Annotated in this window: 58 protein-coding genes (2 of these 58 running past the window's edge); 11 read left to right on the top strand and 47 right to left on the bottom strand. The window is 69.2% G+C overall.

The features are described from left to right. Positions 1-1,319, top strand: the 3' portion of a protein-coding gene (locus tag ABZS29_RS18700) for an MFS transporter (RefSeq protein ID WP_355463475.1). Its footprint begins 4 nt before the window's first position; 1,319 of the gene's 1,323 nt are visible here — the last part of the coding sequence; its start codon lies off the left edge, out of view; its stop codon occupies positions 1,317-1,319. Here ABZS29_RS18700 and ABZS29_RS18695 read toward each other — a convergent pair. Beyond that, positions 1,252-2,466, bottom strand: coding sequence for an MFS transporter (locus tag ABZS29_RS18695; RefSeq protein WP_355463473.1), 1,215 nt, complete (start codon positions 2,464-2,466; stop codon positions 1,252-1,254). The two genes, ABZS29_RS18700 and ABZS29_RS18695, sit on opposite strands and share 68 nt — an antisense overlap. Positions 2,467-2,559: 93 nt before the next feature. Here ABZS29_RS18695 and ABZS29_RS18690 point away from each other — a divergent pair, with 93 nt between their 5' ends. Continuing rightward, positions 2,560-3,549, top strand: a complete 990-nt coding sequence (locus ABZS29_RS18690; RefSeq protein ID WP_355463471.1) for a metalloregulator ArsR/SmtB family transcription factor — start codon at positions 2,560-2,562, stop codon at positions 3,547-3,549. A gap of 63 nt (positions 3,550-3,612) precedes the next feature. After that, positions 3,613-4,107, top strand: a complete 495-nt coding sequence (locus tag ABZS29_RS18685) for a GyrI-like domain-containing protein (RefSeq protein WP_355463469.1) — start codon at positions 3,613-3,615, stop codon at positions 4,105-4,107. On the opposite strand, the gene ABZS29_RS18680 is transcribed toward ABZS29_RS18685, so the two are convergent. The 11 genes from ABZS29_RS18680 to ABZS29_RS18630 all read right to left on the bottom strand — a co-directional run bounded on the left by ABZS29_RS18680 (position 4,104) and on the right by ABZS29_RS18630 (position 14,100). Next, the gene (locus ABZS29_RS18680; protein ID WP_355463467.1) at positions 4,104-6,131 is read right to left on the bottom strand and encodes a primosomal protein N'; all 2,028 of its coding nucleotides are present in this window, start codon (positions 6,129-6,131) and stop codon (positions 4,104-4,106) included. The genes ABZS29_RS18685 and ABZS29_RS18680 overlap by 4 nt on opposite strands. 110 nt (positions 6,132-6,241) lie before the next feature. After that, positions 6,242-7,435, bottom strand: coding sequence for a methionine adenosyltransferase (metK, locus tag ABZS29_RS18675; RefSeq protein WP_355463465.1), 1,194 nt, complete (start codon positions 7,433-7,435; stop codon positions 6,242-6,244). 187 nt (positions 7,436-7,622) lie between these two features. Beyond that, positions 7,623-8,723, bottom strand: a complete 1,101-nt coding sequence (locus ABZS29_RS18670; RefSeq protein WP_355463463.1) for a winged helix DNA-binding domain-containing protein — start codon at positions 8,721-8,723, stop codon at positions 7,623-7,625. A gap of 25 nt (positions 8,724-8,748) precedes the next feature. Further along, positions 8,749-9,435 carry a DUF1707 domain-containing protein gene (locus ABZS29_RS18665; RefSeq protein ID WP_355463461.1) on the bottom strand — a complete coding sequence of 229 codons (687 nt, stop codon included), beginning with the start codon at positions 9,433-9,435 and terminating at the stop codon, positions 8,749-8,751. Between the two features lie 25 nt (positions 9,436-9,460). Then, on the bottom strand, positions 9,461-10,732 hold the full coding sequence (gene coaBC / locus ABZS29_RS18660) for a bifunctional phosphopantothenoylcysteine decarboxylase/phosphopantothenate--cysteine ligase CoaBC (protein WP_355463459.1): 1,272 nt from the start codon (positions 10,730-10,732) through the stop codon (positions 9,461-9,463). Positions 10,733-10,861: 129 nt separating this feature from the next. After that, complete coding sequence (gene rpoZ / locus ABZS29_RS18655) at positions 10,862-11,164, bottom strand: DNA-directed RNA polymerase subunit omega (RefSeq protein WP_132166639.1); 303 nt, start codon at positions 11,162-11,164, stop codon at positions 10,862-10,864. 2 nt (positions 11,165-11,166) lie between these two features. Then, entirely contained in the window at positions 11,167-11,811 is a 645-nt protein-coding gene (gmk, locus tag ABZS29_RS18650; protein WP_355463457.1) for a guanylate kinase, read from the bottom strand. 44 nt (positions 11,812-11,855) lie between these two features. Continuing rightward, positions 11,856-12,170 carry an integration host factor, actinobacterial type gene (mihF, locus tag ABZS29_RS18645; RefSeq protein ID WP_171678710.1) on the bottom strand — a complete coding sequence of 105 codons (315 nt, stop codon included), beginning with the start codon at positions 12,168-12,170 and terminating at the stop codon, positions 11,856-11,858. Between the two features lie 83 nt (positions 12,171-12,253). Then, complete coding sequence (locus ABZS29_RS18640; protein WP_355463455.1) at positions 12,254-12,625, bottom strand: hypothetical protein; 372 nt, start codon at positions 12,623-12,625, stop codon at positions 12,254-12,256. 71 nt (positions 12,626-12,696) lie between these two features. After that, positions 12,697-13,068 carry a hypothetical protein gene (locus tag ABZS29_RS18635; RefSeq protein WP_355463453.1) on the bottom strand — a complete coding sequence of 124 codons (372 nt, stop codon included), beginning with the start codon at positions 13,066-13,068 and terminating at the stop codon, positions 12,697-12,699. 69 nt (positions 13,069-13,137) lie between these two features. Beyond that, complete coding sequence (locus ABZS29_RS18630) at positions 13,138-14,100, bottom strand: EamA family transporter (protein WP_355463451.1); 963 nt, start codon at positions 14,098-14,100, stop codon at positions 13,138-13,140. Between the two features lie 67 nt (positions 14,101-14,167). Here ABZS29_RS18630 and ABZS29_RS18625 point away from each other — a divergent pair, with 67 nt between their 5' ends. Continuing rightward, positions 14,168-15,016, top strand: coding sequence for a LysR family transcriptional regulator (locus ABZS29_RS18625; protein ID WP_355463449.1), 849 nt, complete (start codon positions 14,168-14,170; stop codon positions 15,014-15,016). On the opposite strand, the gene ABZS29_RS18620 is transcribed toward ABZS29_RS18625, so the two are convergent. The 9 genes from ABZS29_RS18620 to pyrR form a co-directional block, all read right to left on the bottom strand. After that, positions 14,997-15,965 (bottom strand): DUF4037 domain-containing protein, encoded by a 969-nt coding sequence (locus tag ABZS29_RS18620; RefSeq protein ID WP_355463447.1) that lies wholly within the window; start codon positions 15,963-15,965, stop codon positions 14,997-14,999. The two genes, ABZS29_RS18625 and ABZS29_RS18620, sit on opposite strands and share 20 nt — an antisense overlap. A gap of 106 nt (positions 15,966-16,071) precedes the next feature. Next, the gene (pyrF, locus tag ABZS29_RS18615; protein WP_355463445.1) at positions 16,072-16,914 is read right to left on the bottom strand and encodes an orotidine-5'-phosphate decarboxylase; all 843 of its coding nucleotides are present in this window, start codon (positions 16,912-16,914) and stop codon (positions 16,072-16,074) included. Next, positions 16,911-17,939: a quinone-dependent dihydroorotate dehydrogenase gene (locus ABZS29_RS18610; protein WP_355463443.1), complete on the bottom strand. Its 1,029-nt coding sequence runs from the start codon at positions 17,937-17,939 to the stop codon at positions 16,911-16,913. The genes pyrF and ABZS29_RS18610 overlap by 4 nt, the downstream gene beginning before the upstream one ends. Continuing rightward, a complete protein-coding gene (carB, locus tag ABZS29_RS18605; protein WP_355463441.1) occupies positions 17,932-21,234 on the bottom strand; it encodes a carbamoyl-phosphate synthase large subunit in 3,303 nt (1,100 codons plus the stop codon). Before carB ends, ABZS29_RS18610 begins: the two co-directional genes overlap by 8 nt. Next, positions 21,234-22,367, bottom strand: coding sequence for a glutamine-hydrolyzing carbamoyl-phosphate synthase small subunit (gene carA / locus ABZS29_RS18600; protein ID WP_355463439.1), 1,134 nt, complete (start codon positions 22,365-22,367; stop codon positions 21,234-21,236). Before carA ends, carB begins: the two co-directional genes overlap by 1 nt. Next, positions 22,364-22,855 carry a hypothetical protein gene (locus tag ABZS29_RS18595; RefSeq protein WP_355463437.1) on the bottom strand — a complete coding sequence of 164 codons (492 nt, stop codon included), beginning with the start codon at positions 22,853-22,855 and terminating at the stop codon, positions 22,364-22,366. Before ABZS29_RS18595 ends, carA begins: the two co-directional genes overlap by 4 nt. Next, on the bottom strand, positions 22,852-24,141 hold the full coding sequence (locus ABZS29_RS18590) for a dihydroorotase (RefSeq protein ID WP_355463435.1): 1,290 nt from the start codon (positions 24,139-24,141) through the stop codon (positions 22,852-22,854). The genes ABZS29_RS18595 and ABZS29_RS18590 overlap by 4 nt, the downstream gene beginning before the upstream one ends. Further along, positions 24,138-25,082 (bottom strand): aspartate carbamoyltransferase catalytic subunit, encoded by a 945-nt coding sequence (locus ABZS29_RS18585; RefSeq protein WP_355463433.1) that lies wholly within the window; start codon positions 25,080-25,082, stop codon positions 24,138-24,140. Before ABZS29_RS18585 ends, ABZS29_RS18590 begins: the two co-directional genes overlap by 4 nt. Continuing rightward, a complete protein-coding gene (gene pyrR / locus ABZS29_RS18580) occupies positions 25,082-25,648 on the bottom strand; it encodes a bifunctional pyr operon transcriptional regulator/uracil phosphoribosyltransferase PyrR (RefSeq protein ID WP_355463431.1) in 567 nt (188 codons plus the stop codon). Before pyrR ends, ABZS29_RS18585 begins: the two co-directional genes overlap by 1 nt. A gap of 173 nt (positions 25,649-25,821) precedes the next feature. On the opposite strand from pyrR, the gene ABZS29_RS18575 reads away from it, so the two are divergent. Next, positions 25,822-26,337: a transcriptional regulator gene (locus tag ABZS29_RS18575; RefSeq protein ID WP_132166624.1), complete on the top strand. Its 516-nt coding sequence runs from the start codon at positions 25,822-25,824 to the stop codon at positions 26,335-26,337. Between the two features lie 245 nt (positions 26,338-26,582). Here the strand turns inward: ABZS29_RS18575 and nusB are convergent, their stop codons facing one another. Next, positions 26,583-26,993: a transcription antitermination factor NusB gene (gene nusB, locus ABZS29_RS18570; RefSeq protein WP_355463429.1), complete on the bottom strand. Its 411-nt coding sequence runs from the start codon at positions 26,991-26,993 to the stop codon at positions 26,583-26,585. Positions 26,994-27,002: 9 nt separating this feature from the next. Next, positions 27,003-27,566: an elongation factor P gene (gene efp / locus ABZS29_RS18565; RefSeq protein WP_355463427.1), complete on the bottom strand. Its 564-nt coding sequence runs from the start codon at positions 27,564-27,566 to the stop codon at positions 27,003-27,005. Between the two features lie 97 nt (positions 27,567-27,663). On the opposite strand from efp, the gene ABZS29_RS18560 reads away from it, so the two are divergent. Next, entirely contained in the window at positions 27,664-28,389 is a 726-nt protein-coding gene (locus ABZS29_RS18560) for a hypothetical protein (RefSeq protein WP_355463425.1), read from the top strand. Here the strand turns inward: ABZS29_RS18560 and fxlM are convergent. Beyond that, positions 28,355-29,188 carry a methyltransferase, FxLD system gene (gene fxlM / locus ABZS29_RS18555; protein WP_355463423.1) on the bottom strand — a complete coding sequence of 278 codons (834 nt, stop codon included), beginning with the start codon at positions 29,186-29,188 and terminating at the stop codon, positions 28,355-28,357. The genes ABZS29_RS18560 and fxlM overlap by 35 nt on opposite strands. 2 nt (positions 29,189-29,190) lie before the next feature. Continuing rightward, positions 29,191-29,688, bottom strand: coding sequence for a MarR family transcriptional regulator (locus ABZS29_RS18550; protein WP_355463421.1), 498 nt, complete (start codon positions 29,686-29,688; stop codon positions 29,191-29,193). Between the two features lie 73 nt (positions 29,689-29,761). Here ABZS29_RS18550 and ABZS29_RS18545 point away from each other — a divergent pair, with 73 nt between their 5' ends. Together ABZS29_RS18545 and ABZS29_RS18540 are read left to right on the top strand one after the other, a co-directional pair. Next, positions 29,762-30,670, top strand: a complete 909-nt coding sequence (locus ABZS29_RS18545) for an EamA family transporter (RefSeq protein ID WP_355463419.1) — start codon at positions 29,762-29,764, stop codon at positions 30,668-30,670. 2 nt (positions 30,671-30,672) lie between these two features. After that, complete coding sequence (locus ABZS29_RS18540; RefSeq protein WP_355463417.1) at positions 30,673-31,275, top strand: NAD(P)H-binding protein; 603 nt, start codon at positions 30,673-30,675, stop codon at positions 31,273-31,275. Here ABZS29_RS18540 and hrpB read toward each other — a convergent pair. From hrpB to ABZS29_RS18520, 4 genes are all read right to left on the bottom strand, one after another. Next, complete coding sequence (gene hrpB / locus ABZS29_RS18535; RefSeq protein ID WP_355463415.1) at positions 31,272-33,872, bottom strand: ATP-dependent helicase HrpB; 2,601 nt, start codon at positions 33,870-33,872, stop codon at positions 31,272-31,274. The genes ABZS29_RS18540 and hrpB overlap by 4 nt on opposite strands. 32 nt (positions 33,873-33,904) lie before the next feature. Then, positions 33,905-34,609, bottom strand: coding sequence for a response regulator transcription factor (locus tag ABZS29_RS18530; protein WP_355463413.1), 705 nt, complete (start codon positions 34,607-34,609; stop codon positions 33,905-33,907). Positions 34,610-34,729: 120 nt separating this feature from the next. Then, positions 34,730-35,167: a type II 3-dehydroquinate dehydratase gene (gene aroQ / locus ABZS29_RS18525; RefSeq protein WP_355463411.1), complete on the bottom strand. Its 438-nt coding sequence runs from the start codon at positions 35,165-35,167 to the stop codon at positions 34,730-34,732. 4 nt (positions 35,168-35,171) lie between these two features. Then, on the bottom strand, positions 35,172-35,762 hold the full coding sequence (locus ABZS29_RS18520) for a TetR/AcrR family transcriptional regulator (RefSeq protein ID WP_355463409.1): 591 nt from the start codon (positions 35,760-35,762) through the stop codon (positions 35,172-35,174). Positions 35,763-35,818: 56 nt separating this feature from the next. Between ABZS29_RS18520 and ABZS29_RS18515 the strand changes: the two genes are divergently transcribed. Continuing rightward, positions 35,819-37,819 carry an AAA family ATPase gene (locus ABZS29_RS18515; protein ID WP_355463407.1) on the top strand — a complete coding sequence of 667 codons (2,001 nt, stop codon included), beginning with the start codon at positions 35,819-35,821 and terminating at the stop codon, positions 37,817-37,819. On the opposite strand, the gene aroB is transcribed toward ABZS29_RS18515, so the two are convergent. The 4 genes from aroB to ABZS29_RS18495 all read right to left on the bottom strand — a co-directional run bounded on the left by aroB (position 37,812) and on the right by ABZS29_RS18495 (position 40,892). Continuing rightward, positions 37,812-38,909: a 3-dehydroquinate synthase gene (aroB, locus tag ABZS29_RS18510; RefSeq protein WP_355463406.1), complete on the bottom strand. Its 1,098-nt coding sequence runs from the start codon at positions 38,907-38,909 to the stop codon at positions 37,812-37,814. The two genes, ABZS29_RS18515 and aroB, sit on opposite strands and share 8 nt — an antisense overlap. Further along, positions 38,906-39,406 carry a shikimate kinase gene (locus ABZS29_RS18505; protein ID WP_355463404.1) on the bottom strand — a complete coding sequence of 167 codons (501 nt, stop codon included), beginning with the start codon at positions 39,404-39,406 and terminating at the stop codon, positions 38,906-38,908. The genes aroB and ABZS29_RS18505 overlap by 4 nt, the downstream gene beginning before the upstream one ends. Next, positions 39,403-40,608 carry a chorismate synthase gene (gene aroC / locus ABZS29_RS18500; protein ID WP_355463402.1) on the bottom strand — a complete coding sequence of 402 codons (1,206 nt, stop codon included), beginning with the start codon at positions 40,606-40,608 and terminating at the stop codon, positions 39,403-39,405. Before aroC ends, ABZS29_RS18505 begins: the two co-directional genes overlap by 4 nt. Positions 40,609-40,679: 71 nt before the next feature. Next, entirely contained in the window at positions 40,680-40,892 is a 213-nt protein-coding gene (locus ABZS29_RS18495) for a hypothetical protein (protein WP_355463400.1), read from the bottom strand. A 121-nt stretch (positions 40,893-41,013) separates the two neighbouring features. Here ABZS29_RS18495 and ABZS29_RS18490 point away from each other — a divergent pair, with 121 nt between their 5' ends. Beyond that, on the top strand, positions 41,014-42,099 hold the full coding sequence (locus tag ABZS29_RS18490) for an ADP-ribosylglycohydrolase family protein (RefSeq protein WP_355463399.1): 1,086 nt from the start codon (positions 41,014-41,016) through the stop codon (positions 42,097-42,099). Here ABZS29_RS18490 and ABZS29_RS18485 read toward each other — a convergent pair. From ABZS29_RS18485 to ABZS29_RS18435, 11 genes are all read right to left on the bottom strand, one after another. After that, entirely contained in the window at positions 42,096-43,691 is a 1,596-nt protein-coding gene (locus ABZS29_RS18485; protein ID WP_355463397.1) for an FAD-binding protein, read from the bottom strand. The two genes, ABZS29_RS18490 and ABZS29_RS18485, sit on opposite strands and share 4 nt — an antisense overlap. A gap of 89 nt (positions 43,692-43,780) precedes the next feature. After that, positions 43,781-44,488 carry an A24 family peptidase gene (locus tag ABZS29_RS18480; protein ID WP_355463395.1) on the bottom strand — a complete coding sequence of 236 codons (708 nt, stop codon included), beginning with the start codon at positions 44,486-44,488 and terminating at the stop codon, positions 43,781-43,783. After that, entirely contained in the window at positions 44,478-45,500 is a 1,023-nt protein-coding gene (locus tag ABZS29_RS18475) for a DUF2330 domain-containing protein (RefSeq protein WP_355463393.1), read from the bottom strand. Before ABZS29_RS18475 ends, ABZS29_RS18480 begins: the two co-directional genes overlap by 11 nt. Positions 45,501-45,513: 13 nt before the next feature. Further along, positions 45,514-46,962, bottom strand: a complete 1,449-nt coding sequence (locus ABZS29_RS18470) for an FAD-binding oxidoreductase (protein ID WP_355463391.1) — start codon at positions 46,960-46,962, stop codon at positions 45,514-45,516. Then, positions 46,949-47,773 (bottom strand): shikimate dehydrogenase, encoded by an 825-nt coding sequence (locus tag ABZS29_RS18465; protein WP_355463389.1) that lies wholly within the window; start codon positions 47,771-47,773, stop codon positions 46,949-46,951. The genes ABZS29_RS18470 and ABZS29_RS18465 overlap by 14 nt, the downstream gene beginning before the upstream one ends. Next, complete coding sequence (mltG, locus tag ABZS29_RS18460) at positions 47,773-48,942, bottom strand: endolytic transglycosylase MltG (RefSeq protein WP_355463388.1); 1,170 nt, start codon at positions 48,940-48,942, stop codon at positions 47,773-47,775. The genes ABZS29_RS18465 and mltG overlap by 1 nt, the downstream gene beginning before the upstream one ends. After that, a complete protein-coding gene (gene ruvX / locus ABZS29_RS18455) occupies positions 48,939-49,397 on the bottom strand; it encodes a Holliday junction resolvase RuvX (protein WP_355463386.1) in 459 nt (152 codons plus the stop codon). Before ruvX ends, mltG begins: the two co-directional genes overlap by 4 nt. Positions 49,398-49,400: 3 nt before the next feature. Continuing rightward, positions 49,401-52,070, bottom strand: coding sequence for an alanine--tRNA ligase (gene alaS, locus ABZS29_RS18450; protein ID WP_355463384.1), 2,670 nt, complete (start codon positions 52,068-52,070; stop codon positions 49,401-49,403). A 4-nt stretch (positions 52,071-52,074) separates the two neighbouring features. After that, on the bottom strand, positions 52,075-52,314 hold the full coding sequence (locus ABZS29_RS18445; RefSeq protein WP_355463382.1) for a DUF6167 family protein: 240 nt from the start codon (positions 52,312-52,314) through the stop codon (positions 52,075-52,077). Beyond that, positions 52,311-52,721, bottom strand: coding sequence for a DUF948 domain-containing protein (locus ABZS29_RS18440; RefSeq protein WP_355463380.1), 411 nt, complete (start codon positions 52,719-52,721; stop codon positions 52,311-52,313). Before ABZS29_RS18440 ends, ABZS29_RS18445 begins: the two co-directional genes overlap by 4 nt. Before the next feature lie 45 nt (positions 52,722-52,766). Then, complete coding sequence (locus ABZS29_RS18435; protein WP_355463378.1) at positions 52,767-53,171, bottom strand: hypothetical protein; 405 nt, start codon at positions 53,169-53,171, stop codon at positions 52,767-52,769. Between the two features lie 307 nt (positions 53,172-53,478). Between ABZS29_RS18435 and ABZS29_RS18430 the strand changes: the two genes are divergently transcribed. Further along, entirely contained in the window at positions 53,479-53,871 is a 393-nt protein-coding gene (locus ABZS29_RS18430) for a SitI3 family protein (RefSeq protein ID WP_355463376.1), read from the top strand. Here the strand turns inward: ABZS29_RS18430 and ABZS29_RS18425 are convergent. The 3 genes in view from ABZS29_RS18425 to ABZS29_RS18415 are tightly spaced (at most 31 nt apart) and all read right to left on the bottom strand, a layout consistent with a single transcriptional unit that may run on beyond the window. After that, entirely contained in the window at positions 53,868-54,167 is a 300-nt protein-coding gene (locus tag ABZS29_RS18425) for a nuclear transport factor 2 family protein (RefSeq protein ID WP_355463374.1), read from the bottom strand. The two genes, ABZS29_RS18430 and ABZS29_RS18425, sit on opposite strands and share 4 nt — an antisense overlap. Next, on the bottom strand, positions 54,164-55,531 hold the full coding sequence (locus ABZS29_RS18420) for a replication-associated recombination protein A (protein ID WP_355463373.1): 1,368 nt from the start codon (positions 55,529-55,531) through the stop codon (positions 54,164-54,166). The genes ABZS29_RS18425 and ABZS29_RS18420 overlap by 4 nt, the downstream gene beginning before the upstream one ends. 31 nt (positions 55,532-55,562) lie before the next feature. Continuing rightward, positions 55,563-55,785, bottom strand: the end of a protein-coding gene (locus tag ABZS29_RS18415) for an accessory Sec system translocase SecA2 (protein ID WP_355463372.1). 2,348 nt of this gene lie beyond the right edge of the window; only the last 223 of its 2,571 coding nucleotides appear in the window; its start codon lies off the right edge, out of view; the stop codon is at positions 55,563-55,565.

Raw genomic sequence — 55,785 nt, 5'->3', positions numbered from 1 at the left:
GGAAATGGGTGGGGCTGGTCGCCCTTCTGGTCGCCGAGGCGATGAACCTGCTCGACGCGACGATCGTCCAGGTCGCGGCACCGGTGATCCACGCCGACCTCGGCGGGCCGACGGCCGATATCCAGTGGTTCAGCGCGGCGTACACGCTGCCGTTCGCGGCACTGCTGATCACCGGCGGTCGGCTGGGCGATATCTACGGCCGGCGCCGGCTGTTCCGGATCGGGGTGGTCGGGTTCGTGCTGGCGTCGACCGCGTGCGCGCTGGCGACTCAATCCGGCGTACTGATCGGCGCGCGGGCCGTGCAGGGACTGACCGCGGCCGCGATCATTCCGCAGACCATCGGGCTGATCCGTTCGGCGTTCAGCGGTCCGGAGTTACCCAAGGCGTTGGGGCTGATCGGGCCGGTGATGGGACTGGCCGGGATCTCGGGGCCCTTGCTCGGTGGCGTGATCACGGAGGCTGCTTCGTGGCGAGTGGTGTTCCTCGTGAACGTGCCGCTCGGGTTGGCCGTGCTCGCGCTCGCTCACCTGCTGCCTGAGTCGCGGGCGCCGAGGCGTCCCACGCTGGACCTGGCCGGAACAGCGTTGCTGACCACGGGGAGCGCTCTCCTGGTGTTTCCCATCCTGCAATCGCGGGACTGGTTCCTGCTCCCGATCGGACTCGCCGTGCTCGGCGGGTGCGTCCTTCAGCAACGCCGAACCGGCGGCCGGCTGATTGAGCTGAGCCTGTTCCGGCGCAGCGGGTTCGGGGCGGCCCTGGTGACGTCGGCACTGTTCTTCGCCGTGATGACCGGTCTCACCTTGGTCGTCGTACTGCACGAGCAACTCACGCTGCACCACAGCGTGCTGCGGGCGAGCCTCGTCCTGCTGCCGTGGTCGGCGGCCTCCGGGATCGCTGCTTGGTGTGCCGGGCAGTGGCTGATCCAGCGATTCGGCTCTCGCCTGATGTACGTCGGTCTCGGCCTGCTGCTGGTCGGTCTGGTCGGCACACGACTGTGGTTGGTACCCGCGCTGGGAGTCTGCGGCGTCGGCGTCGGGCTCTTCACCACGGCGTTCTTCACCGAGGCGTTGCATCGGGTGCAGCCGCAGGAGACCGGCTCCGCCGCGGGGTTGCTCAATGCGGTTCAGCAGTTCGGCGGCACGCTTGGCGTCGCCGTACTGGGCACGGTGTTCCTGCACCATCCGGCGACGCCGCAGCGGGCGTTCCTGGTCGCGATCGCGGTCATCGCCGTCACGGTAGGCACCGCTCACGTCATGCGGTCGCCGCGTTCTCCGCAGTTCGCACCTGGATCGCCGGAGAGAGCGCGTACTGCCCGATGAAGATCACGACGCCGAGGACGGCCACGCCGATCCAGGTGGCCGTCGCGCCGAACGCCTCCAGCGAGTTCGTGCCGGCCAGCGGCCCGATCACCGCGCCGAGTCCGAAAGCCATGCCGGCCGTGCCGAGGTAGCCGCCCCGGAGGTCGATCGGGGCGACGTCCGCGAACACCGCCCCGATCACGGCGGCGAAACCGATCTCGCCGATCGTCCACACCACCACCGACAAGGCGTAACCCCACCACTCGTGCACGACCGCGCCGATTCCGAACCCGAGACCGACGATCAGCATCGACACCGCCATCAGCCTGGGCCGGTCGTACTTCGCCAGCCGCTTCACCACCAACGGTTGCAGCAGCACGATCACCACGCCGTTCAGGGCCATCACGGTGCCGTACCACGAGGTCGGCAGGCCGTCGTGCGCCATCGCGAGCGGCAGCGTGGAGTAGCCCTGGAAGTAGATGGTCGCGTAGCCGACCTGGATCAGGACCATCGTCAGGAAGATCCGGTCTCGCAGGACGACCGGCAGCAGCGGCCGGCGCTTCGCCCCTTCGTCGAGCTGCGGGCGGCTCTCCGGGACCATCGTCCAGATCACGATGCCCGCGATCACCGAGGTCGCCGCGTTCAGCCAGAACAGCAGGCCGTAGCCGATCGAGGCGAGCACGCCCGCGCTCACGGTCGAGATCGAGAAGCCGAGGTTGATCGCCCAGAACAGCAGTCCGTACGCGCGAACCCGCTCGGCCGGCTGGAGAAGATCGGCCACCGTCGCCGAGACCGCCGCCCGGAACAGGTCGCCGAGCAGACCGACACCGAACGCCGTCGCCCAGATCATCGGCATCGACCGCGCCGAGCCCAGCAGGATCAGCGCGACGGCGGTCCCGAAGAAGCAGAGCAGCATGGTCGCCCGCCGCCCGACCCGGTCGGCCAGCCAGCCGCCGGCGACCTGCGACACCACGCTGCCGGCGCCGACCGACGCCGCCACGGCACCCGCCGTACCGGCGGAGAGGTGGCGGTCCTGGGTCAGGTAGAGGACGAGGAACGGCTGGACGAAGCTGCCGAGCCGATTGACCAGCTGGCAGACCCAGAGGGCCCAGAACGCCCGGGGAAGGGCCTGGGGTGCGCTGGGTTCGGTCACGGAGGCAGCACTCATGAGGACAACTGTCCGAGCTCCGGGGGTCAGTGTCGACGATTAGGCCTGAGGCTAATTGTCTGCTCTGCGCAGATCCGGTTCTACGATGGATCGGTGATCACACTCAGGCTGAACGCGGGTGACGTCGGCCGGATCCGGTTCGCGCTCTCCCCGATCTGGGAGGCGGTCACCAGCGTCCGAGCACTGAGCAACAACACCGCCCGCAGCGTGCACGGTCCCTGGCTGCAGAAGGTCCGGCCGATCATCGAGGGTCCGGACCTGACGTTGCTCAGGGCACTCATTCCGCCGGTCGGCTACATCCCGGACTTCATCACGCCGGCGCCGCCACGGCGATCCACCAGTCTCGAGTCCGGCCTCGCCGCGATCGCGGCCACTCCGACCGACCTGGTGGTGCGCGAGCTGCAGCGGCTGTACGACGAAAGCCCGCACCCGCTGCTGCCGGAGCTGATCGCGGATCCGCAGCGAGCGGTTGCTGAGATCACGTCGGCGCTCTCGTCGTACTTCCGGCGAGCGATCGAACCCGACTGGCGAAGGATGCGCGCCCTGCTGCAGGAGGATCTCGCGTACCGGCTGGACGAGCTGGCCAGCGGCGGCATCGATCGGCTGTTCCGCAACCTGCATCCCTCGGTGCGGTTCCACGGCGATCTGATCGAGGTCGACCGGCCGTTCTGCTGCGACGGCGAGCCGCTGGCCGGCCAAGGTGTCCTGCTCGTCCCGTGCGTCTTCGCGTGGCCGACCACGTTGCAGATCACCGGCGCACCGCATGTACCGACCATCACCTACCCACCCCGTGGCCTCGGCCGCCTCTGGGAGGACCGTCAGGACACGACCGACTCCCCACTCGCCGATCTGGTTGGCCGCACCCGGGCCGCCATCGTCAGCCATCTGGACCTGCCGATGTCCACGACGCACCTGGCCCACCAGCTGGGCGTCTCGGCTCCCACGCTCAGCGTCCACCTGAGCATCCTGCGCAACGCCGGACTCGTCGGCTCCCGGCGCGACGGCCGAGCCGTCCTCTACCACCGCACAACCCTGGGCACCCAACTCCTCGCCGCGTCTACTCCCCTGGCGGACACCGCCTGACAACTTGAGCCTGCCCCTGGGGCAGACCTGATACTGGCAGGCGCCCAGACCGAGGAGGCCAGAATGGAATTGCTCGAACCGCCCCGCATCGTCGACCGACCGCGGCAGGACTATCTCGGGATCCGCCTGATCACGCCGTTCCGCGGCATGTTGAGTGTCCGGGACCAACTGATCAAGGAGCTCAGCGCCTGGTTGGTCACCACGGGCATCGACGACGTCGGCCTGTTCTTCCTCCGGCTGCATGTGGTCGACATGAGTGGCCCGATGGATCTGGAGGTGGGCGTGGTCACGCCGACCGCGCAGAGCGGCGACGAGCGCGTGCGGCCCGGCGTACTGCCGGCCGGCCGTTATGCGACGCTGACCTATCGCGACCATTCCCTCCGCGCGCACCGTGCCCTCTTCGAGTGGGCCGAGGCGCAGAACATCACCTTCGACCGTCGCGAGGTCCCCGAGGGCGACCTTTTCGCCTGCCGGTACGAGGCGTTCCGCACCGACCCCAGGACCGAACCACGCAAGACGAAGTGGGCGGTCGAACTCAACTTCGCTGTCGCCGACTAGCCAAAACCGGGTGGGTCTACCTGGATGCGGACGGAACCTGGCGTCTTCTTGGTGGTTCGGGTCGCCTGCGCTTCCTTGAGGGCGCGGACGAGTTGGGTGCCGGCGGCTCGCGGTGTGCGGACGACGGCTCGGACGGTCTCGTCGTCAACGTCGACGGGGCCCAGGACTTCGAGACCTGCTGTCGATGGCAGGAGCGGACGGAGCCGCTCGATCAGGTCGGTGACCGCGGCGGAGGGGCCGGTCAGCTCGGCGAGTTTGGCGGCGGGTGCCAGCCGCGCCGTACGGCGTTCTTCCACCTCGCGAGTCGCCCACCCCTCCGGGCTCCAGCGCACGACCGCCTGCAAAGGCAAGGCGGATGGGTCGCCGACCATGATGACCGTGCCGCCGGCGCGTGCCGGGCGGACCAGGGCGGCCGCGTTGAGCCAGCGCCGGACGGCTTCTTCGGGGGCTCGGAGGTCGGGGCGAGACAGCATCAGCCACGTGTCGAGCAGCAGAGCCGCGGTGTAGCCGCCCTCGGCGACCGGCTCCGAGCCCGGCGTGGCCACGATCAGCGCCGGTTGGCCGGACACGCGATCGAGCATGTGCTCACCGCCCGAGGTCCGCACGACGATGCCGGGAAACGCCCGTCCCAGCTCCTCCGCCGTACGGCGAGCGCCCACGACGGCGGCGCGCATCCTCGGGTCACCACATTCGGGACAGCGGTGGTCTGCGGCCGGCCGGCCGCAGATGCTGCAGCTCGCCGGTCCGGATCGACCCATCAGACGCAAGGTTCCTGCGCAGGTTGCGCACCGCGACGGCGCCCGGCAGGTCTGGCAGACCAAGCTCGGCAGGTAGCCGGCCCGCGGATTCTGGACCAGCACCGGCCCGGACAGCAGTCCTTCGCGGGCGATCTCGAAGGCGCGGTGCGGCAGCCGGGCAGCTCGCGCGGCCGGGTCGCGCGCCAACTCGCGATCCGATTCGCCGGTGATGTGGACCTCCGGCGCCGCGGCCCGGATCACCGTGCGGTCCGCGATGAGCTCGGCCGCGAAGCCGGATTCGATCACCGCCGCGGCCTCGGCCGAGCGTGCGTATCCGCCGAGCAACGCGGCGCAGTTCTGCTTGTAGGCGCGCAGGAGCAGGACTTCGCGGGCATGCGGGTACGGTGCGCGCTGTTCGGCGTACGAGTCGTCGCCGTCGTCCCACATCGCGACGAGCCCGAGATCCGCGACCGGCGCGAAGGCGGCGGCGCGCGTCCCGATCACTACCCGGGCGTTGCCGCGCACAGCTGTCAGGAAGGCGCGGTATCGCGCGGTCGGGCCGAGGTCGGCCGATAGCGTGACGAATCCGCTGTCGCCGAGCACCGCCGTACAGGCTTCGGCGAGGCGGTTGAGATCGCGCGCGTCCGGCGCCAGCAGCAACGCACCGCGACCCGCGGCCGAGCAGACTGCCGCAGCTTGCGCGAAAGCGAGCGCCCAGTCAGCCCCCGGTACGGCGGTCCAGACCGCGCGTGGCGACTCTGCCCGGGCGAGCGCTTCGAGGAACCCCGCCGGGTACGGCGACCAGGCCGATCTCGACGTGGACACGGGCGGCGGCGGCGGCTGGTCGCAGCGCAACGGCTCGGCCTCGACCTTCGCGTGCCGGGGTGGCACGGCCAATCGGCTCACGTCGGGGAAGACACCGGCGTACCGGTCGGCGACCGCGCGGCACAGGTCGGCGATCTCCGGGGTCAGCACCTGCTCGGGCGAGACGACCTTGCGGATCCGCGCGAGCTTGCCGTCGTGATCGGACTCGGCGAGCCGTTCCAGCACGAACCCGTCCAGATCCTTGCCGGCGAAGCGGACCTTCACGCGGACGCCGGGCTGAGCAGCCTCGGCCAGATCGTCGGGGACGAGGTAGTCGAACGGCCGATCCAGATGCGGCAGCGACACGTCGACCGCGATCCGGGCCACCGGCAACGGACTGGTGATCCCGGCCGGCTGTTTGGTCCGGGACTTGCGCACGGTGTCCCGCAGCAGCGTCAGTTGCTCCGGCGGTTCCGATGTCACCGCCAAATGCTAGTCGGCCCAGCCGACAGCCGGTCGCACGCCGCCCGCAACCTGTGGACAACGCCGACGGCCCGGCTGCTCGTGAGCAGCCGGGCCGGGACGTGGTGTTGCTACTTGTTGACGGCGGCCTTGAGCGCTTCGACGCGGTCCAGGCGCTCCCAGGTGAAGTCCTCGCCGGTGCGGCCGAAGTGGCCGTTGGCGGCGGTCTGGGCGTAGATCGGGCGGAGCAGGTCGAGGTCGCGGATGATCGCGGCCGGGCGGAGGTCGAAGACCTCGGCGACGGCGTCGGCGATCTGATCGACCGGGATCTTCTCGGTGCCGAACGTGTCGACGTAGAAGCCGACCGGCGCGGCCTTGCCGATCGCGTAGGCGACCTGGCACTCGACGCGGTCGGCCAGGCCGGCGGCGACGATGTTCTTCGCCACCCAGCGCATCGCGTACGCCGCGGACCGGTCCACCTTCGACGGGTCCTTGCCGGAGAAGGCGCCGCCGCCGTGGCGCGCCATCCCGCCGTACGTGTCGATGATGATCTTGCGGCCGGTCAGGCCGGCGTCGCCCATCGGGCCGCCGATCTCGAACCGGCCGGTCGGGTTCACCAGCAGCTTGTAGTCGTCGGAGGCGATGTCGAACTGCTCGAGCACCGGGTCGACGACGTGCTTCTTGATGTCCGGCGCCAGCATCGACTCCAGGTTGATGTCCGCCGCGTGCTGGCTGGACACGACCACGGTGTCGATCCGGACCGCCTTGTCACCGTCGTACTCGACCGTGACCTGGGTCTTGCCGTCCGGGCGCAGGTAGGCCAGCGTGCCGTCCTTGCGGACCTCCGACAGCCGCGCCGACAGCCGGTGCGCGATCGTGATCGGCAGCGGCATCAGCTCCGGCGTCTCGTTGGACGCGTAGCCGAACATCAGCCCCTGGTCGCCCGCCCCCTGCAGGTCCAGCTCGTCCTTCGAGGCGTCCGAGCGCGTCTCGTACGCCGTGTCGACGCCCTGCGCGATATCGGCCGACTGGCTGCCGATCGCGACCGAGACGCCACAGGACGCGCCGTCGAACCCCTTGAGCGACGAGTCGTACCCGATCTCCAGGATCCGCTTGCGGACGATCCCTGGGATGTCGACGTACGCCGACGTGGTGACCTCGCCGGCCACCACGACCAGACCGGTCGTGACGAGCGTCTCGACCGCCACGCGGCTCTTCGGGTCCGCCGTCAGCAGCGCGTCGAGAATGGAATCGCTGATCTGGTCAGCGATCTTGTCCGGATGACCTTCGGTCACCGACTCGGACGTGAAAAGGCGCCTGCCCACAATTCTCCCTCGGATTCCTCTTTGTGCCACGCGGCCGACCCCACGACCACGCGAGCCCCCCATGCACCGGCGGTTGACGATGCATCTTCGGCGAGTATGCCAGCGATTCCGGGCAGAGTCCCGGGGACGCTCCCAATCCGTCCGAATGACAAGAACGATGTCCACATTCTAGACAAACGCCGGGCGTTCAGGCGTGTGGACCCACCGTGATCTCGCCCACTGTTAGGTCACCCTTACCGCCTTGGATCGCAGCCACGCGGGCTACCGCGGCGTCCAGGGCGGCCTGCTGCTTGCGGCTCAGCGGGACCAGTGGCTCGACGGTGATCTGCAGGGTGCGGCCGCTCTTCTTCTGATGCCAGACGCCGGCCACGGAACCGTCCATCAGGAGCAGCGGGTAGTTGCCGGCCTGGCCGCGGTTGGTGGCTCGCTCGAGCGCCTTGCCGGGGAAGACGAGTTCGCGCGGGAAGCAGCCGACGCCGTACGCGTCGAAGTACGGGAGCAGGTGAACACCCTCGACCGGTTCGTCGGCGAACTCCTCGTCGCCCGGCGCCAGGAAGCCGAACTCGGTCTCCGGCAGGCTCTCGAAGTACGGCCGGACCACGGTGACCGTGGTCTTGATCCAGCGCGCGAACTGCTGCGGGGTCGCGGGTCCGTAGGCGAACAGGTAGCGGTGGAGCAACTCGGTGAGCGCTTTCTCGCCGTTCATCGGCACGAACGCGCCGTGCCGCTGCGGAGTCGTGTACGTCGTCGCCCGGCCGCGGTTCGCGCCGTAACAGAGCACGCCCGCGTTGGCCGCCGCCGGAATCACCTGCCGCCAGCGCGGCCAATAGGTCTGGAACGCCGGCATCACCAGGTCCCCCGCCCAGGACCCGGTTCGGCGGACGACCTCGACCGACAACTCGTCGATGGTGAGTTCCGCGTCCGAGAGCGCATCACCGATGGCAGCGATCACCTCGGCCTGCTGGTCGGCGGTCATCCGCATGATCTCGGGCGGCTGCTGCCCCGCGGGCAACGCGGAGAGCGCTCCCGTCCACATCGGCAGGTCCGCGAGCGGCAGCAGGTGCACCGTCCCGCGCGGCCCGAAGGTCTTCACCAGGCCGGGATCGCTCTGCACGGTCTCTCGGGTCGCGTCCTGGACTCGCAGCGCGACCGACGTCTCCCCCGCCGACAGCACCTGCGCATGCGCGCCACACATCGCCCGTACGGCGTCGACCGGGCTTGCCGCGGGTTCGGTCAGATAGTGCCGGCGCATCCGCCGTGCCACCACGGCCGGCCATGAGATCTCCATACCCAGAACCTAGGTGGAGTAGCGGTCAGGTGTTGTCCTCTTGGTTCCTGTCGAGCTCGCGCCGCGCCTTGCGCTCGGCCTTCAGGCGGCGACGCTCGGCCCTGGTCACCTTGCGGACCACGTCGACGCCACCCCAGAAGGAGAGGCCGGTCACGATCACCCGCGGCGCACCTGGTTCGCCGACGCCAGATGCCCGATGGTCGAAGCCACCCATGACGCCCACGCCCCGGACCTCCAGATCGACCTCCGGCGGCACGAGCACGCTGAGACCACCCATCACCGCGAAGCAGCGGATCACGGTCAGCGGCTCCTCGAACTTCGCCTCGCGGAGATCGACCTCACCGCCTCCCATCACGGCGACCGCGGTGAACCGCCGCGCGATCGTCCAGACCCCGCGGCGGTTGAAGCCGCCGAGAATCCCGATCCCGAGCCGTGAGGTCGGGGGGCCGCCGATGCGGTTGCTCGTCGACGCTACGGCGGTCTCCGCGACCGGGACGGGGAGGTCGTGGACGAGCTGCTGCAGCTCGCCGTACGTGCGGGCGCTGTGCGCGTCCTCGAGCCGCGACTCGAACTCGGTCAGCTGGAGCCGGCCCTCGGCCAGCGCGTCCCGAAGGATGTCGCCGATCCGCTCACGGTCGGCATCGGAGGCCCGCAGCTCCGAGAGCGCGGGTGGTTGAGCGGGTGGTTCGGACGGCGGCGCCTCATCGACCATTGAGCAAGCCTAGTGCGTGCCGCCGTCAGCTCCAGTGGGTGGCGACCAGGTTCCAGATCACGCCGGCCAGGGCGTCCTTGCTGCCGGACGGAACGGGGAGCGCGCTGCCCGAGCGGTCCAGGATGACGGCCTCGTTGTTGTCGCTGCCGAAGACCTTGCCGCCGGAGACGTCGTTCACAACCAGGAGGTCGCAGCCCTTGCGCTCGAGCTTGGCCCGGCCGAGGTCGAGGACCGAGTGCTCCGCGTCGCCGGTCTCGGCGGCGAACCCGACGATGACCTGGTCGGCCCGGCGCCGGTCGTGCGAGATGGTCTGCAGGATGTCCGGGTTCTGCACGAGGTTGACCGCCGGGACCGAACCGTCGGCGGTCTTCTTGATCTTGTGCTCGGCGACGCCGGCCGGGCGGAAGTCGGCCGGGGCCGCCGCCATCACGATCGCGTCCGCGTCCGCGGCACGGCCGGTGATCTCGTCGTACAGCTCGCGGGTGCTGGTGACCGGGACGACCTGTACGCCGGCCGGGTCGGCGAGCTCCGAGTTCGCCGCGACCAGGGTGACCTTGGCGCCGCGGGCGGCGGCGATCCGGGCGAGCGCATAGCCCTGCTTGCCGGAGGACGAGTTGCCGAGGTAGCGCACGGGGTCGAGGTGCTCGCGGGTGCCGCCCGCGCTGACGAGGATGTGCTTGCCGGTCAGGTCGGCGACCGACTGACCGGCCGCGCGGGCGGCCTCGTCGGCGAGCATGAGCTGGCTGATCGCGAAGATCTCCGAGGGTTCGGGCAGGCGGCCGCGGCCGGTGTCCGCGCCGGTGAGTCGGCCGACCGCCGGCTCCAGCACGGTGATTCCGCGCGAACGCAGGGTGGCGACGTTGGCCTGAGTGGCGGGGTGCTCCCACATCTCGGTGTGCATCGCGGCCGCGAACAGGATCGGGCAGCGAGCGGTCAGCAGCGTGTTGGTGAGCAGGTCGTCGGCCAGACCGTGCGCGGCCTTGGCGATCAGGTTGGCCGTGGCCGGCGCGACGACGACCAGCTCGGCCGCCTTGCCGATCCGCACATGCGGCACTTCCTGCACGTTGTCGAACGGGTCCGGCGTGACCGGCTGCCCGGACAGCGCCGCCCAGGTCGCCGCCCCGACGAACTCGAGCGCCGCCGCGGTCGGCACCACCCGCACGCTGTGCCCCGACTCGGTCAGCCGCCGCAGCAGATCGCACACCTTGTACGCCGCGATCCCGCCGCCGACGCCGAGCACGACATTCGGCCGCGGCTTGGTCGCAGGAGACTGCGGTGAGGGGGAAGACGAGCTCACGGGAGCCTCCGAGCCGGGGTGAGGGGCGGGCCGGGAACGCCCGAAGCCCCCGGGGCGGTTGCCTCGCCGGGGGTGGGACCGGACACGGGCACCCGAAGGAGCCGATCACCGGTGGTCATCGGGAGTGGATTAGGCGGTCTTCTCCGCGGCCGCGGCTTCCGCCTCGGCCTCGGGGTCGATGTCCGTGCAGGTCAGGACGCCCTCGTTGATCTCGCGCATGGCGATCGAGAGCGGCTTCTCCTGGACGTGGGTCTCGACCAGCGGACCGACGTACTCCAGCAGGCCCTCGCCGAGCTGGGAGTAGTAGGCGTTGATCTGCCGCGCACGCTTGGCCGAGTACAGGACGAGCTTGTACTTGGAATCAGTGTGGGTGAGCAGGTCGTCGATCGGCGGAGAGGTGATACCGATGGCGACAGGCTGGTTGCCAGACAAGTTCAGCTCTTTCCAGAGATATGGGGTGATCGGATCAACTTTACCAAGTGATCGGACGCTTCCCGAACCGAGGCGTTGACGATGGTGACGTCGAACTCCTTCTCGGCGGCCAGTTCGAGCGTCGCCGTCTCCAGCCGGCGCTCGCGCTCCTCGGGCGTTTCGGTCCCGCGGCCGACCAGGCGCCGTACCAGCTCGTCCCACGAAGGCGGGGCCAGGAAGACGAAATGCGCCTCCGGCATCGTCTCGCGCACCTGCCGCGCGCCCTGGAGGTCGATCTCCAGCAGCGCCGGCCGGCCCTCGGCGAGCTTGTCCAGCACCGGCTGCTTCGGCGTCCCGTACCGGGCCGCCTTGTGCACGACCGCCCACTCCAGCAGCTCGCCGGCCGCGATCATCCGGTCGAACTCCTGGTCGGAGACGAACAGGTAGTGCACGCCGTGCACCTCGTTCGGCCGCGGCTTGCGGGTGGTCGCCGAGACCGAGATCCAGATGTCGGGGAACCGCTCACGGATATCGGCGGCCACCGTGCCCTTGCCGACCGCGGTGGGTCCGGCCAGCACGGTCAGCCGCGCCGGGCCGGGCCCGGCGCCGGTGGCCGGAGGCTGCGGGGTCGCTGGGTCCTGGCTCAGGTTCTCGGAGTCCATGGTCATCGTCACACCAGTGTCCAACGAGCCGGACAGGGTTTCGGTGCGGCTCACTCGGCGAATTCGCGCATCAGCGCGGCGATCTGGTTGGAGCCGAGGCCGCGGACGCGCCGCGTCTCGGAGATTCCGGCCCGCTCCATGATCTGCTGGGCCCGCACCTTGCCCACGCCGGGGATGCACTGCAGCAACGCGCTGACCCGCATCTTGCCGATCACATCGTTGGTCTGCCCCTCGTGGAGCACCTCCGTCGGAGACGCTCCCGAGTGCCGGATCCGGTTCTTGATCTCGGCTCGCTCGCGCCGCGCCGCCGCGGCCTTGTCCAGAGCCGCCGCTCGCTGCTCCGGGGTCAAAGAAGGAAGTGGCACCGTTTCACCTGTCCCGTTGAGTTGCTTCGCAAGGGAACCTAACACGGCTCCGGCCACCCGCAGGACCCGAAGGTGGTGTGCCTTCAGTTCAGGGACGGGACGTCGACCTTGCAGGCGTCCTTGGCATGCGTGGTGATCGCTTTGTACGCCGTCAGCACGGTTCCGGTCTGCTTGCTCAGCCGGGCCAGCTCCACCCGGTCCGAACCGGCCTTGCGGGCCTTGTCGGCGAACGCCACCACGACACCCCAGTCGTCCTTCACCTCGGCCGGCGCGGACTCCTGGAGCTTCTTCGCGTCGTCCAGGATCTTCACGTAGTCGGCCGCCTTGGTCGGATCGACACCGGTCACGTTCGCGGCGTACCCGGCCAGGTCCACGCAGTAGGCCTGCTCCTCCGTGCACGAGGTCAGCAGCGCGGTGGTTGCGAGCAGGGTCACGGCCGTGGCGATGGTTCGCATGGCACGCACGCTACCGGCCGTCACCAAAGGATCCGAAACGGATACTTTCTTCAGACCCTGCCCGCCACCGATCACGGGTTGTTCAGGTCGATCTTGCAGGTGTCCTTGGCGTGCTTGGCGATCGCGCTGGAGGCCTCGCCCATCTTCGCGCCCTCGGACTTGCTGAGCTCGGTCAGCTTGGCGGTGTCGCCCTTGGCGTCGCGCGCCTTCTTGGCGTAGGCCAGCAGCGTCGACCAGTCGTCCTTCAGCTCCGACGGCGCCGACTTCGAGACCTTCTCGGCCTCCTTGAGCGCCTTGCCGACCTGGTCGGAGTTCTTGGCGTCGAGGTTCTTCGCCGACTGTGCGTACGCCTTCAGGTCGCCGCAGTAGTCGCCACCCGAACACGCCGTCAGGGCCACCGCACTCATCGCCACCGCCGCCGTCAGGGCTCCCAGCTTCCGCATCGCAATCCTTACTTTTCACCGCGGGCAACCGATCGCTCCCCGTCACCGACACCCTTTCGAACCACGGGGTCATCTGGTCTGTTCGGCACGCCGTGAAGAAGCTCGCAGGGTTCGACTGGAACCGGTCCGTGATGTGGTGCGTCGGCCCGCCTCGACGGCGATGCAGTTCGCGGCGACGATCACGCCGATCGCGATCCAGTCCGGTACGGCGAGCCGCTGGTGGAGGACGGCGTACCCGACCAGGGCCGCCAGGACCGGGTTGACGCTCATGAAGACGCCGAAGAACTGGGCCGGGACTCGGCGTAGTGCCAGGAGGTCGAGCAGGAACGGGACGGCCGACGACAGCACGCCGGCGGTGAGCGCGTAGCCGATGGCCGCTGCGGTCGGCGGGTGGTGATGCAGTACGACGATCCCGATCGGTAGGTAGGCCAGTCCGGAGACGACGGCCGCGGCGGCTGCACCCGTCGTACCGGGGAGCTCGCGGCCGACGGTGCGGTTGAGCAGGATGTAGCAGGCCCAGCAGACCGCAGCGAGCAGTCCTGCGGCAACGCCGAAGTAGTCGGTGGTCGCCTGCGGTCGCGTGAGCACCAGTACGGCGGGTGCTGCGGCGACTGCGCAGATCAGGTCGATCACTCGGCGTGAGCCGAGCAACGCGACTGCTAGCGGGCCGAGGAACTCGAGTGTCACCGCCAGTCCGAGGCCGACACGGTCGATCGCGGTGTAGAGCGAGACGTTCATGATCGCGAAGACTGCGGCCAGGCCGAGCACTGGTCGCCACTGCCGCGCAGTCAGCTTGTGCAGGCGGGGGCGACCGATCGCGAACAGCACGATGCCCGCCATCCACTGCCGCACTGCGACGACACCGATCGGGCCGAGCACGGGGAACGCTTGAGCGGCGACCGATGCCCCTACTTGGGTGGAGAGGCCGCTGGTCAGCATGAGAAGCACCCCAGCCAGCCTCCGCTCGCCGGGGAGGCTGGCGGAGGCGCCCACGGCAGCAGGGTCGGTGGCGGGAGCGGGCGGGGTGCTCATGGAGGGAGCGTGCGCTCGTTGGCTGCGCGCGCAAAATGCGGTGGCGGCGGATCTATACGCTGGGGTTATGGATGTGGAGCTCCGGCAGTTGCGGTGTCTGGTGGCTGTGGCGGAGACGGGGACATTTACCGACGCGGGTATCGAGCTGGGGATCAGCCAGGCGGCGGTGTCGCGGAACGTGCTGGCGCTGGAGGGGCGGTTGGGCGTGCGGCTGCTGCATCGGACGAGCCGGTCGGTGACGCCGACGAGTGCGGGCGTGCGGGTGTTGGCGCGGGCTCGGCAGGTGCTGGCTGAGGTGGACGAATTGGTGCGCGAGGCAACTAGCGGTCATACGCGGTTGCGGCTCGGGCATGCCTGGTCGGCGCTTGGGCGCCATACGGCTGAGTTCCAGCGGCGGTGGGCCGCCGAACATCCTGGCGTCGAGCTGCAACTCGTCCGCACGAACACCACGACCGGCGGGCTGGCCGAGGGGCTGTGTGATCTGGCCGTCGTGCGGACACAGCTCGATCTGCGCCGGTTCGCGCACATCACGATCGCTCAGGAGGACCGGTACGTCGCTCTGCCCGCCGACGATCCGTTGGTCCGCAAGCGCACGGTGACGCTCGAGCAACTCCGCGACCGCGTGCTGAGCATTGACCGGCGTACGGGGAGCACGACGATCGACCTCTGGCCTGCGGACGCTCGGCCGCGGATCGAGTTCACTCAGGATGTGGACGACTGGCTCACCGCGATTGCCTCCGGGCGGTGTGTCGGAGTCACCGCTCAAGCCACGACCACGCAGTACCGGCGTGACGGCATCGTCTACCGCCGCTTGCGTGACGCTCCCCCGGTCGACGTCCACCTCATCTGGCACCGCCACGACCCGCACCCCGCCACCCAAGCCGCCGCCGACCTCCTCACGACGCTGTACGGATGAAGGCGGTCGCGGCGAGCCGATCGGCCGGCTTCCAGACCACGTCGCGGATCCGCTCGATACCGCCCGCCGGCCAGCGCTGCGCGATCGCCTTCACCCGCGGGTCGGAGATCGTGTCGGCGAGCGCTCTCGGGAAGTCTCCCCAGACGGTCTTGAACGGCCGCCCGAACATGTCCTCGAGCCCGAGCTCGACCGGCTCGGTGATCCCGCTGCGGTTGTACAGCTCGCCGATCGCCCGATAGGCGAGCTGCAGCGCCTGGTCGCGATCCTGCCAGTTGCCGGTGCGGAGCACCGCCTGCAGCAGCGGCACCAGTTCGGGACCGCAGTCCAGCCGGGCGAACGCCGTACCGAACCATTTCACGTACGGCGGGTAGCGGCGTTCGATCAGGAAACACACCCGCATCAGATTCTCGACCAGTGTCGCCGCGACCAGACCGGACCCGAGTTCGTCGCCGACATATCCCGTCCGGCCGACGTGATTGAGTTCGGGATGGACGCGCCACCAGGCGGCGATCAGCAGATAGCGCCAGACGTCGTCCGGGTAATAGGCCAGCCGGTCCCGCACGGCCTGCAGGCCGAGGTCGTCGTGGAACACCTCGCCGGCGGTGAGGATGCCGAGATGCTGCTCCGGCACGGCCAACCAGTCCTCGACTGCGATCCCGGCCGCCGGGTCGAACCCGAGCTGCTCGACGAAGAAGCCCGTGACGGTGTGCTTCTCGAGGTGCGTGCTGCGGTCGAGGAACTTCTCCGGCAGCTCGACGGTGACCGCGGCCGGGTCGTCGACGAACAGCACGACCCGCGCTTCGCAGTTGTGGTCGGTCGACATCTCGTCGTCGTACCCGAGCACCTCCGACCCCCGGCCGAGCAACGCGGCACTGTGCGGAACCGACAACTGCGGCCCGACGATCTCGGCGTAGAAACGACGGCACAATTCGATCCCGGAAATCCCCATGCCGACGAAGATCGCACGCGCGGCGACGGGATTTCAAGAGAAATACGAAAAAGGCGCGAAATTCATCGCGCCTTTCTCACGGTGCTTATTCTATCGTGAAATACCGCTAATAGCCAAGGACTGTTCGGTACGCGTCGTTGGCCCGATCGGCCGCCGCCTGCAGACCGGCCGCGTCCGGACCGGCGCCCAGGATCTCCCGCGAGCTCGACGGTACGACGTTCCGCGCCGCAGCCTCACCGAAGACGGCCTTCAGCGCCTCGGCGGTCCCGCCCTGCGCACCAAGTCCCGGGGCCAGCAGCGGACCGCGGATGTCCAGATCCTCATCAGTCGGCGAGATCGTCGCGCCGACGACCGCGCCGAACGACCCGAAGGCAGCACCGTCCGCGTCGTTGAGCGCACGCAGTCCGTCCAGAACCGCACCCGCGACCGTCGGACCGTCAGTGGTCCGCGCGGACTGGAATTGCGGCCCCTCCGGGTTCGACGTCAGCGCCAGCACAAACAATCCCGCACCGGCGGCCCGGGCCTCGTCGATCGCCGGCTGCAGCGAACCGAAGCCGAGATACGGGCTGACCGTCAGCGCATCGCACGCCAGCGGCCCCTTCTCGGCCAGGTACGCCGCCGCGTAGCCGGCCATCGTCGTACCGATGTCGCCGCGCTTCGCGTCGATGATCACCAGCGCACCGGCCTCGCGCAGCCGGATCGTGGCCTGCTCCAGTACGGCGACGCCCGCCGACCCGAACCGCTCGAAGAACGCGGACTGCGGCTTGAAGACCCCGACCCGCTCGGCCAGCGCGTCGACCACGCCGTACGTGAACGATGCGAGGCCCTCGGCGGTGTCCGGCAGGCCCCACTGGTCGAGCAGATGCTGGTGCGGGTCGATGCCGACACACAACGGACCGCGCGCATCCATCACGGCGCGGAGCCGCGTACCGAAGGGTTCGTTGCTCATGACAGCCTCCTGTTGATACGTCGGATCAGGCCGGGGCCGCGGTAGATCAGGCCCGAGTAGACCTGGACCAGGCTGGCACCGGCATCGAGCAGCCGCTGAGCGTCGTCCGGATCGAGGATCCCGCCGACCCCGATGATCGGCAGCGCTCCTTGCGTCTCCGCGTGAATGTGCGCGACCGTCTTGGCCGCGAGCTCGGTCAGCGGCCGACCGGACAACCCACCGGCCTCGGACGCGAGCGGATGGTTCTCCACCCCCGGCCGCCCGATGGTCGTGTTGGTCGCGATGATCCCGGCGACGCCGACGTCGGTGCAGACCTGCAACAACTCGTCGATCGCCGACGGGGTGAGATCGGGCGCGATCTTCACCAGAATTGGTTTCACAGCACCCAAAGATGCAGCTTCCGCATGTAATGCGCTCAGCAGTTCCCGGAGTTGGCCGGCGTCCTGCAACGACCGCAGTCCCGGCGTGTTCGGCGACGACACGTTGACCGCGAAGTAGTCGCCGTACTGGTAGAGCCGGCGCAGCGACATCACGTAGTCGTCGACGGCCTTGTCGAGCGGGGTCACCTTCGACTTGCCGATCGAGACGCCGAGCGGATACCCGAGCGGCCCGTACCCCTCCAGCCGCTCGGCCAGCGCCGCCGAACCGAGGTTGTTGAACCCCATCCGGTTGATCACGGCCTCGTCCTCGACCAGCCGGAACAGCCGCGGCTTCTCGTTGCCCGGCTGCGGCACAGCAGTCACTGTGCCGACCTCGACGAACCCGAAGCCGAGCGCCCGCCAAGCAGGCAGCGCGACACCGTTCTTGTCCATCCCGGCCGCCAGCCCGACCGGCCCCGGGAACCGAATCCCGAAGACCGTCCGCGCCGCACCCGCCGGGATCGCTCCGAAGGATCGCGAGAGAGCGCTCACCGCGCCGGGAACGCGCCCGAGCCGACGCAGGCCGTGCAGCGTCTGCTCGTGCGCGATCTCCGCGTCACCCTTGCCCAGCCGGTACAGCACCGGCCGGACCAGTGATCTATACACCGAGGATCCTCGGCACCCAGTCCTGCAGCGACCGGACACCGATGCCACCACTCTGCTGCGCCTCGATCCCCTGTACGGCGGCCGCCAGCCCCTGCACCGTGGTGATGCACGGGATGTTGCGCGCCACCGCCGCGGATCGGATCTCGTAGCCGTCGAGTCGCGGCGAACCGCCCTGGGTGATGCCGATCGGCGTGTTGACGATCAGGTTCAGCTCACCATCCTGGACCATCTGCACGATCGTCGGCTCGCCATTCGGGCCGGGGCCCTGGCTGCTCTTGCGAACCGTCACCGCGTCGACACCGTTGCGCCGCAGCACGTCCGCAGTCCCTTCGGTGGCGTAGATCTGGAAGCCCAGATCGGCCAGCCGCTTGACCGGGAAGATCATGTGCCGCTTGTCCCGGTTCGCGACCGACACGAACACCTTGCCGGACCCCGGCAGCGGCTGCGACGCCCCGGCCTGCGACTTCGCGAAGGCGATCCCGAAGGTGTCGTCGAAGCCCATCACCTCACCGGTCGAGCGCATCTCCGGCCCGAGCACCGTGTCGACCGACCGGCCGTCGATGGTCCGGAACCGGTTGAACGGCATCACGGCTTCCTTCACCGCGATCGGCGCGTTCGGCGGCAGCGTGCCGCCGTCGCCGGTAGCAGGCAGCATCCCTTCGGCGCGTAACTCGGCGATCGTTGCCCCGAGCATCACCCGGGCCGCGGCCTTGGCCAGCGGCGTCGCCGTGGCCTTCGACACGAACGGCACCGTCCGCGACGCCCGCGGGTTCGCCTCGAGCACGTAGAGCACGTCCCCAGCCAACGCGTACTGCACGTTCAGCAGGCCCTGGACGCCGACGCCGCGGGCGATCGCCTCGGTCGACTTCCGGATCTTCTCGATGTCGGCGTTCCCGAGCGTGATCGGCGGCAGGGCGCAGGACGAGTCACCGGAGTGCACCCCGGCCTCCTCGATGTGCTCCATCACGCCGCCCAGGAACAGCTCGGTACCGTCGAAGAGCCCGTCGACGTCGATCTCGACCGCGTCATCCAGGAAGCGGTCGATCAGCACCGGGTGCTCGAAGCTGTCGCCGCCACCCAACCGCTCCAGCGCGGCCGAAAGCTCGTCAGCGCTGTAGACGATCTCCATGCCGCGCCCGCCAAGCACGTACGACGGCCGGACGAGCACCGGGAACCCGATCTCCTCGGCGACGACATGCGCCTCCGCGGGAGAGAGCGCGGTCCCATGCTTCGGCGCCGGCAGTCCGGCGGCCTCGAGCACCTTGCCGAACGCGCCGCGCTCCTCAGCGAGGTGGATCGCGGCGGGCGACGTACCGACAATCGGTACGCCGGCATCCGCGAGCCGCTGTGCCAGGCCCAGCGGGGTCTGGCCGCCGAGCTGCACGATCACTCCGGCGACCGGGCCGGCCTGCATCTCGGCGTACACGATCTCGAGGACGTCCTCGCAGGTGAGCGGCTCGAAGTACAGCCGGTCGGAGGTGTCGTAGTCGGTCGAGACCGTCTCCGGGTTGCAGTTGACCATGATCGTGCAGTAGCCCGCGTCGCGCAGTGCCATCGACGCGTGCACACACGAGTAGTCGAACTCGATGCCCTGCCCGATCCGGTTCGGACCCGAGCCGAGGATCAGTACCGCCGGGGTCTCCCGCGGCGCCACTTCGCTCTCCTCGTCGTACGACGAGTAGTGGTACGGCGTCGTGGCCGCGAACTCGGCCGCACACGTGTCCACCGTCTTGTAGACCGGCCGGATCCCGAGCGCCTGCCGCACACCGCGGACGACGTCCTCGGTCAGGTCGCGGATCTCGGCCAGCTGCAGGTCAGAGAACCCGTGCCGCTTGGCGAGCTTGATGATGTCTGGCGTCAGCCGCGGCGCGGCGGCAACCTGGAGGGCGGTCTCGTGGATCAGGTACATCTGGTCCACGAACCACGGGTCGATCCGGGTGTTCTCGAAGATCTGCTCCGGCGTCGCACCGGCCCGGATCGCGTCCATGATGATCCGCAGCCGGCCGTCCTGCGGCGTCTTGATGGCATCGAGGAGCGGCTGGAGATCGGTTGCAGGCTCGCCGGCCCAGCTGAATCGGGCCTCCGGCTTCTCCAGCGACCGCAGCGCCTTCTGCAGCGCCTCGGTGTAGTTACGGCCGATCGCCATCGCCTCGCCGACGCTCTTCATGTGCGTGGTCAGTGTGGCGTCCGCGGCCGGGAACTTCTCGAACGCGAACCGCGGCACCTTCACCACGACGTAGTCGAGCACCGGCTCGAAGCTGGCCGGCGTCTGCTGGGTGATGTCGTTCGGGATCTCGTCGAGGGTGTAGCCGATGGCGACCTTCGCGGCGATCTTCGCGATCGGGAAGCCGGTCGCCTTCGACGCCAGCGCCGACGAACGCGACACCCGCGGGTTCATCTCGATCACGATCAGCCGGCCGTCGGCCGGGTTCACCGCGAACTGGATGTTGCAGCCACCGGTGTCGACGCCGACCTCGCGGATGATGCCGATCGAGAGGTCGCGCATGATCTGGTACTCGCGATCCGTCAGCGTCATCGCCGGGGCGACCGTGACCGAGTCGCCGGTGTGCACGCCCATCGGGTCGACGTTCTCGATCGAGCAGATGATCACGACGTTGTCGGCCTTGTCGCGCATCACCTCCAGCTCGTACTCCTTCCACCCGAGGATCGATTCCTCGATCAGCACCTCGGTGGTCGGCGAGGCGTGCAGACCGGCCCCGGCGATCCGGGTCAGGTCGGCCTCGTCGTACGCCATGCCGGAGCCGACGCCGCCCATCGTGAACGACGGCCGGACCACCAGCGGGTAGCCGAGCTGCTCGGCCGCGCCGAGCACGTCGTCGATCGTGTGGCAGATGACCGAGCGGGCGGTCTCCGCGCCGAGCTTCTCGACGATCTGCTTGAACGACTCCCGGTTCTCACCGCGCTGGATCGCGTCGACCGAGGCGCCGATGAGCTCCACGCCGTACTTCTCCAGGACGCCGCTGTCGTGCAGCGCGATCGCCGCGTTCAGCGCGGTCTGGCCGCCGAGCGTGGCCAGCAGCGCGTTCGGGCGCTCCTTCTCGATCACCTTCTCGACGTACTCGGGCGTGATCGGCTCGACGTAGGTCGCGTCGGCGAACTCGGGGTCCGTCATGATCGTGGCGGGGTTGGAGTTGACCAGGATGACCCGGAACCCCTCCTCGCGCAGCACCCGGCAGGCCTGGGTGCCGGAGTAGTCGAACTCGCAGGCCTGCCCGATCACGATCGGGCCGGAGCCGATGACGAGGACTGACTCGATATCTGTACGACGTGGCATCAGGCCCGCCCCTCCATCAACTCGACGAAGCGATCGAACAGGTAGGCCGAATCGTGAGGCCCTGCTGCCGCTTCGGGGTGGTACTGCACAGAGAACGCCAGGAGCTTCCCGTCCTGACCAGTCAGCTTCAGGCCCTCGACCACGTTGTCGTTGAGCGAGACGTGCGACACCTCAGCGGTCCCGTACGGTGTCTCCACCACCGAGTCGATCGGCGCGTCGACCGCGAACCCGTGGTTCTGCGCGGTGATCTCGACCTTGCCGGTCGCCCGGTCGAGCACCGGCTGGTTGATCCCGCGGTGCCCGTACTTGAGCTTGAAGGTGCCCAGTCCGAGTGCCCGGCCGAAGACCTGGTTGCCGAAGCAGATCCCGAAGTACGGCTTGCCGCGCTGCAGCAGTTCTTTCAGCAGCGTGGTCGGGTGTTCGGTGGTCTCCGGGTCGCCCGGACCGTTGCTCATGAAGATGCCGTCCGGGTTGACCGCCAGCACCTCGTCGAGCGACGCGGTGGCCGGCATCACGTGCACCTCGATACCGCGTTCGGCCATCCGCTTCGGCGTCATCGCCTTGATGCCGAGGTCGAGGGCCACCACGGTGAACCGCTTCTCCCCCTCGGCCGGTACGACGTACGTATCGGCGGTGGTGACCTGGGCGGCGAGGTCGGAGCCGGCCATCGCCGGCTGCTCGAGCACCTTGGTCAGCAGCTGCGCGGGGTCGAGGACCTCGGTGGAGATCCCGGCCCGCATCGCGCCGCGTTCGCGCAGGTGCCGGGTCAGGGCGCGGGTGTCGATCCCGGAGATCCCGACGATGCCCTGCGACTTCAGCTGGTCGTCGAGCGAGCGCGTGGCGCGCCAGTTGGACGGGACGCGGGCGGGGTCGCGGACGACGTACCCGGCGACCCAGATCTTGTTCGACTCGTCGTCCTCGTCGTTCACGCCGGTGTTGCCGATGTGCGGCGCGGTCTGGGTGACGATCTGGCGGTGGTAGGAGGGGTCGGTCAGCGTCTCCTGGTAGCCGGTCATGCCGGTGGTGAACACCGCCTCGCCGAAGGTCTCGCCGGTGGCTCCGTACGACGTACCGGCGAACGACCGGCCGTCCTCCAGGACCAGCAGCGCCGGTGTGTGGGCAGGCTGGCTCATGATTGCGCGGCTCCGATCAGAGTTGCGATGGATGCGGTCAGGGGTTCGGTGTCGGCCTTGCGCCGGGGCCGGAAGCCGGTGTCCAGCTCCCGCCCGTCGTGGCTCCAGGTGACCACCACCAGGCCGGACTTCTCCGCCGTCACCTTGCCGGCGATCCCGCGGTCGGTCCGGACGGCGGTCAGGTGGCCGGCGGGGATGAAGACATCCGCCGCACCCTGCCGATGGAAGATGAGGCCGTCCTCGATGACGGCCAGGTCCGCGGTACTGCGGACGCCCAGTTCGTGCACGGCGATCCGGTCCATCCAGTCGCCGGCACTCGTCGTCGCGACGTACACGCCCTCGACGCCGCGGGTGGTGTCGGCCGGCACCTCGGGCAGCGGTGCCAGCGCGGACTGCCGGGCCTGGCGGTTCCGCCAGCCCCGGTACATGCCGAAGTACGCGGCGGCGATCACCAAGATCGTGCCGGCGATACCCAGAACTGTCTTCACTTGGCTTGTCCGTTCAGCACGGTCGGCTCGCCGCGGAGGAACGTCGCGACCACCTTGCCCGGCAGCGTCATTCCGTCGAACGGCGTGTTCCGCGACAGCGACGCCGACTCGGCCGAACGGATCTCGCGCTGCGCCGCCGGATCCACCAGTACGACGTTCGCCGGGGCGCCGGCGACCAGCGGCTGACCGTGGTCACTGATCTGGCCGATCGCGGCCGGCCGGTAGCTCATCCGGTCGGCGACCTCGGCCCAGGTCAGCAGCTTGGTGTCGACCATCGCGTGCTGAACCACCGAGAGAGCGGTCTCCAGACCGAGCATGCCGAACGCCGCCGCGCTCCACTCGCAGTCCTTGTCCTCGACCGGGTGCGGCGCGTGGTCGGTGGCGACGATGTCGATGGTGCCGTCGGCCAGGCCCTCGCGGACCGCCTCGACGTCCTCCTTGGTGCGCAGCGGCGGGTTCACCTTGAAGACCGGGTTGTACGTGCTGGCCAGGTCCTCGGTGAGGAGCAGGTGGTGCGGGGTGACCTCGGCGGTCACCTCGAGCCCGCGCCGCTTGGCGGCCCGGACGATGTCGACCGAGCCCTTGGTGGAGAGGTGGCAGATGTGCAGCTTGGAGCCGACATGGTGGTTCAGCAGGATGTCGCGGGCGATGATCGCCTCTTCGGCGACACTCGGCCAGCCGGTCAGTCCGAGAACGCCGGAGAGTGCTCCCTCGTTCATCTGGGCGCCCTTGGTCAGGCGCGGCTCCTGCGCGTGCTGGGCGATCGTGCCGCCGAAGGCCTTCACGTACTCCAGCGCGCGACGCATCAGCGCGGCGTCCCAGACGCAGTCGCCGTCGTCGGAGAAGACCCGGACCCGGGCCGCCGAATCCGCCATCGCGCCGAGCTCGGCGAGCTGCGTGCCCTGGCGGCCGACCGTGACCGCGCCGATCGGGAAGACGTCGGCGTACCCGGCTTCGCGGCCCAGCCGCCAGACCTGCTCGACGACGCCCGCGGTGTCGGCGACCGGATCGGTGTTGGCCATCGCGAAGACTGCGGTGAACCCGCCCAGCGCCGCCGCGCGGGTTCCGGTGAGCACGGTCTCCGCGTCCTCACGGCCCGGCTCGCGCAGGTGGGTGTGAAGATCCACAAGCCCCGGCAGAGCGATCAGACCGGTTGCATCAATTGTTTCGGCACCTTCCGGTACCTCGAGGTTGGTGCCGACTGCAACGATCTCGCCGTTGTCGATCAGCAGGTCCGCGACGTCACCGCCCAGGATCTTGGCACCGGTGATGAGATACGCGGTCATGCGGTGGGCTCCTCAGAAGTCGTTTCGTTGCTACCTGACAACAGCAGATAAAGGACGGCCATCCGGACGGCCACGCCGTTGGTGACCTGTTCGACGATCACTGAGCGGGTGGAGTCGGCCACCTCGGCGCTGATCTCCATGCCGCGGTTCATCGGGCCGGGGTGCAGCACGATCGCCTCGTCGGGCAACTGCGCCATCCGGTGCACATCCAGGCCGTAGCGCCGGGTGTACTCGCGGGCGCTCGGGAAGTACGCGTCGCCCATCCGCTCGCGCTGGACGCGCAGCATCATCACCGCGTCACTCTTGGCCAGCGCCGAGTCGAAGTCGTACGACGTCGTACAGGGCCAGAGCGACATGTCGACTGGCAGCAGGGTCGGCGGGGCAACTACGGTCACCTCGGCGCCGAGCGTTGCCAGCAGCAACACGTTGGAGCGCGCGACCCGGGAGTGCAGGACGTCGCCGACGATCGTGATCCGGCGGCCGTCCAGCGAGCCGAGGTGGCGGCGCATCGTGAAGGCGTCGAGCAGCGCCTGGGTCGGGTGCTCGTGGGTGCCGTCGCCGGCGTTCACGACCGCGCCGGTCATCCAGCCGGAGGTGGCGAGCAGGTGCGGTGCCCCGGAGGAGCCATGCCGGCAGACGACGCCGTCGGCGCCCATCGCCTGCAGAGTCAGCGCGGTGTCCTTCAGGCTCTCACCCTTGCTCACGCTCGAGCCCTTGGCGGAGAAGTTGATCACATCGGCCGACAGCCGCTTGGCCGCCGCCTCGAACGAGATCCGGGTCCGGGTGGAGTCCTCGAAGAAGAGGTTCACCACGGTCCGGCCGCGCAGGGCCGGCAGCTTCTTGATCGGCCGGTCGGCCAGCGACCGCATCTCCTCGGCGGTGTCGAGGATGAGGTTCGCCTCGTCCTGGCTCAGGTCGCCGGCACTCAGTAGGTGGCGCATCAGACCGCCGCTCCCGTCTTGTCCGCGATCAGTACGGCGTCAGCGCCGTCGTACTCGGTGAGGTGCACGGTGACCCGCTCGACCAGCGAGGTGGGCAGGTTCTTGCCGACGTAGTCGGCGCGGATCGGCAGCTCGCGGTGGCCGCGGTCGACCAGGACGGCCAGCTGGACCGCCTTCGGCCGGCCGATGTCGCCGATCGCGTCGAGCGCCGCGCGGATGGTGCGGCCGGAGAACAGCACGTCGTCCACCAGGACCACGACCTTGCCGTCGATTCCACCGGGTGGAATGTCGGTGTGCTCCAGCGCGCGGGCCGGTTTGAGGCCGATGTCGTCGCGGTACATCGTCACATCGAGTGACCCTGTGGGCACACTCTGACCTTCGACCGCCGCGATCCGCTCGGAGATGCGGGCGGCCAGGCCCACCCCGCGGGTGGGAATGCCGAGGAGTACGACGGGGTCGGCACCCCGGTTGCGCTCGAGGATCTCGTGCGCGATCCGGGTCAGTGCCCGGGAAATGTCGGAAGCATCCAGCACTGTGCGCGGTACGGGTACCGGGGCAGGGCTCATCGCTACCGTTCCTCCTTTCCTGCCTCTCGGGACAGGTCTTTAAAGGACGTTCGGACCGCTTGACATGGTATCGGATGTGACACGCCGTCTTGACTCTGGCCTCTGGCCCGGAATATTGTTACTCTGTGTAATCGAGGGGGGTTTCGAGAAACTAGTCGGAGGGAAGTACCAGAGTGCCTAGCGAATACGCGAAGACACTGGGCGGCAAGCTACGCGCCATCCGCCAGCAGCAAGGTCTGTCGCTGCACGGCGTCGAAGAGAAGTCCAAGGGCCGCTGGAAGGCCGTCGTCGTCGGCTCGTACGAGCGTGGCGACCGTGCGGTCACCGTCCAGAAGCTCGCCGAGCTCGCCGATTTCTACGGCGTTCCGGTCGGCGAACTGCTCCCGGGTTCGGCCAAGGCCGCAGCGGCTGCCGCTGCTCCGCCCCGGCTGATCCTCGACCTGGAAGCCTTGCATCACCTGGACGCCGGCGAGGCGGGTCCGCTGACCCGTTACGCAGCCACCATCCAGGCGCAGCGGGGCGACTACAACGGCAAGGTGCTGTCGATCCGTCAGGACGACATGCGCACCCTGGCGGTCATCTACGACGAGTCGCCGACGACTCTGACCGAGCGCTTCATCTCCTGGGGAGTTCTGAACCCCGAGGCGAAGGGTGACGTCGAGGAAACCACCGAGGCTGCCGGCGCCTGAGCGGCGTAGTCGGTCGGGGCTCGTAGCAGCTTGCCCGCGGCCGCCCTCGCTCGCTCGACCGCAGTACCAGCACCACCGCGGTACCTGATCGGCAGGACACCACCTCACCTGCCGGCCGAGGCCGGGGCCGTTCCCCCCGAGCCATCAAGACAACGGGTAGCAAGCGCCGGCCCGGGACCGTACCGAGACGGTCACCGGGCCACTGAGGAGAAACAGAGGGCTCGCCCCCCTCGCACCCTGCAGCGTCAGATGCCGAGTGTCGGCTTGAGCTGCAGCAGCCGGGCCAGCAGCCCGTTCACGAACGCCGGGGACTCGTCGGTCGACAGGTCCCGCGCCAACGCCACCGCCTCGCTCACCGCGACCACGTCCGGCACCTGGTCGTCGTACAGGAGCTCGTAGGCGCCGATCCGCAGCACGTTGCGGTCCACGGCCGGCATCCGGTCCAGCGTCCAGCCCACCGAGTGGGCCGACAGCAGGTCGTCGATCGCGGCGATGTTCTTGGCGACGCCCTCGACCAGGGCGACGGTGAACTCGTTCACCGGCGGGTCGTTGTCCTCGAGCCGGTCGGCCAGGGTGCCGCCGACCGGCAGGCCCCTGACCTCGGACTCGAACAGGACGTCCAGTGCCCGTTTACGGGCCTTGCTCCGGGCAGACATCGCCGCGGGTCAGGACGTGACGCGGCCGAGGTAGTCGCCCGTCCGGGTGTCCACCTTGACCTTCTCGCCGGTGGTCAGGAACAGCGGGACCTGAATCGTGTACCCGGTCTCGAGCTTGGCCGGCTTGGTGCCACCGGTCGAGCGGTCGCCCTGCAGGCCGGGCTCGGTGTACTCCACCAGGAGCTCGACGGAGGCCGGCAGCTCGACGTACAGCGGGAGGTCCTCGTGGACCGCCACGATGGCGTCCTGGTTCTCCAGCAGGAAGTGTGAGGCGTCGCCGACGACCTCGGGAGCGATGCTCACCTGCTCGTAGGTCGAGCTGTCCATGAAGACGTAGGAGCCGCCGTCGTTGTACAGGTAGGTCATGTCGCGCTTGTCGACGTTGGCCACCTCGACCTTGACGTCGGCGTTGAAGGTCTTGTCGACGACCTTGCCGCTGAGCACGTTCTTGAGCTTGGTGCGCATGACCGCACCGCCCTTGCCGGGCTTGTGGTGCTGGAACCAGACGACAGACCACAGCTGCCCATCCAGGTTGAGCACCATGCCGTTCTTGAGGTCGTTCGTCGAAGCCACGCGGGTATACCCTTCAATTTCGATCAGCGGTAACACCGGATTGTAGCGGTCAGGGACCGTTTCCTCCGACTCGCCGCCACTCGCAAGGAGGCCGGGCGTGGAGTTCGCGATCTTTGTCGTGATCATGGTGGTCGTCGCGATCGTGAGCGCCGCCACGAAACAGCGTGGCACGAACGGCGCTCCGAGCCCGCGCGTGCAGAAGCTGATCGAGCGGATCCAGGCGCAGCAGGGCGGCAATCAGCCGATCCAGTTCCAGGGGCAGTTCACGCAGCCGGGACCTCAGCAGGGCCAGGTCTCCGGTAGTCAGCAGGCCGGGGCCGCGCTGCAGGCGCTGATGCAGGCTGGTCGTCAGCATGCGCACCCTGGTGAGTGGGCCAACCCGGGCCAGCCGGCGCAGCCGCAGTTCGCGCCGCCCCAGCAGTACCAGCCGACGTACCAGCCGACGTACCAGCAGCGTGGGCCGCAGCCGAAGCCGAATCTCGATGCGCGCGTGCGCGAGCAGATGAAGGCCGGCAACGAGGTGGGCGCGGTCCGGCTGCTGTCGGACGAGCTGGATCTGGGACTGCTCGAAGCCCAGGCCTATGCACGCAACCTGGTCGCACCGGCCGCTGCCAAGCCCACCGAGACGGCGAGTAAGCCCGTCGAGGAAGAGACGCGGTACGTCGGCTCGGCCGCTTTCTCCGAGTCGCTCTTCGCCCTGGACGAGGAGCAGAACACCTGGGCCAGCGGCTGGGTGGACACCCCGGAGCCCGGCGACCGCTCCGACATCGACGAGCTCTGGCAGACGGTCAGGAACCCACCGCGTCCAACCGGCGCACAGTAAAGACGTGATGCCGCCGGATCAGATGGAAGCCCGGCGGCAACTCCGCACCGATCCGATGCGCCTGGATCGACAGCTTGGATCCTTGCCAGGCCTTCAACTCCGGTACGTCGTCGTCCGGGTGCGCACCGGCGCCTTGCATGGTGACGAAACCACACACGACGGCCGACGAGCTCTCCAGGTGTCCGCGCACCTCCTCGAACGCCACCGACCGCGTCTGACGCCCTAACCGCAGCGGTACGACGATGCGCCCGCCGGGCCGCAACTGGTCGACCCAGGCCGGCGGAATGTCCCAAGCGGACGCCGTCACCAGGATGCGGTCGTACGGCGCCCCCTCGGGCACGCCGAACTCGCCATCCGCCTGCACGACGCGGACATCGTCGTACCCGGCTCTGGTGAGGCCTTGGCGAGCTCTGGCGACCACATCCGGATCGATGTCGGCGGTGGTCACGACTCCCGTCGTACCGGTGAGCTCCCGGAGCAGTGCGGCGTTGTAGCCGCCGGAGCCGATCTCCAGCACGTGATCACCCGGCCGGATCGCCGCCTGCTCGAGCATGACCGCGATGATGCTCGGCTGTGACACCGAGCTGATCACCATGCCTTCGGCGTCGCGCTTCATCAGTACGACGTCATCGGCGTACGCGACTTTGAGCGGTACACGCGGCACGAACACATGCCGTGGCACCGCCTGGAACGCAGCAGCCACCCGCTCGTCGCGAATCGTCCCCTGGGCAACCAGGTACTGAGTGAGCTTCGCGCGCAAGGAGACAGCCCGGGCTGGGTCGTCGTTGCGCGCGGGCATCATCAGTCCGTTCTGTCGCCGAGCGATTCGAGCAGTGTCCGTAGGGTCTCCGCCAACTGCTCGCGCTCGGCCTTGGACAGTGCGGCGAGCAGGCGCTCCTCTGTCTCCAGGTGTGTTGGCAGCACACCGTCGATCAGCCGGAGTCCCTCAGCGGTCAGCGTCACCTCGACACCGCGTCCGTCGGTCTCACTGGGCTTGCGGCTGACCAGCCCGCGCGCCTCCAGCCGGTCCAGGCGCTGGGTGATCGCACCGGACGTGACCATCGACGACCGCATCAGACCGGCCGGAGTGAGGCGATGCTCGGAGTTGCTGCGCCGCAGTGTCGCGAGCACGTCGAAGGAGGCCGAGTCCAGGTCGTGGCTGGCGTAGTTGCGGCGGAGCTCGGTGTCGGCGAGCTGCGTCAGCCGCTTCAGCCGGCCGAGCACGGCCATCGGCGACGCGTCCAGGTCCGGACGCTGCTCGGCCCACTGCTCGAGGATCAGGTCGACGTGATCGGGCATGTCCCCACGATAGTCCAGATTGCTTAGCGCTGAGACTCTTGAAAGTTGCTTAGCGCTGAGGTACTTTATCTTAGTGCTAAACAATCGACTGGCTCTGCTGCTCACCACCGCGATCACGCCGGCCCTGTGGGGTACGACGTACCTGGTCACGACGGAACTCCTGCCGCCGAACCGCCCCCTGCTCGCCGCGGTCATCCGCGCCCTCCCGGCCGGTCTGCTGCTGATCGCGATCACCCGGACGCTGCCGCGCGGCCACTGGTGGTGGCGCTCGCTGGTCCTGGGCACGCTGAACATCGGCGCCTTCTTCGCCTTGCTGTTCGTCGGCGCCTACCGGCTCCCCGGCGGCGTCGCCGCGACGGTCGGTGCGATCCAGCCGCTCGTGGTGATGATGCTGTCGACCGGCCTGCTCAAGGTTCGACTGTCGACGCGGAAGGTCCTGGCTGCGATCGCTGGGGTGTTCGGCGTCAGTCTGCTGGTACTGCGGGCAGATGCGCGGCTGGACCTGTGGGGCGTGCTCGCTGCGCTCGGCGGTGCGGTCGTGATGGCGTTCGGCGTCGTACTGAGTAAGCGGTGGGCTTCGCCCGCTCCCCTGCTGGCGACAACTGGCTGGCAGCTCGTAGCTGGTGGTCTGGTGCTGCTACCGGTCGCGTACCTGGTCGAAGGTGCGCCGCCGGCTCACCTGACCGCGGCCAACCTCGGCGGGTACGCCTACCTGACCATCGTCGGCTCTGCCCTCGCCTACGCGCTCTGGTTCCGCGGTCTGCGCGCACTGGGCCCGACCGACGTCACCTTCCTCGGACTGCTCAGCCCGGTGGTCGCAACGCTGCTCGGCTGGCTGGTGCTCGACCAGACGCTCTCCACTGCCCAGCTGGTCGGCGGTCTGATCGTTCTGGCCGCTCTGATCACCGCACAGCTGCCCAAGCGTCAGCCTCGCCCGCAGGCCGCTGCTCCTGTCCTCGTCTCCACCGCTGGAAGGTGCTGATCATGCGCATCCTCGTTTTCGGCGCCACTGGTGCAGTTGGTAGCCGTCTCGTCCAGGAAGCCCGCACGCGCGGTCACCAGGTCACTGGTGTGAGCCGGACCGGAGAGCGGCAGGGCGATGCCTCGGACTCAGGTGCGGTGGCAGAGCTGGCTCAGGGACACGATGTGGTCATCAGTGCCACCAGGCCGCAGGCAGGTCGGGAGGACGAGCTTGTCCAAGCTGCCAAGGGCCTTCTGAACGGACTGCGAGCCAGTGGCATCCGACTGATCATGGTCGGCGGGGCCGGCAGTCTGACGGTTCCAGGCACTGGGCTGACGCTGGCGGAGCAGCCCGGCTTCCCGGCGGCGTACCGTGCGATTGCCGAGGCCTGCAACGAGCAGTACGCCGTGGTGCGCGCGTCCACTGAGGTCGACTGGACGTATGTCAGTCCGCCGGATCTCCTGGAGCCCGGTGTGCGGACGGGACAGTACCGGCTGGGTGCGGACGAGCTCGTGGTCGCTGCGGACGGTACGTCGTCGGTGTCGATGGAGGACTTCGCTGTCGCGCTGGTCGATGAGGCCGAGCGCGGACAGTACCGCGGCCGCCGCTTCACGGTGGGCTACTAGCGGGGTTTGGTGCGCTTGGTCGGTACGGCGGTGAGTGGGTCTTCCGGCCAGGGGTGGCGGGGGTAGCGGGCACGGAGGTCGGCTCGGACCTGCGGATAGCCCTGCTTCCAGAAAGAGGCGAGGTCGCTCGTGATCGCGACCGGACGGCGTGCGGGCGACAGCAGATGCAGTACGACGGGGACACGGCCGTCCGCGACTGCCGGAGTGGCCGTCCAGCCGAACACCTCTTGCAGCTTGACCGCGAGTACCGGCGGCTCGACACCGTCGTACGCGAGACGCACTTCGGAGCCTGACGGGACCTGCAGGCGTTCGGGTGCGAGCTCTGCGAAGCGGGTGGCCGCCGGCCACGGCAGGAGCCGCTTGAGCGCCGACGTCACGTCGATGCGGGCGAGATCGCGGGCGGCACGCACTGAGGCGAGCTCGGTGCCGAGCCAGCCGTCGAGATCGGCCAGCAGGGCTTCGTCGTCGACCGCGGGCCAAGGGTCGCCGAGGTGGGCATGACAGAACGCGAGCCGCTCCCGCAAGGCGAGCGCTGTGTCGGACCAACGCAGTACGGACAAACCGCTGCGGCGGATGCCATCGCGCACAGCCGCCTGAACAAGCAGCGGGTCAGGCTTTGCCAGCGGTACGTCGTTGAGCACGATCGCGCCGAGCGCCTCCACCCGCCGGGTCACGATGCGCCCGTCGTCCCACCGAATCTGGTCGGTCGTCGTCACGAGGTCGCCGGCGATGTCGCGCGCGGTCTGCTCGTCGATCGGCGCCGCCGACCGGATCCTGGCATCGGCCCGACCGGGTGCCCGGTCAGCCACTGCAATCGCCAGCCAAGGCGTAGTCCGCAACGGGGACTGCGGATCCAGCGCAGCACCCGTGCCGCCAGCCATCTGGTACGTCGCCGAGTCAGCCGCCCGAACCCGCGCAATCCGGTCGGGATACGCAAGCCCCACCACAATCCCCGCCGCAAGGTCATCCGGCACACCACGCCCGCCCGACGCCTGCTTCGCACCCCCACCCACCGCGCGCACCACATCCCCACCCGCCGCCAACTTCCCGTCCCGACCCGACGCCCGCTCCACATCCCCACCCGTCGGGCGCTCGGCGTCCGCTCCCAGGGGCCTTCTGTCCAGGCGCTTCGCCTCTTCGCGCCAGCGAGCGGTGGCTCCGCGGTCGTCGCCGCGGCGGAGGGCTCGCCAGCGGGCGGGCAGGTCGTCGCCGAAGTCGCGGGCGGAATCATCCGAGAGCATGGCGACGATTTCGCGGGCGCGATCGGCGCCGACTCGCGGCGTACCGTCCAGCAATGCGCGGGACAACCGCGGATGCGCACCGATGGCGGCCATTCGCCGGCCTCGCTCGGTGATGCGGCCGGCCTCGTCGACCGCGTCGAGCCGGTGGAGCAGTTCGGTGGCTGCTGTCATCGCGGCCGCCGGCGGCTGCTCGAGCAACGTCAAACCATCGCCGGCAGGCGCTCCCCACGCCGCCAGGTCCAGCGCGAAGGCGGCCAGATCGGCGATCGCGATCTCCGGCGCCGGATGGTCGTCGAGATGCGCGTGATCAGTAGCCGACCAGCACCGATAGACCCGCCCGGGCGCCTCCCGTCCGGCACGCCCGGCCCGCTGCTCGGCGGACGACTTCGACACCCGGCAGGTGACCAACGCACCAAGGCCGCGGGACTGATCGGTCCGCGGCTCCCGCGCCAGACCCGAGTCGACAACAACGCGAACCCCTGGCACGGTCAACGAGCTCTCCGCGACCGACGTCGTGACGACGATCCGACGAGTGGCGCCCGCCGCCAGCGCGCGATCCTGTTCCGCCCGCGACTGACGCCCGAACAGCGGCAGCACGTTTTGATCGGCCAACCGACGAGTCACCCCGTTGATCTCGGCCTCCCCCGGCACGAACACGAGAACGTCCCCCTCGTTCTCCGCCACAGCACGTCGTACGACGCCCGCGACGTAATCCAGCAGCCGCGGATCGACCCGCCCACCCGGCAACAGCGGTACCGGAACCGGCGGTGGCGCCCACTCGATCGCCACGTCGAACAACGCGGCCGACGCAGTGACAACAGGCGCACTACCCAAAGCACGACTCAACCGAACCGTGTCCGGCGTGGCCGACGTGGCAACAATCGCCAGGTCGTCGCGCAGATTCGCCCGGATATCAAGGCAGAACGCCAGCAACAGATCCGCATCGAGATGCCGCTCGTGGCACTCGTCAATCACGATCGCGGCCACCCCGGGCAGCTCCGGGTTCTGCTGCAGACGCCGTACGAGGAGACCTGTCGTCACGACCTCGACCCGCAGTCCGCTGCCGCCGCTGCGTTCACCACGCATCGCGTAACCGATGCGCTGACCGAGCGGCTCGCCGACCAGCGTCGCGAGCCGGGCCGCGGCCGCGCGGGTCGCCATCCTGCGCGGCTCGGCGACGATGATCGTGCCCTCGAACGCGTCACCCAACGCCAGCGGCAACAGCGAGGTCTTCCCCGATCCGGGTGGCGCGACGAGCACCGCCGTACCGTGCGAACGCACCGCGTCGACCGTTGCGGGCAGCACCGCCCGGACAGGCAGATCCGCCCCTGGCACCGACAGATCAGGCAGCAACACGCCCCGACGCTAACCGACCGGCGCGACGACGGTCAGATCAGGCCCTCACGCAGCGCATACGCAACAGCATGCGAGCGGTTCCGCAGTTGCAGCCGGCTGGTCACGTCGTGCAGCACGTTCTTCACCGTCCGCTCCGAATACGACAGCTCCCGCGCGATCTCCTGCGTGTCCTTGCCGTCGGCCACCAACCGCAGTACCTGCGTCTCGCGGTCGGACAGGCCGGTGTTCGACAACCCCCGTGGCGCCATCACATGCCGCTGCATGCGCGAAACCTGCCCAAGCAACCGGCCCAGCAGATCGGCCGGCAGGCTGCCATCACCGGCGGCCGCGGTCTTCAGCAGATGCACGATCCGGTCGGCGGTCGCCTCTGTCCGCCGCAGTACGCCGGAGACCCCCAGCTCGACCGCGGTCATCAGCGCGTCGTCGTCGATCGTGCCGCCGATCAGCACACTACGGCGGCAACCCCGCTGAACCGCCGACCGGAGTACCTGGACCGCGGCCGCGTCGAGAGCATCGACCGCGATCAGCGCAACCACCGGCGGCGTACTGCCCTGGTCCGGCCGCACTTGCAGTGCCGCCAGGTCGGCGTCACCGATCAGCGCGACCTCCGGTCGCTGTCTGAGCGCGTGCTGCAACCCGAACTGCGACAGCGGGTCCAGCGCCTTCACCCACACCGGAATCCGCTGTGGCGCTCCACCGAAGCGTTGCTCAACATAACCGATCGAATCCGTAGTCACCCGAAACCCCCAAAGTCGTCTCGGTCCGATCGTGCCCTTGCACCTTCAGCCAGCCTTAAAGGCCGGTCCCAGCGGACCTTCACTGCCTTGATGCACGAAAGGGCAGGTTTGTTGTGCCAGTCAGCTGTCGAGGTTGACGAGCGCCCGCAGCGCCAGTCGGTAGGAGTCCAGGCCGAACCCGGCGATCGTCCCGGTCGCGACGCCGGCGACGACACTCGTGTGCCGGAACTCCTCGCGGGTCGCCGGGTTGGTCAGGTGGATCTCGATCAACGGAGCGGTCCGCTGCGCGATCGCATCCCGCAGCGAGTACGAGTAGTGGGTGAACGCTGCCGGATTCAGTACGACGGGGATCCGGCCATCGGCGGCCTCGTGCAGCCAGCGCACGAGCTCGGCCTCGTCGTCGGTCTGCCGCACCTCGACCCGGAAGCCGAGCTCCGCGCCGAGCTTCTCGCACTCCGCGGCCACATCGGCCAACGTCGCCGACCCGTACTTCTCCGGCTCTCGCGACCCCAGCCGTCCGAGGTTCGGCCCGTTCAGCACCAGCACTGTCTCGCTCACGTGCTCAGCCTAGTGGCCGGATTCGCGCGAAAGCCGCGTTTGCCTCGTCCAGAGCTGCTGAGTATCGCTTGGAGGCCGACTGACCACCGGAGATGGCGAGCCAGTTGCGATAGGCGAGGATCCGCTGGGTCGACAACAGTTGAGCCGCCAGGAGCTCAGCATCCAGGCCTCCCCCGAGTACGACGGCCAGCGCGCGCTCGTCGTCGTCCATGAACTCGCGCAGCCGCGTGGCCAGCGCCGAGGTGCTGAAGACGAGGTTGTGGTAGGCAAGCATCTGCGGATGGTCGTTCAGCCCGGTCGTCGGCTGCCGCTCGTCCAGACCCGCCCGGAAGTGCGCGGCCAGGGTCTCGACCGGCGGCTCGGACGACGCCTCGACCAGCCGGGCCGCCTCGTGCCGATGGTCGGCGATGCGGTGCATGACGAGGTCCTGCTTGGTCGCGAAGTACTTGAACAGGGTCGGTTTGGAGACATCGGCGGCGGCCGCGATGTCGGCAACCGAGACCTCGTCGAAGCCGCGCTCGAGGAAGAGCGCGATCGCCGCCTCGGACAGGGCGTCGTGCGTCTGCTGCTTCTTGCGCTCACGAAGTCCGGTCACGGGCTCATGTTAACCTAGGCAAAAGATTGACCGAGTTAATCTTTTGAGGAGTGCGGGTGCGAAGTCTGACGGAGGAGCAGGAGTACGCCGAGCAGTGCCGGGAGGCGTTGCGGCGGATGGTGAGCGGGGCACGGGAGAACGTGGTCGTCGGCGAGGACACCTGGGGCGACCGGTACACCGCCGAGCGCCTGGGGTTCTACCTCAAGACGCTGGCGCGGGACCTCGCCGAGGAGGGCGACAACCCGCCGTACTTCGGACTGATCCGGTACGGCGACGAGGCCGGCGAGCACCGTGATCAGGCGTACTACCTCGGGCGGCGGCACATCTCGGACGCGATCGGCCGGCCGCCGATGGTGATCGACTGGCGGGCGCCGGTCTCGACCACCTTCTACCGGGCGTCTGCGACCGATCCCCGCGGTCTCGCGACGCGACGCCGGTTCGGCTGGTCGGGGAACCTGCTCACCAGCTTCGAGGACGAGCAATTCGGATCCGCGCGACCGCAGACCGAATTCGGCAGTGAGCTGGTACGGCGGGAGATCGAGCGGGCGCGCGTCGGCCCGATGCGGGACATCGTGGCGACGATTCAGCCGGAGCAGGACGAGGTGGTCCGGACCGAGCTCGGGGTGTCGGTCTGCGTGCAGGGTGCACCCGGGACAGGGAAGACCGCGGTCGGGCTGCATCGGGCGGCGTACCTGCTGTATGCGCATCGCGGTCGGCTGCAGCGCAACGGCGTACTGGTGCTGGGGCCGAACCGGGCGTTCCTGCACTACATCTCCGCGGTGCTGCCGACGCTCGGCGAGGTCGATGTCGACCAGACCACGGTCGAGGATCTGCTGGCCGGGCGGATCACGCTCCGTGCGACGGACACGCCGGCCGCGGCGGCGGTCAAACACGACCTGCGGATGGCCGAGATCCTGCGGAGAGCGCTGTACGAGCGGATCTCGGTGCCGGAGCAGGCGATCGTCGTACCAGACAGCTCGTACAAGTGGCGGGTGAATCAGCACGAGTTCGCCGAGATGGTGGCCGACGCGCGGGCGGAGGCGACTGCGTACCTGATCGGGCGCGAGCGGGTGATCGCACGGGTCGTGGCCTCGCTGCAACGGCAGGCCGAAGCGCGCGGCCAGAACTGCAACGGGATCTGGCTGCGGAAGATGGCGCGGGCGGCGACCCCGGCCGTCGAGGCGGTCTGGCCGTTGGTGAAGGCCGACGAGATCCTGGCCGAGATCCTCGGCGAGCGCTCCCTGCTCTCTCGCGCGGCCGACGGCTTGCTGAGCGCGGAAGAGCAGGACGCGATCGCGTGGCCGCGCCCGCGAAAGGCAAAGACCGCACCCTGGACCGCGGCCGATGCGGTGTTGCTGGACGAGGTGAGTGCCCTGCTGGAACGCGGCGAGACGTACGGCCATGTGATCGTCGACGAAGCGCAGGACCTGTCACCGATGCAGTGCCGTGCGATCGCCCGGCGCAGCGAGCACGGGTCGATCACCGTGCTCGGCGACCTCGCGCAAGGGACGACACCGTGGGCGGCGCGAACCTGGGCCGCGCAACTCGGCCACCTGGGCAAGCCCGGCGCCGAACTGGTCGCGCTAACCACCGGCTACCGCGTCCCGGCCTCGGTCGTCGAGCTCGCCAATCGCCTGCTGACCGCGCTACCGGTCGAGGTCCCGCAGACCAGGTCGTTCCGCACGGACGGCCAGCTCACGATCACCGCCGTCCTTGACCTCGGCGCCGGCGTCGTGGACGCCGTCCGGAGGGCACTCCCCCACGAAGGTTCGATCGGCGTCATCGCCGCCGACGACCGAACCGCCGATCTGGCCGACCTCCTCAAGGCAGCCGGCATCGAAACCGTCCCGCCGGACGGCGACGGCCGGGTCGCCGTCGTACCGGCCGGGCTGGCGAAAGGCCTCGAGTACGACCACGTGATCGCCGTCGAGCCCGCCGAGATCGTCGAGGCCGAACCTCGCGGCCTCAACCGCCTCTACGTGATCCTCACCCGAGCCGTCTCCCGCCTCGACGTCCTCCGCACCCGCCCGCTCCCCGAGGAGCTGACGGTCAGCTGATTTCACTGTAGGCGGCGATCAGGAGGCTGGGGTCCGGCGCTTCGAGGATGGTGGGCTTGGCGAGGCCGTCGAGGATGACGAAGCGCAGGCGGTCGGCCCGGGTCTTCTTGTCGAGCTTCATGGCGTCCTGCAGGTGCGGCCAGGCGTCGGCGCGGTAGCTGGTCGGCAGGCCGAGCGACTCCAGTACGGCGCGGTGCCGGTCGGCCGTGGGGTCGTCGAGGCGACCGGCGGCGCGGGCGAGCTCGGCGACGAAGACCATGCCGATGCTGATCGCGGCGCCGTGCCGCCACTTGTAGCGCTCGGTGCGCTCGATGGCGTGACCGAGGGTGTGACCGTAGTTCAGCGCCTCGCGGCCGATGGTGCCGCCGACGGTCGTCGTACGCTCGCGGAGGTCGGCGCCGACGGAGTCGGCCTTGACCTGGATGGAGCGGGCGATCAGTTCGGCGGTCGCGTCGTACGCCGGGGTCGAGGCGCCGGCCGGGTCCTTCTCGACCAGGTCGAGGATGACAGGGTCGGCGATGAAGCCGCACTTCACGACCTCGGCCAGACCGCTTACGTAGTCGTTGCGGGGCAGGGTTTCCAGCGCCGCGAGGTCGCAGAGCACGCCGGCCGGCTCCCAGAAGGCACCGACCAGGTTCTTGCCCTCGGCCGTGTTGATGCCGGTCTTGCCGCCGACCGCCGCGTCGACCATGCCGAGCAGGGTGGTCGGAATCGTCACGAACTTCACCCCGCGCAGCCACGTGGCCGCGACGAAACCGCCGAGGTCGGTGGTGGTTCCGCCGCCGACGGCGACGATCGCGTCCGACCGGGTGAACCCGGCCTGCCCGAGCACCGACCAGCAGTAGGCCAGCACCTCGGCCGACTTCGCCTCTTCGGCGTCCGGGATCTCGATCGCGTGCGCGGTGAACCCGGAGCTGACCAGGTCGTCGCGGATCGCGTCACCCGTCGACCGCAGCGCCCGCGGGTGGATCACCGCGACCCGCTGCACGTCCTCGCCCAGCAGCCCGGGCAGCTCACCGAGCAGATTGTTGCCGATGACAACGTCGTACGGCGCCGCCGCGGCAACGCGAATCCGGGTTGTTTCCGTCATCCGAGGTGCTCCAGGATCTCGGTGGCGATCTCCTCCGGCGTCTTACCGTCGGTGAGCACGGTCAGCTTGGCGACCTCGGAGTACAGGGGCCGACGGGCTTCCATCAGCGTGCGGAGCTGCGTGCGGACGTTGCCGAGCAGCAGCGGCCGGGCGACGCTCAGTCCGACCCGCTTGGCCGCCTCACCGAGGCTGACGTCGAGGAAGACCACCGTGTGCCCGGCGAGGTCGGCGCGGGTTGCCGGGTCGAGGATCGCACCACCACCCAACGACAGCACCTCGCCGTCGCCGGTCAAGGCAGCAACGATCGCGGCGCGCTCCAGCTCCCGGAACTGCGCCTCGCCGGAGTCGACGAAGATGTCCGAGATCGGCTTGCCTGCTTGGGTTTCGACATCGGCGTCGGTGTCGCGGTGCGGCACCTGCAACCGCTCCGCGAGCAGCGCGGCGACAGTGGACTTGCCCGAACCGGGCGGTCCGACGAGAACGACGACAGGGCTCACTGCTCGGTCCACTCCCGCGGCGTGATCGTGCTCGGCAAGGACGCCAGGTAGGACTGGTGGTTGCGCGCGGTCTCGGCCACCGAGTCGCCGCCGAACTTCTCCAGCGACACCTCGGCCAGGACCAGCGCCACCATCGCCTCGGCGACGATTCCCGCAGCCGGTACGGCGCAGACGTCGGAGCGCTGGTGATGCGCGGCCGCGGCCTCGCCGGTGCTGGTGTCGATCGTGCGCAACGCCCGCGGCACGGTCGCGATCGGCTTCATCGCGGCCCGGACGCGCAGCGTCTCACCGGTGCTCATGCCGCCCTCGGTCCCGCCGGAGCGGCCGCTGGTCCGGCGAACCGTCCCGTCCTCGGCGACGATCTCGTCGTGCGCCTTCGATCCCGGCGTCCGGGCCAGCTCGAACCCGTCACCGAGCTCGACACCCTTGATCGCCTGGATGCCCATCAGCGCACCGGCCAGCTTGGAGTCCAGCCGCCGGTCCCAGTGCACGTAGCTGCCGAGGCCGGGCGGCAGACCGTCCACGACCACCTCGACGACACCGCCGAGCGTGTCACCGGCCTTCTGGGCGGCGTCGATCTCGGCCACCATCTGCTTGCTCGCGTCCGCGTCGAGACAGCGGACCGGGTCCTCGTCCAGCTTCGCGACATCGGCTGCCGACGGGATCACGCCGTACGGTGCCTTGACCGTGCCGAGCTCGACCACGTGGCTGACGATCGTCACGCCGTACGCCTGGCGCAGGAACCGGGCCGCGACCTCACCGAGCGCCACCCGCGCCGCGGTCTCCCGCGCGCTGGCTCGCTCGAGCACCGGCCGGGCCTCGTCGAAGCCGTACTTCTGCATGCCGGCCAGGTCGGCGTGACCGGGCCGCGGCCGGGTCAGCGGCGCATTCCGGGCGAGGTCGGCGAGCGTCGCCGGATCGACCGGGTCCGCGCTCATCACCTGCTGCCACTTCGGCCACTCGGTGTTCCCGACCTGGATCGCGCACGGGCTGCCCATGGTGACCCCGTGCCGGAAACCGCCGAGGAACGTCACCTCGTCCCGCTCGAACTTCATCCGGGCGCCACGCCCGTATCCCAACCGACGACGGGCCAGAGCATCGGCCACATCGTCCGTGGTGACCTGGACCCCAGCGGGAAGACCTTCGAGTACGGCGACGAGCGCTTGTCCGTGCGACTCGCCGGCGGTGAGCCAGCGCAGCATGCCGCCATCCTCCCACGCCCGCCCCACCCACCGGACGCCGGTCTCATCCCGGCCGCCGACTCAGGGGCGGCTCAGCGGCAGGTGGCGTCGTCGGTGCTGGAGTCGGAGGCGAAGCCGTTGCGGAACTTGAGGACCGTGTCGAAGGTCTTCACGATCGGGGAGGTGCTGCAGGTGGTGGAGGCGCCGGCGGCGGAGGCTCCGGCCACGGCGGCACCGGTGAGAGCAGTCGTGGCCAGTGCCGCGGCGGCCACGCGGGCGGCGTTCCGACGGAATCTGGTGGTCATCGTGCGCTCCTTACCGGGTTGTTGTTGGTACTACGACCCTAGATTTCGGCGAACGGTTGCGAACTGGCGCTGAATCCCGTCTTGGGGGTAGCGCTGGCACCACCATGGATAGGGTTCTGGCATGAGTCCGGGGTGGCAGAGCAGGGTGCGCGGGTGTCTGTTGGGTGGCGCGATCGGGGATGCGCTGGGCGCTCCGGTGGAGTTCGAGAGTGGGCGGAAGATCCTCAAGAAGCATCCGGGGCTGCTGCGGACGTTCGTGAGCGGAGGCGCCGGTTGGCCGCCCGGGACGGTCACCGACGACACCCAGATGACGCTGTTCACGGTCGAAGGGCTGATCCGCGCCAGCGTCCGGGCGCATCGCGGGCTGGGGATGACGCTGGCTCCCGTCCACCACGCCTACGACCGGTGGCTGGACACTCAGCAGCACTCCGGACCGAGCGGTGAGCGGGACGGCTGGCTGCAGGGTGAGCAGTGGCTGTACGCGCGCCGCGCGCCGGGCAACACCTGCCTGAACGCACTGCGCGGAGCGCGACATGGTGGGCCGCGGATCACGCAGTACGGCGTCCAGGCGGAGAACGGCTCGAAGGGTTGCGGCGGTGTGATGCGGGTGGCGCCGTTCGGGCTGATGCCGGAGTCGTTCAGTACGGAGTGGGTCTTCGACTCGGCCGCAACGGCCGCTGGGTACACGCACGGTCACCCGAGTGGGAAGCTCGCGTCTGGTGCGCTCGCGGCGATCATCCATGAGATCTGCAGCGGTGCAACCCTGGATGCCGCGCTGGACACCACCGCCGCACTACTGGCCACGCGCGACGGGCACGAGGAAACCAGTACGGCGCTCGCAGCGGCGCGCCGGCAGGCGGCGCGAGGGACGGGCCACGGACCGGACCGTGTGGAGGAGCTGGGTGGAGGGTGGGTCGCCGAGGAGGCGCTGGCGATCCCTGTCTACGTGGCGCTCAGTCACCAGGAGCCTGAACAGCTGCTGGACGCGCTGGCGCTGGCCGTGTCGCACAGCGGGGACAGTGACTCGACCGGCGCGATCTGCGGCAACATCCTGGGCGCCCTCCACGGTGAGGCGGCGCTACCCGCAGAGCTCGCCGCTACCGTCGAGGGCCGGGCAGTGATCCTCCAACTGGCCGACGACTTCGTGGACGAGTTGACCCGGACCGAGTCGCGGCCCGGGTTCGCCCGTCGTTATCCGAGCTCTTAGAGCGGCTCGATAGCGAGTTTGTGAGTGAAGACGTTGCGCGGATCCCACGTCGACTTGATCTGCCGTAGCCGCGGGTAGTTGCCCAGGTAGTACAGGTCGTGCCACGGCACGCCGGACTTGTTGTACGCCGGATCCGCCAGATCCACATCGGGATAGTTGATGTACGACCCGGCGTTGGTTGCGTTCGGCACCGGCACTCCCCCGGTCTCGCGGTAGATCTCGCTGTACGCCGTCCGGGCCCAGGCCAGGTGCTTCGCGTCCTCGCCCGCGTCGTTCCAGCTGACCGTCATCACCATCTTCGCCATCACATCGCGTTGAGCGGTGGCGGTCGCGTCGGGCCGCACCGAGTTGACCTTGCCGCCGTACGGGACGAGCAGGATCGACGTCTCGGTCGCGGTGTTGTTCGGGTCGGTGAGTTGGGTGTGCAGAGTCTCGATCTGCGTGTCGGTGTAGCCCTTGCGCAGGTAGCCGGCCTTCCACTTGTTGCGGGTCGTGCCGACCGTGGCCGGGATCGAGCGCTGGATCGTGGTCCGCAGGAACGGTCCGGCCGGTACGTCGTACACCTGCGGTGCCGGATCGAGCCCGGCGATCATCGCGTCGGTGAACTTCTTCAGCAGCCCGGCCGCGTTCGGCACCGAGGCGTCCAACTGGTTCGACATCAGGAAGGTTCCGGTGGCCGACGGCGTCAGGATGAACGGGCTGTACAGCGTCGCGTACGGCGAGTCCGGACTGTTGTTCGCCTCGAGGAAGTCGAAGAAGTTCCGGACCGCGCGGACGAAACCGGCCTTCCCGATCGTCTTCCAGTCGTAGAAGATGAGGTTCGACAACAGCTCGGAAGGGGCCTTGGGCAACGACTCCGACGGGACCCGGCCGCTCGCACCGGCCGATCGCATCAGGTAGCGGGTGACCAGGCCGAAGTTGCCGCCACCACCGCCAGTGTGTGCCCACCACAGGTCTCGGTGGGCGTTGTCCCGGGTCGCGACCACCGAGCGGGCCCGGCCGTGCTGGTCGACGACGACCACCTCGACGCCGTACAGGTGATCGACCACCGAGCCGTACTTGCGCGACAGCGGGCCGTACCCGCCGCCGGCGAAGTGCCCGCCGACTCCGACGCCGAGGCAACCACCGGCCGGAAGCGTCACACCCCAGCCGTAGAACAGATCCTTGTAGACCTTCTCCAGTGTCGCGCCGACCCCGATCGAGAAGGCGCGGTAGCGCTCGTCGAAGGTGACGTCGTCGCAGGTCGACATGTCGAGCAGCACCTGGACGTCGCTGGAGTCGACAAAGTCCTCGAAGCAGTGCCCGCCGCTGCGCACCGCGATCCGCTTGCCGGACCGGACCGCCTCCTGGACGGCGCGGACGGCGTCCTCGGTCGACGCGATCACCCGGGCGTACTCGGGCTTGGCGGTGAACCGCTTGTTCTGCCCGCGCTGCACCAGGTCGATGTAGCGCGCGTCGCCCGGCCGGATCTTCTCGCCGGCTGCGACAGTGCCGACTGAGCTGGCGGCAGCGGCGGTCGCAGTGCCCGGAACCGCGAGTCCGGCTCCGGCAGCGGCGGTTCCGGCCAGCAGGCCACGACGGCTGATTGGCATGAAGTTCTCCCCACTCGTTTCGACTGGTTCGAACCTACGGAGAGTCGCAGCCTGTCCACATCGACCATCCGGGTGACGCCCTGGATCCCCTATCCGGCGTAGAGCCTCGCCAGCGGAGCTCCGACGAACACCCCGGCGAGCGCGCCGACCAGCATGAACGGGCCGAACGGCACCATCTGCTTGCGCGTCATCACCTTGGCCGCGATCAGCACGACGCCGACCACCGCGCCGAGGAAGAACCCGCCGTACAGGCCGCTGGCGAACTCGCCCCAGCCGAGCCAGCCGAGCGCCATCCCGAGCAGCCCGGACAACCGCACATCGCCGAACCCGACTCCGCGCGGAAACGCGAACCACAGCAGGTAGAACACGCCGAACCCGATCAGCCCCGCGATCGCCGCTCGGCGCAGCGACCCCCAGTCCCCAGATTCCAGCGCCGCGCCGACCAGCGCCAGCGCGACCACGCCGTACGTCGGCCAGATGATCGCCGACGGCAGGAAGCGCGTCCGCGCGTCGATGTAGCCGAGCACCGCCCCGGCCACGGCGAGCAGCAGCCACGCCACCAGCGCCGGATCGGTTCCCAGCATCCAGCCGAGCAGTCCGCCGGAGACAGCAGCCAGCGCACCACACCAGTACGCCGCGCGCGGGCCGGCGAGGTCGGCGTACTGGATCTTGGTGTCGCCCTCCTCCAGCACGGGCTCGGGAATCCGGCGCATCAGCCACGGGCCGAGGACGAACGCCGCCGGCCCGCAGAGGACCACTCCGGCCCCTGCGGCGAGCAACGCGTTGTCAGCCGGCACGGTTCCGGAGCCTAGACCGCACGCGGAACAGGACAAAACCCCCGAGCGCCACGATGAGGACCAGTACGCCGAACGTGCTCCAGCCGGGCTCGTTCCGGGTGATGTAGCGGACCCGCTGGAACGACTCGTCCGTGGCCGCCTGGGTGAACGTGAAGTCGGAGGTGATCCGGCTCGGCTCGGGATAGTTCACCCGGTACGCCGTGAGGTAGTTCGCCGGCGCGGCGAGGGCAGGGTCCTCGGCGGGACCGGCGTACAGCAGTTCTGGCTGCAGTCCGGCGACCGGGAGCGTGCTGGCGTCGAGGCGGTGCTCGGCCGCGACGTACACGGTCACGCGCTGCGGAGTGGTCGCGCCTTTGCTCAGCCGCATCGGGTAGACGACCTTGTCCGAACTGAACGACAACCGCAGCGGCGGCGTCTCACCGGCCAGGCTCGCGTCGGTGCGCTGCGGGGCGAGCTTCACCGCGACGATCTCCCAGCCCTCGGTCAGGTACGGCGCCAGGTTGGTCGCCAGCGAGTCCGGTACGACGTACCCATTCGTGCCGAGCCAGCCCGTGACCGCGGCCGCACCGCCGGTCAGGCGGGCGATCTGGAACGGGCCCAGCGTCATCTGCTCGTGCACGTTCACGCCGCCCGGAGCGGCGCCGGCCGAACCGCCGTCCTCCCGGAACAGGTCGAGCCCGCGGAACGGCCAGTACGTCGTCCGCCGGACGACCTTCGGCAGGATGATCCCGTCGAGCCGCGAGAACAACTCCGCGTCGCCCAGCTCGACCTTCGCCGGAGCCGGCGTCGGCATGATCCAAGCCGCCTTCTTCGACGATCCGTTGACCGCCATCGAGAGCGTGATCTCCTCGGTGCCCTGGCTGTGCCGGACCAGCGCCTGCTCGCCGTACACCCTGGCCCGCGACTCTGCATCCGGCAGATAGCCGCCACACGCGCACGCCCAAGCAGGCGTCACCCCGGCCGCCACGAATCCGAGCGCCAGCATTCCTGCGATCCCCCGCCATAGCTTCATGGCGGGAGACTAGCTAGACGAGGGTGTACGGAGTGTGGAAAAAGCCGTTCGGGTCGTACTTCTTCTTGACCGCACGCAGCCGGGGCAGGCTGCTGCCGTAGTACGTCGCGACACCGCGCCGGGCCTCGACGTAGTTCGCATAGCCGCCGGACGAGAACGACCGGACCGCGCCGTGCCCGTTGTCGATGAAGGTCTGCGCGGCCTTCAGCTGGGCGGACGTCGGGTGTGCGGCGGTTCCGACGTACCACTGGATGACGCCGAGGGCGGAGCGCCACGGCCAGGCGGTGCCGCCGGCCGGCTCCTTGGCGGCCTGACCGCCGAGCGGGTCGATGATCGCGGCCGCCGGGAGCTTGGATCGCGCCGCGGACTTGACCGCACCGATCAGCGCGCTGATCGACGTGGAGTTCATCGGCGCGCGCAGTACGTCGGAGCCGGCCAGGAAGCCGGTGCGCGGGCTGGTGGTCCCGCCGCCGAGGTACTTCACCGCCTCCAGGTGCGTCTTCACCGTGATCGAGCGGGTGGTCGCCTTCGACCCGACGAACGACTCGAGCTGCGCGGCCGCGGCCGCCGCGTTCCCGGTGGTGGAGATGCCGAGCACGTGGACCGAGACGGTTCCGTTGCTCTTGGCATCGAGATGCAGGTTGCCCCACGCCGTACTCGGGGCGTGCTGGACGAACTTCTGCCAGCCGGCCACCACCGCCGCGGCCTTCGCCTCCGGCCAGGTCAGCCGGAAGAACCCGAGCTTGGGGCCGGGAATCGTGGCGAACTGGAACGACGTGACGACGGCCAGGTTCCCGCCGCCGCCACCGCGCAGCGCCCAGAACAGGTCCGGATCGGACTTGGTGTTGATGACGCGCGCCTTGCCGTCGGCGGTGACCACGCTCATCCCGACCAGCCGGTCACAGGTCAGGCCCCAGGCGCGGGTGTGGATGCCCATCCCGCCGCCGAGGGTGAGCCCGGCGACGCCGACGGTCGGGCAGGTCCCGGTCGGCAGCGATCGGCCGTACTTGTCGAGGAACGCATGCACGTCGTACAGGCGTGCGCCGGCGCCGACGGTCAGTACGCCGTTCTTCGCGTACGTCATGCCGCGCAGCGCACCGAGGTCGAGCTGGATGCCCTTGCTGATCACCGAGGCACCGACGTACGAGTGACCGCCGCCCTTCGGGACCAGGACGAGCTTGTTGTCCCGGGCGAAGTTGATCGTGCTGATCACGTCGGCGGTCCGCGCGGCCCGGACGACCGCGGCCGGCTGCACGGAGTCCCAGCGCGGGTTGAAGAGTTGATGGGCCGCGGCGTAGCCGGACGTCGAGGGCATGAACAGCTTGCCGCCCTGCAGCGATCTGGACAGCCGGTTCCAGTTCGGCGCGGCGGCCGTTCGCGCCAGCGCTTCCGGAGCGGCAGCGGTCAGTGCGGCGGCGGCAACGGCGCCCTTCAGAACAGTACGACGGTCAAGCTGGCTCACGATCGTTGAGCTCCTCACGCGCTGCGGCCCTCATGGCCGCCAGCGGTGCGGGCGACCTACCGGTCATCATCTCCACCTGGAGAGTCGCCTGGTGCACGAGGAGATCAAGCCCGTTCAACAGCTCGGTACCGATCCGGTGCGCCGCGATGGCGAGCTGGGTCGGCCAGGGGTGGTACGCCACGTCGAACACCACCGGGGCGACGTTCGCGAAGTGCTCCACCCAGGGATCAATTGCTCCACCAGGCACTGTTGAGACGCACAGATCGAACCCTCCGGTTCGCTCGATCTGGGAAAAATCCGCAACCGAAGTCCGGAGTCCCAGTTCGGCGGCGAGATCGAGCAGCCGGTCGGCCCGCGATCGGTCGCGGACGACGATGGTCACCTCGCTGACCTTCATGCTCCGCAGCGCGGCCAGCGTCGACGCGGCCGTCGCTCCCCCGCCCACCACGAGGGCGGAGTCCGCCACCGTGATGCCACGCTCGGCGAACGCGTTCACCAGCCCCGGTACGTCGGTGTTGTGCGCCGACCGCGATCCGTCGGGCTCGAACAGCATCGTGTTCGCGGCGCCGATCAGCTCCGCGACCGGATCCACCGTGTCGACGAGCTCGAGCGCGACCCGCTTCAGCGGCATCGTCAGCGACAACCCGCGGACGTCGTCACCCAGCGACGCGACGAACCCGCGCAACTCGTCCTCGGCCACCTCGAACGCGTCGTACCGCCAGTCCAGCCCGAGTTCCGCGTACGCGGCCCGGTGCATGGCCGGCGACAGCGAGTGCGCGATCGGCGACCCGAGCACGGCACAACGGGTCATCAGCAGCGGCCCTTGTTGGCGGCACACCACGCTTGCAGCTTCTGGACGTTCGCCTGGTGCTCGACGTCGGTCGTCGCGAAGGCGGTCTCGCCGGTGTCCAGGTTGACCAGCGTGAAGTACATCCACGGGCCCTTGGCCGGGTTGATCGCCGCGCGCAGCGTGTCCTTGGTCGGCGAACTGATCGGGGTCGGCGGCAGGCCCTTGAACTTGTAGGTGTTGTACGGCGAATCGGAGTTGCGCTGCTCGTTGGTCGTGAAGACGCCGCCGCCGCGGCCGACCGCGTAGTGCACGGTCGAGTCCATCTGCAGCTTCCGGTCGGCCTGCAGCCGGTTGTAGATCACCCGGGCGACCTTCGCGTAGTCCTGCTTACGGTTGGTCTCGCCCTGGATGATGCTGGCCACGATCACCGCGCGGTACGGATCCAGGTCCTTGCTCTGGGCGGTCTTCACCAGGTTCAGCGCCGCCGCGTTCTTGGCGTACTCCGCGGTCATCAGCTTGATCATCGAGGTCGCGGTCGCGCCCTTCGGCACGTCGTACGTGCCGGGGAACAGGAAGCCCTCGGGGTTGCCGTGCGCGTAGGCGGGCAGGCCCAGCGAGGCCGGCTTGCCCATCGCCGCGGCCGCCGCGCCCGCGGGCAGCTTCAGCTTCGGGGCCTCGAGGATCTTGATCACCTCGGCCTTGGTCTTGCCGGCCGGGACGCTGAACCGGAGCACCTTGATCGACTCGGCCGTGTTCAGCATCAGCTCGAGCGCGGCCTTCGCCGACATGTGCTTGCGCAGCGTGTACGTCGCGGCCTGGATCTGCAGCGAACGGCTGTCGTTGCGGGCCACCCGCTCGAACGCCTTCGCGCTCTTGACGACTTCCTTCTTCTCCAGGGTGTCCGCGATCGAGGAGTTGCTCTGCCCCGGGGTGATCTCGACGGTCACCACGCCGGTGCCGTCCCCCTCGTAGTCGGGGGCCGCGAAGACCTTCTCCAGCGCGTCCTTGCCCTTGCCGAAGCCGACCACCGCGCCGCCCACCAGGGAGCCCACGACCAGCAGCGAGATGATCACCGCGAAACAGCCGAAGCCCCGCCGGGCCCGCTGCTTGCGGCGGTTCGCGCGCCGCTCGGTCCGGCTCTCCGGCCGCAGCCCGAGGTCCAGGTCGTCGTCCACCGACGGTTTGCTCACAAGGCCCTCCCCGGTGGGTTCCCGGTCTCCCGCTCGAGGTCGAGCGCATGTTGCAGGATGACGACCGCCGCGGCCTGGTCGACCACCGCGCGCCGCTTGGTGCCCTTCTTGCCGCGCTCGCGCAGCATTCGCTCGGCGGTGACCGTGGTGAACCGCTCGTCCACCAGGCGCACCGTCAGCTGCGCGTTCCCCGCCTGCACCAAGTCCTGCACCTGTTTCGCCGTCTCCCGGATCTTCACCGCGGCCGGCCCCTCGCCCCCGGACAGGGAGCGTGGCAGGCCGATCACGATCTCGAACGCCTCCAGTTCGGCGGCGAGTGCCGCGATCCTACCCAGATCACCGGGCCCCCGGCGGACGGTCTCCACCGGGGTGGCCAGGATTCCGTGCGGATCGCTGCTGGCGACGCCGATCCGGGCGTCTCCGATATCCAGCGCGATCCGCACGCCTCGCCTCATGGTCTAGCCCGTGACCAGGTGACCGACGGTGTACTCGACGGCGGCCAGCGCGGCGTCCGCACCGGACGCGTCGGTGCCGCCACCCTGCGCGACATCGGCCTTGCCGCCGCCCTTGCCGCCGAGCTTCTCGGCGGCGACGCGAACCAGGTCACCGGCCGACAGCCGCCATTCGCGGGCGGTGTCGTTCAGCGCGATCACGATGCCGGGCTTGCCGTCGTTGACGCTGAGGACGGCCACCACGGCCGGCTTGTCCTCGCCCATCCGGCCGCGGATGTCGAGAGCGAGCTTGCGCAGGTCCCCGCCGTTCACGCCGTCGGGCGCCCGGTGGCCGACGTACTGGACGCCGAAGACGTCCTTCGGGCTGCTCGCCAGCTCGGCCGCGGCCTGCAGCACCTGCGCGGCGCGGATCTGCTGGAGCTCCTTCTCGGCCGCCCGCAGACGGTCGGCCAGGTCGGCTACCTTGGCCGGCAGCTCCTCCGGACGGGCCTTCAGGTTCTCGCTGAGCAGCCGGACCAGCGCGCGCTCCTTGCCGAGGTAACGCAGTGCTTCCATGCCGACGAAGGCCTCGACGCGGCGCACACCGGCGCCGACCGAGGACTCGCTGGTGATGGTCAGCGCGCCGACCTGCGACGAGTGCTTCACGTGCGTGCCACCGCAGAGCTCACGCGACCAGGGGCCGCCGATCTCGACGACGCGGACCTGCTCGTCGTAGGTCTCGCCGAACAGTGCCAGCGCGCCCCACTCCCGAGCCTCGGGCAGCGTCATGTACTGCGCCGCGACCGGCAGGTCCTGGCGTACGGCGAGGTTCGCGACCTCTTCGATCTCCGACCGAGTGGCCTGGTCCAGCGCCGACGACCACGCGAAGTCGAGCCGCAGGTAGCCGGGCTTGTTGTACGAACCGCTCTGCAGCGCGTTCGGGCCGAGCACCTGGCGCAGCGCCGCGTGCACGACGTGCGTACCGGAGTGCGCCTGGCAGGCCGAGACCCGCCAGTCGTGGTCGACCTCGGCGTGCACGTCGAGGCCCGGGCGCAGAACGCCCTCGACGACCTCGACCTTGTGCACGATCAGGCCCTTGACCGGCCGCTGGACGTCGAGCACCTTCAGCTTCACGCCATCGGCCAGGATCAGACCCTCATCGGCGATCTGGCCGCCGGACTCGGCGTAGAACGGCGTCTTCTCGAGCACGACCTCGACGGTCTCGCCCTGCTCGGCGGCGTCGGCCACGACACCTTCACGGAGCAGACCCCGGACCTGCGAGTCGGTGCTCAGCTCCTGGTAGCCGGTGAACTCCGTGACGCCTTTCTCCCGCAGCTCGCGGTAGCCCGACGTGTCGGCGTGCCCGGCCTTCTTGGCCCGCGCGTCCGCCTTGGCCCGGTCGCGCTGTTCCTTCATCAGCGCCCGGAAGCCCTCGGTGTCCACGTTCAGGCCCTGCTCGGCGGCCATCTCGACGGTCAGGTCGATCGGGAAACCGTAGGTGTCGTGCAGCTGGAACGCCTTCGCGCCCTCGAGCTGGTGCGCGCCACCGGCCTTGGTCTCCTTCACGGCGACGTCGAAGATCGTCGTACCGGCGGTGAGGGTACGGCGGAACGCCTCCTCCTCCGCGTAGGCGACCTGGCTGATCCGGCCGAAGTCGGCCTCCAGCTCCGGGTACGACTTCTTCATCTGCTGCAGGCTGACCGGCAGCAGCTCGACCAGGCTCGGGTCCTCGTAGCCCAGCAGGCGCACCGAACGGATCGCGCGGCGGAGCAGCCGGCGCAGGACGTAGCCGCCCTGCTCGTTGCCCGGGGTGACGCCGTCGCCGATCAGCATCAGCGCACTGCGGACGTGGTCGGCGATCACCCGGAACCGGACGTCGTCGACCGGGTCCACGCCGTACTTGCGGCCGGTCAGCTCGGAGGCCTGCTCGATGACGGGGAAGATCTCGTCGATCTCGTACATGTTGTCGACGCCCTGCAGCAGGTACGCGACGCGCTCGAGGCCGAGACCGGTGTCGATGTTCTTCTTCGGCAGCTCGCCGAGGATCGGGTAGCCGTCCTTGCCGCCGCCCTCGCCGCGGATGTTCTGCATGAAGACCAGGTTCCAGAACTCCAGGTAGCGGTCGCCCGCCTCCCAGTCCCGGTCGGCGCCGAACTCGGGGCCGCGGTCGATCAGGATCTCCGAGCACGGGCCGCAGGGGCCGGGGATGCCCATCGACCAGAAGTTGTCCTTCATCCCGAGCCGCACGATCCGGTCGTCGGGCAGGCCGGCGACCCGCTTCCAGATGTCGATCGCCTCGTCGTCCTCGTAGTACACCGAGGCGTAGAGCTTGGACTCGTCGAAACCGTAACCGCCGTCGGCCTGCGACTTCGTGACCAGCTCCCAGGCGAACTGGACGGCCTCCTCCTTGAAGTAGTCGCCGAAGGAGAAGTTGCCGTTCATCTGGAAGAACGTGCCGTGCCGGGTGGTCTTGCCGACCTCTTCGATGTCGAGCGTCCGCACGCACTTCTGCACGCTGGTCGCCCGCGCGTACGGCGGGGTCTGCTGGCCGACGAAGTACGGCACGAACTGGGCCATGCCGGCCACGTTGAACAGCAGGTTCGGGTCCGGCGACGGCAACGGCGCACTCGGCACCACCGTGTGGCCGCGGTCCTCGAAGTAGCTCAGGAACCGCCGCCTGATCTCACTGGTTTCCATGGTGTTACCGGTAGTCCTCACGTTCGTTGCCCGCTGCGTCGATCCCCAGCGCGTCTTTGAGTTCTGCTTCTCGCTCGGCCATGCCCTCACGGACCTGGTCACCGAAGTGCCGGATCGCGCTGGCGAGCTTCGCCGCCGACTCCTGCACAGCCTCCGGGGCGAGCACCTGCGCACGCTTCTTCAACCGGGTCACCGCGTAGACACCCACGGCGATCCCGACGATCAGCCAGAAGATCCGCTTCACCGCTTCCGTGCCTTCCGCTCGGCCTTCATCTCGTCCTTCACCCGGCGGCTCACGTCACGTCGCTGGCTCTCACCGAGCGCCTTGCGCACGCCGTACGTGAACGCCGCCGCCTTCACCAGGGGGCCACCGGCCGTCGCCGAGAACAGCGACACCAGCGCGGCCGCGTTGGTCGTCACAGTGGTCGCGTTGTCGGTGATCGTGTCCACCTTCGCCAGCTGCGCGTTGGTCGTGGCCACCGTCGTGGTGACCTCGCCCAGCAACGGCACACTGGAGTCGGAGACTCCCTTCACCATGATCCGGGTCTCGTCCAGCACCTTGCCCAGCTTCAGGATCGGGTAGGCGAGCAGGGCTACCAGGATCAGCAGCGCGAGAGCTGCTATCAGCCCCGCGACTTCACCGACGCTCATGGAAAACGATCCACCTTCCGTTGCGACCACGTGGACCGCACGACCCTATCGCGCGCCCATACCGCACAACCCTTCAGGACACCATCCCCCACATAACAGTCCCCCACCAAACCGGGTTACCCCGTCGGTGACGGAGTGCTCGCGGTCGGTGCGGGCGTCGGCGAACTCGGGGCCGGAGCCGGGGTCGGAGTTGGCGTTGGGGTCGGCGTTGGCGTTGGCGTTGGACTCGGGGTAGATGGTGGCGTGGTTGTTGGGGCCGGGCTGGGCGTCGCCGGGGCCGGCGAGCTCGTTGTGGGACTGGGAGTTGGCGTCGCGGCGGTGGTCGCTCGTGGCCCGGGCCGGCTTTCGGGGACGGAAGCCGTCGTACGGTGAGCTGTCGGCGGTACGACGGCCGTCGTACGGCGAGGTGTCGGCGCCAAGGGTGGTTCTGGCGTACTGCGCGGCACCCACGGCTGAATCGGCCGGCCGACCGGGAGCGACGGCCGCGCACCTTCTCGCGACGGCGCCGAACTCCGCGCGATCGACGGCAGCGGAACCTGCGGCCCCGGCTCGTCCCCCGCGAACGGGAACATCAGCCACCCGCCGGCCGCAGCGACCGCCCCCGCGGCGATCACCCCCAGCGCCACCACCGGCGAACGCCGCCGACTGTGCCGTGCACCGGACTTCCGAACATGACGACCGAGGTTGAACACACAAAACCCTTCACCCCCAGGCCGCCTGCAGCCTACCCAGCCGCTTCAAGCCCTACCGTGGCGACGTGGCGATCGAGTACATCTTCCAGCTCTGCACACCGACACCTGTGGGGGCGATCAGAGGGTTGCTCGGGCCGGAGGAGCCGACGTCGACCGGGTTGCGGATCACCGTCCGCCCGGACGGACGCGCCAGCTTCGTCCTCGTCGAACCCGAGATCTCGGTCGGGTTCCGGCTCGACAAGTTCACCGAGCCCGAGCCGCAGTACGCCGAGATCGCGGCCCTCGTCGTACGGGTGCTTGAAGCGGAGCCGGGCGACGCCGTACTGCAGCAGGACTTTGAGCGGATCCTGCTGCTGCGGCGCGGGCGTGAGTTGCTGGTGTCTCCGTCGTTCTGGGCGCCTGAGGTGTTGCCGTGGGAGTTCACCGAGCGACTGATGCCCTACCCGGAGGATTACTAGTCGAAGGTGACGATGAGCTGCTGCACGTGGCCGTCGGCGGTCCAGCCCAGCTCCATGAGGCCGGTGCCGCCGTCGGCCCACTGGAAACGACCGGTGTCGTCCAGCAGCGTCATGGTCTCGGTGGGTGGGTTGGCCGCGTAGGCGGCGGCGATCGCCCTCCGGCCCTCGAAGGGGCCTGCTGGTACGCCGACGAAGGTCATCCGGGCGTCCGCGGCGAAGCGGTCCGCGAACGTCTCCCAGTCGCCGGTGGTGACAGCGTGGTTGAAGGCCGCGACGTGGTCGGCGAGGCTGGTCATTTGCGGTTCCGGAGGATTTTGCGGATCGCGTCTACGCGATCCGCGTACGCGGCTTCGCCGCCGCGGCGGGTGGGCGTGTAGTAGTCGGTACCGTCGATGACGTCCGGAGCGTACTGCTGAGCGACGACGCCGCGAGGGTCGTTGTGCGAGTACTGGTACGACGAGCCGTGGCCGATCTTCTTCGCACCGGCGTAGTGGGCGTCGCGCAGGTGCGACGGAACGGGGCCGATCTTGCCGGCCTTCACGTCGGCGATCGCGGCGTCGACGGCGGTGATGACTGAGTTCGACTTCGGGGCCAGGGCGAGAGCGACGACGGCTTGAGCCAGGTTGATCCGGGCCTCCGGCATCCCGATCAGCTGTACGGCGTCCGCCGCGGCGACCGCGACGCCGAGCGCGGTCGGGTCGCCCATCCCGATGTCCTCGCTGGCCGAGATCACCAAGCGGCGGGCGATGAACCGTGGGTCCTCACCGGCCACGATCATCCGCGCGAGGTAGTGCATCGCAGCGTCCACGTCCGATCCGCGGATCGACTTGATCAGCGCCGACGCCACGTCGTAGTGCTGGTCGCCGGCCCGGTCGTACCGTACGGCGGCCTGGTCGACCGCCGTCTCCAGCGTCTCGAGGTCGATGGTGGAAGCCTCTTTGGCCCGAGCACCACCAGCAGCAGCTTCCAGATACGTCAGTGCCCGGCGAGCGTCGCCTCCAGCCATCCGCAGCAGATGGTCCCGCGCGTCCTCGGCCAACTCGAACTCACCGTTCAGACCGCGCTCGTCGGTCAGCGCACGCGTCAGCAACTCACCGATGTCGTCGTCGGTCAACGACTCCAGGGTCAGCAGCAGGCTGCGGGAGAGCAGCGGGGAGATGACCGAGAAGAACGGGTTCTCCGTGGTCGCGGCGACGAGCGTCACCCAGCGGTTCTCCACCCCGGGCAGCAGCGCGTCCTGCTGGGCCTTCGTGAAGCGGTGCACCTCGTCGATGAACAGCACGGTCTCGACCGCACCACCCGGCCGGGCGAGATCGCGCCGGGCGCCGTCGATCACCTGGCGCACGTCCTTCACGCCGGCCGTGACCGCGGACAGCTCGACGAACTTGCGGTTCGTCTGGTGCGAGACGACGGCTGCGATCGTGGTCTTCCCGGTCCCCGGCGGTCCCCACAACAGCAGCGACATCGGCTGGTCGCCCTCGACCAACCGCCGCAACGGCGACCCCGGCGCCAGCAGATGCTGCTGCCCCACGAGCTCGTCGAGGCTGCGCGGGCGCATCCGCACAGCCAACGGCGCCGCCGTGTGGTCGACGTCAGCCAGGCTCCCGCCACCCCTCGCAGGCGCAGGAGCTCCCGGCAGATCAAACAAGCCCTCACTCACAAGACGAGAGCCTACCTACCTCAACGGACAGTTACTTCTTGCTGTCCTTCACATCGTCGGCATCGTCCGAGTCGTCCGCCTCGCGGAGCTCCTCGGGCAGCTCGTCCTCGTCGAACTCCTCGGGCAGGATCTCCTCGGCCTCCGCGCCGGACTGCGGGCGGATGGCGTTGCGGAGGCGGCCGAGGATCCGGTCGGCCTCGGTGCCGAAGGGGTTGTCGTTGACGAGATATGTCCAGGTCGCGGTGGGACGCGGT

The sequence above is a fragment of the Kribbella sp. NPDC005582 genome (assembly GCF_040605415.1).
Classification (GTDB): Bacteria; Actinomycetota; Actinomycetes; order Propionibacteriales; family Kribbellaceae; genus Kribbella.
The sequence above is the reverse complement of the archived record's forward strand: the minus strand, read 5'-3'. Positions and strand labels throughout refer to the sequence as shown.

What these genes read in the sequence shown, in the direction of transcription:
- nusB (WP_355463429.1), bottom strand. Translation starts at nt 26,993, where the DNA reads ATGTCTGCCCGGAGCAAGGCCCGTAAACGGGCACTGGACGTCCTGTTC.
- ABZS29_RS18465 (WP_355463389.1), bottom strand. Translation starts at nt 47,773, where the DNA reads ATGACCCGTTGTGCCGTGCTCGGGTCGCCGATCGCGCACTCGCTGTCG.
- ABZS29_RS18670 (WP_355463463.1), bottom strand. Translation starts at nt 8,723, where the DNA reads ATGGAGATCTCATGGCCGGCCGTGGTGGCACGGCGGATGCGCCGGCAC.
- ABZS29_RS18485 (WP_355463397.1), bottom strand. Translation starts at nt 43,691, where the DNA reads ATGCCAATCAGCCGTCGTGGCCTGCTGGCCGGAACCGCCGCTGCCGGA.
- pyrF (WP_355463445.1), bottom strand. Translation starts at nt 16,914, where the DNA reads ATGAGCAACGAACCCTTCGGTACGCGGCTCCGCGCCGTGATGGATGCG.
- ABZS29_RS18490 (WP_355463399.1), top strand. Translation starts at nt 41,014, where the DNA reads ATGAGTCCGGGGTGGCAGAGCAGGGTGCGCGGGTGTCTGTTGGGTGGC.
- ABZS29_RS18630 (WP_355463451.1), bottom strand. Translation starts at nt 14,100, where the DNA reads ATGAGCACCCCGCCCGCTCCCGCCACCGACCCTGCTGCCGTGGGCGCC.
- ruvX (WP_355463386.1), bottom strand. Translation starts at nt 49,397, where the DNA reads ATGAGGCGAGGCGTGCGGATCGCGCTGGATATCGGAGACGCCCGGATC.
- ABZS29_RS18590 (WP_355463435.1), bottom strand. Translation starts at nt 24,141, where the DNA reads ATGACCGCGTATCTCATCACCGGTGCCAAGATCCTGGGCGGTGACGTC.
- ABZS29_RS18685 (WP_355463469.1), top strand. Translation starts at nt 3,613, where the DNA reads ATGGAATTGCTCGAACCGCCCCGCATCGTCGACCGACCGCGGCAGGAC.
- carA (WP_355463439.1), bottom strand. Translation starts at nt 22,367, where the DNA reads ATGAGCCAGCCTGCCCACACACCGGCGCTGCTGGTCCTGGAGGACGGC.
- ABZS29_RS18475 (WP_355463393.1), bottom strand. Translation starts at nt 45,500, where the DNA reads ATGAAGCTATGGCGGGGGATCGCAGGAATGCTGGCGCTCGGATTCGTG.
- ABZS29_RS18625 (WP_355463449.1), top strand. Translation starts at nt 14,168, where the DNA reads ATGGATGTGGAGCTCCGGCAGTTGCGGTGTCTGGTGGCTGTGGCGGAG.
- ABZS29_RS18540 (WP_355463417.1), top strand. Translation starts at nt 30,673, where the DNA reads ATGCGCATCCTCGTTTTCGGCGCCACTGGTGCAGTTGGTAGCCGTCTC.
- ABZS29_RS18550 (WP_355463421.1), bottom strand. Translation starts at nt 29,688, where the DNA reads ATGCCCGATCACGTCGACCTGATCCTCGAGCAGTGGGCCGAGCAGCGT.
- gmk (WP_355463457.1), bottom strand. Translation starts at nt 11,811, where the DNA reads ATGACCATGGACTCCGAGAACCTGAGCCAGGACCCAGCGACCCCGCAG.
- fxlM (WP_355463423.1), bottom strand. Translation starts at nt 29,188, where the DNA reads ATGCCCGCGCGCAACGACGACCCAGCCCGGGCTGTCTCCTTGCGCGCG.
- aroB (WP_355463406.1), bottom strand. Translation starts at nt 38,909, where the DNA reads ATGACGGAAACAACCCGGATTCGCGTTGCCGCGGCGGCGCCGTACGAC.
- ABZS29_RS18665 (WP_355463461.1), bottom strand. Translation starts at nt 9,435, where the DNA reads ATGGTCGATGAGGCGCCGCCGTCCGAACCACCCGCTCAACCACCCGCG.
- ABZS29_RS18640 (WP_355463455.1), bottom strand. Translation starts at nt 12,625, where the DNA reads ATGCGAACCATCGCCACGGCCGTGACCCTGCTCGCAACCACCGCGCTG.
- ABZS29_RS18495 (WP_355463400.1), bottom strand. Translation starts at nt 40,892, where the DNA reads ATGACCACCAGATTCCGTCGGAACGCCGCCCGCGTGGCCGCCGCGGCA.
- ABZS29_RS18440 (WP_355463380.1), bottom strand. Translation starts at nt 52,721, where the DNA reads ATGAGCGTCGGTGAAGTCGCGGGGCTGATAGCAGCTCTCGCGCTGCTG.
- ABZS29_RS18635 (WP_355463453.1), bottom strand. Translation starts at nt 13,068, where the DNA reads ATGCGGAAGCTGGGAGCCCTGACGGCGGCGGTGGCGATGAGTGCGGTG.
- ABZS29_RS18585 (WP_355463433.1), bottom strand. Translation starts at nt 25,082, where the DNA reads ATGCGCCACCTACTGAGTGCCGGCGACCTGAGCCAGGACGAGGCGAAC.
- ABZS29_RS18620 (WP_355463447.1), bottom strand. Translation starts at nt 15,965, where the DNA reads ATGGGGATTTCCGGGATCGAATTGTGCCGTCGTTTCTACGCCGAGATC.
- carB (WP_355463441.1), bottom strand. Translation starts at nt 21,234, where the DNA reads ATGCCACGTCGTACAGATATCGAGTCAGTCCTCGTCATCGGCTCCGGC.
- ABZS29_RS18425 (WP_355463374.1), bottom strand. Translation starts at nt 54,167, where the DNA reads ATGACCAGCCTCGCCGACCACGTCGCGGCCTTCAACCACGCTGTCACC.
- aroC (WP_355463402.1), bottom strand. Translation starts at nt 40,608, where the DNA reads ATGCTGCGCTGGCTCACCGCCGGCGAGTCGCACGGACAAGCGCTCGTC.
- pyrR (WP_355463431.1), bottom strand. Translation starts at nt 25,648, where the DNA reads ATGAGCCCTGCCCCGGTACCCGTACCGCGCACAGTGCTGGATGCTTCC.
- ABZS29_RS18695 (WP_355463473.1), bottom strand. Translation starts at nt 2,466, where the DNA reads ATGAGTGCTGCCTCCGTGACCGAACCCAGCGCACCCCAGGCCCTTCCC.
- alaS (WP_355463384.1), bottom strand. Translation starts at nt 52,070, where the DNA reads ATGGAAACCAGTGAGATCAGGCGGCGGTTCCTGAGCTACTTCGAGGAC.